The following is a 57,671-nucleotide window of genomic DNA, read 5'->3' on the forward strand; positions in this document are numbered from 1 at the left end:
TTAATGAAGATGAATATGTGAAGAAAAATAATGAGGATGAAGCAGATTTTTCTGATGTTCAAAGTCTTTTAACAATATTACATGATGATACAAGAACATTAGATCCTGCAGCTTGGAGAACAAGCTTAGAGGCTGTTTTTAATACAGATATCTTTTTAAAGTATTTGGCTGTAAACACTGTAGTACAAAACTGGGATACATATGGTAGAATGACACATAATTATTTTATGTACAATGATCCTACAACAAGTAAATTAACTTGGATTCCTTGGGATAATAATGAAGCTTTACAAGAAGGCAAACAAGGCGGTTCTTTATCATTAGATTTCTCTGGATTAAATGCAGGACAATGGCCATTAATAGGTTATTTATATCAAGATGAAGTTTATAAAGAAAAATACAATGCGTATGTAAAAGAAGTAATTGAGGGAGCATTTAATGAAACTACTATTCAAAACTTATACAGCACGTACGCTGCATTAATTGAAGAACATGCAACTTCAGAAATAAGTGGTTATACTTTTTTAAATAATAGTTCAGAATTTCAAGCTGCTGTTAACCAGTTAAAAAGTCATGTTACAAGTAGAAAAACTGCTGTAGAAAATTATTTAGATTAATAAATTAAAAATTTGAGTTTGGTTGATTGATTGAAGGCTTCGTAAGAAATTGCGAAGCTTTTTTCTCACAAGATATTAAACGCAAGTTTTATCAAAAAAAAAAGCATCTAAACTTTTATAAACTTATAAAAATGATAAAGAAATATTTTATTGCAATACTAGTAAGCGGTTTGTTTGTTAGTTGTAAAAGTCAAAAACATAAAGAGACTCACGCTCACAGTCATGATGAAAATGTGGAAGCAAATGTGCATGAAAAAAACAATTATTTTGATTCGTATCGTTTAGTGGATAAAACTTATGGAACAAAAACAATTGTTACTGTAAAAGGAAATGAAAGAAAAATGGTTACAAATGCTTTGCCAAACCATAAAACTGGCGAGTTCCCAAATTCTGGAAACCCAAACACAATTTCTGCACAAAATAGAACGTATACATTTCCAATAAACCCAAAGTATATAGGAGAATCTACTTGGGTTAGAGAACCGGGAATTGCTTTAAATGGTGTTAAGTTTGAACCAGGAACTGCAGAAGTTGTAGTTTGTGAAACTGGAGAAAATTATAGAGTAGAGGCTTTACAAAATGTTATAGATCTTGGTTTAGATTCTAATTATGCACATGTACAACCAACAGGAGCGTATCATTATCATGGAACACCAACTGCAGTTATCGAAAAATATGACAATGGAGAAGACTTGGTACATGTAGGTTTTGCACACGATGGTTTTCCTATGTATTATTCTAAAAGCGGAAAATATAAACCAAGTTTTAAATTATTAGACGGCACAAGAGAAGGAGAAGATTGTGCTTATACAAACCCAAAAGAAACGATAGATATTTCTGTTGGTGGGCATCATGATGGAACTTTTGGAGCTGACTTCGAATATGTAGCAAATTCAGGCGATTTAGATGAATGTAATGGAATTACAATTAACGGAAAATATATGTATTTGGTAACAAATGAATTTCCTTATGTAAGTAGATGTTTAATGGGGGAAGTTGCTAAGCAAGAACGTAAAGGATCATCAAGAGATCAACAACAAGGAGGGAAACCTAGTTTTGACGAAGTCTTAAAAATGATGGATACTAATAAGGATAGTAAAGTAAGTAAAGCCGAAGCAAAAGGACCTCTAAGTGAAAACTTTGATCGTATAGATAAAAATAAAGATGGCTTTTTAACCAAAGAAGAATTGGGAAATGTTCAGCAAAGACAAGGACAAAGAGTGCCTAAACACAATTAATTAAAATAAAACGCAAGTTTTGTTTTAATTAAGCATCTAAATATAAAACACTAAAAAACCATTAAAAAATGAAAAATCAATTTATTAAAATCACAGTACTTTTAGCAATACTTTTTACAGGAATCGTTTCTTGTAGCTCAGATGATGAAGTTGTAGGAGAAGAAGAACAAGAAGAAACAACAGGTACATTACATAATGCCTTTGCAGATTTTGATGAAAACGAAACAACAATTTATCTTTCAGGATCTAATGTAGTAATAGAAACTACAGGTTTACCAAACCACACAACTCCTTATTGGAGTGAAAGTCACCCATTATATATAGCACCAACAGTTACAAGTGAAGCTCAAATGACACCAACTAGAATTGATACTTCTGGGAGAGATAATTCAAGCACTTTAACGGTCTCTCAAAATGCTAATTTAGCGAGTTCTACAACAGCAACAGAATTAGGCGCAATTGGTATTGCTGTAAGTGGTGCTTATCTTTATAATGATCAAGAAGGAAACGGAGCTTTAGATGCTGCAGCTGGTAGTTTAGATTATTCAGGTGCACATATTGGTCCTTCAGATTACCATTATCATTTAGAGCCTTTAGCTTTTTCTGATGATGATGATAAATTAAATGGTATTATTTCTGATGGGTTTTTTATCTATGGAAGAAAATGTAACTCAACAGGAACATATCCAACAGATTTAGATACTTCTGGCGGTCATACAAGTACAACACAACATACAACAATAGCAGAATATCATTACCATATTATTAACGAATTATATACAACTACAGGAAGATATCTTGTTTTTCCTGGTCCATATAAAGGAACACCTAATGCAATTAGATAAATATTTATTTTTAGTGTTTATATGTGTTTTTGGTAGTTGTAAAAATCAAACTACCAAAAACATATCTATTATAAATACTAAAGAGATTGTAAACATTTTGATACCTAAAGAGCAAGTAAAATTGAATCCTTTAAAAGGACAATGGTTTTATAAAGACCAACCTTTTAGTGGCTATGCTGTTACTTATAATGAAAATGAAGTTTTATCTGAAAAAACAGGTTTTTTTAATGGAAAAAGACAGGGTAAAAGGTATAAATATTTTAATGATGGAACTATAAAAAGTGAAGCAAATTATGTTCAAAATAAATTGGATGGTTTAAAGTTGAATTATTTTAAAAATGGAAATATTTATTTAGAATCTAATTATGTAAACGGAAAAAAACATGGAATTCAAAAAACATGGTTTATAAACGGGCAATTAGCCAAACAGAAAAATTTAACAGACGGAAAAGAAAATGGTTTGCAACAAGCTTGGTTGCAAAACGGAAAAATTTATATTAATTATGAAGCTAAAAACGGAAGAACTTTTGGCTTACAAAGAGCAAATTTATGTTACCAATTAAAAGATGAAAAAGTTGAAGAAAAGAGTAAGTAGTTTTTTATTATTATTGATTATAGTAACCACAATCAGTTGTAAAAACACAGAGAAAGAAGTAGTTTTAAGTAGAGTAGATGCTTTGCCTTATTATAATGAAGCCTCTTTTACTCCTAAATGGGTAAACGCTAAAAGTGAAGAGTTAAAGTCGTTTCATAAAATTCCAGATTTTAGTTTTACAGATCAAAATGGAGAAAATATCACTCAAAAAACATTTGAAGATAAAATTTATGTAACAGATTTTTTCTTTACAACGTGTCCTGGAATTTGCCCAATGATGACTAAAAATATGGATATTATTCAGCAAGAATTTATAAATGATGCTGCTGTTTTATTGCTTTCACATTCTGTAACGCCAAGTATAGATTCTGTACCCCAACTTAAAAAATATGCTTTAGATAAAAATATTGGTAATAATTGGCATTTGGTAACTGGTAATAAAAAAGAAATTTACAATTTAGGAAGACAATCTTATTTTGTAGAGGAAGACTTAGGAGAACCAAAAGGTATTGACGACTTTTTACACACAGAAAATTTTGTATTAGTTGATAAAAATAAACACATAAGAGGTATTTATAATGGTTTAAACAAAAATGCCGTAAAACAATTAATTGCAGATATTAAAACATTAAAAAAAGAGTAAAAGTAAATTGAGTTTGAGTTTGAGTTTGAGTTTGAGTTGAAGTCTCATCAAGAAATTGATGGGGCTTTTTTATTAAATTACATTTACTTCAATTTCTAAAGAAATACCGAAATTCTTAGAAACAGTCTCTTGTATTTTTTGTGCTAATTGATGAATTTCTAAACCAGAAGCGTTGCCGTAATTAACTAAAACTAAGGCTTGTTTTTCATGAATACCAGCATCACCAAAACGTTTTCCTTTAAAACCACTTTGTTCTACTAACCAACCTGCAGGAACTTTTACTTCTGTTTCTGAAACAGGGTAATTAGGCATGTTTGGGTTTTCTTTCTGAAGTTCTAAAAATTGATTTTTAGAAATAACAGGATTTTTAAAAAAGCTACCACTATTCCCAATTTCTTTAGGATCTGGTAATTTAGATTTTCTAATGGCAATAACAGCATCAGAAACATCTTTTAAACTTGGTTTTGTTATGTTTTTAGAAGTTAACTCAGTTTCTATTGCTCCGTAAGAAGTATTTAATTGATGGTTTTTTCTTGTAAGAAGAAAACTTACTGATGTAATAATATATTTACCTTTTTCAGCATTTTTAAAAATTGAATTTCTATAACCAAATTCACAAACTTCATTTGGAAATAGGTGTAATTTGCCTGTTTTAATTTCTAAAGCTTCAACTTTAGTAATGGTATCTTTAACCTCTACACCATAAGCACCAATATTCTGAATAGGACAAGTGCCAACATTACCAGGAATTAGAGATAAATTCTCTATTCCGCCATAATTATTAGAAATACACCACAAAACAAATTCGTGCCAATTCTCTCCAGCATTTACAGTTAGATAAACATCATTATTATCTTCTCTGTCTATAGAAATTCCTTTAATATCTATATGTACAACAAGTTTTTTAATATCTTTTGTAAGTAACATATTACTTCCGCCAGACAATAAAAATAAATCTTTTTCTGTTTTTAAAAGCTGTTGCAACTCATAAACAGAAGTAACAGATATAAAGCGTTTGGCATTTACAGAAATGCCAAACGTGTTATAATTTTTTAAAGATATGTTTTGTTGTAAATTCAACTAGTTTGGGTATTGTTTTAAAGCTGCCGCTAAAATTTCTACAGAACGTTTTAAGTCCGTTTTATTTAAAACATATGCCATTCTAATTTGTTTTTTACCTTCACCTGGTGTAGAATAGAATCCGCTAGCAGGAGCCACCATTAAAGTTTCATTATTTAAGTTAAAATCTTCTAAAAGCCATTGCGCAAAATGATCAGAATTTTTAATTGGTAATTCTGCAACACAATAAAAAGCTCCTTTAGGATTTGCAACCTTTACTCCATCAATTTTTTGTAATTCAGTAATTAATGTATTTCTTCTTTCTACATATTCCTCTATAACATCATCGAAATAAGATTGTGGTGTATCTAATGCAGCTTCACTTGCAATTAAAGCATATGTTGGCGGGCTTAGTCTTGCTTGTGCAAACTTTATAGCCGTTTTAATAAACTCTTCATTTTTAGAAACAATACAACCAATTCTTGCGCCACACATACTGTAACGTTTAGAAACAGAATCTATAACAATTGCATTATTATCTAAGCCTTCTAAAGAAAGTACAGAAGTATGTTTTAATCCGTCGTAAGTAAATTCTCTATAAACTTCATCTGCAATTAAAAATAAATCGTGTTTTAAAACAATCTTTTTTAATTTTTCAATTTCTTCTTCAGAATATAAATAACCTGTTGGGTTTCCTGGGTTACAAATTAAAATTGCTTTTGTTTTTGATGTAATTAGTTTTTCAAAATCTTCTATTTTAGGTAACGCAAAGTTATCTTCAATTTTAGAAATTACAGGAACAACAGTTACACCAGAAGCAGTAGAAAAACCATTGTAATTTGCATAAAATGGTTCTGGAATTATAATTTCATCACCCGGATCTGTAATACTACCAATTGTAAACAATAAAGCTTCAGAACCACCAGTTGTTGCAATAATATTATTAGCAGTAACAGGTATGTTGTTTTTTACATAATACTTCGCTAATTTAGTTCTGTATTCTTCAGAACCTTCTGAACGAGCATAAGAAAGTGTTTCTATAGTATTGTTTTTTACAGCATCTAAAGCTACTTGAGGTGTTTTAATATCTGGTTGCCCAATATTTAAGTGAAACACTTTAACTCCTCTTTTTTTCGCATCTTCTGCATAAGGCACCAATTTTCTAATTGGCGACTCTGGCATTTGTATTCCTTTTTTAGATATTGATGGCATAATGTTTTTTTGAAAAATTAATCTATGCAAATTTGCAAAATATATTCTATATGATGCATTATATTTTTAAAAGTTTAGCGGTTATTTTTTAATTAAATAAGAAGTTTCAGTATTTTAATTGTTGTATTTTTATAAATAACATAAAAAAACGCACTTGTTTAAAAAAAATAGAATCTTTCTAATATTTTTATTTACTGTAATACTTAACAGTAACTGTCAAAATGGATTCCGTTTTAAGATAAAATCACAAACAAAACAAAGAGTATCTTTTAGGTTGATAAATAATTTAATTGTTATCCCTTTAGAAATAAATGGGCAACAACTTTCTTTTATTTTAGACACGGGTGTTAATAAAACAATTATTTTTAATCTTTCTAAAAATGATAGTCTTGGTCTTTTAAACCCGAAAAAAGTAAACTTAAAAGGTCTTGGTGGCGGAGAACCTGTAGTAGCAATTTTATCAGAAAAAAATAAAATTAATATAAAAGGATTAATTGGTTATAATGAGTCTATTTATGTAATTCTTAAAGATTTTTTCGATTTGTCTAGTAAAATGGGCACAACCATTAATGGTATTATTGGCTATAATTTACTAAAAAATTTTATTGTTAAAATTAACTACAAAACAAAAAAAATAGATTTCTACAATCCTAAAAGTTATACTTATAAAAAATGTAGAAAATGCGAAGTTTTACCCATTCAGTTTTATAGAAAAAAACCATTTATAAATGTTAAAATACAACTAGATACCATTGGTAATAAATTAACAGAAGTAAAAGTGTTGTTAGATTCTGGTGGAAGTGATGCTATTTGGCTTTTCGAAAATTCTAAAACAGAAATAAAAACTCCCCAAAAATTTTTTAATGATATTTTAGGTGAAGGCTTAAGTGGTACTATTTATGGCAATAGAAGTAGAATTCCAAAATTAAAAATTGGGAATTTTGAAATTGAAGAACCAACAGTATCCTTCTTAGATTCACTTTCTTCTCATAATGCAAGAAAACTAAAAAATAGAAATGGTAGTATTGGTGGTAATATTTTAAAAAGGTTTAAGGTTTGGTTAGATTACCCAAATAGACAACTAATGCTAAAGAAGAGTGGCTCTTTTAAAACCGGATTTAATTACAATATGAGTGGTTTAGATATTGTTTATACAGGAAAGCAGTTGGTTAAAGAAGAAACAAAAAAAATGTCTAAAGATGCATATAACAATAGACTAGAAAACAATAATACCATTTCTTTTATTACTAATTTTTCATATAATTTTAAGCCAACGTATAAAATTAATGCTGTTGTAAAAAATTCTGTTGCAGAAAAAGCAGGTTTAAAAGCTGGTGATATTGTGCTGGCTATAAATAGAAAACCAGTTTACAGCTATACTTTAAATGATATTGTAAATAAATTACAAGAAAGAGAAAATAAGAAAATACAAATTAGAATAGAAAGAAACGGACGAGAAATTAATTTTCAATTTAGATTAGAAAAAAGAATTTAACTATCTGAAAGCATACTTTTTGGTTTCTCTAGAATAACACCGTTTTCTACATAACCTCTAATTTTTAAAATTTTTCTTTTTGTTTTTGCATTTGAGAGAATGGTTATTTGTTTAGAAAAACCACCGGCTCTTTTCGTGTCATAAGAAACTTTAATTTCTCCTTTTTCACCAGGCATAATTGGTTGTTCTGGTTTTTTAGGCACTGTACAACCACAAGAAGATTGTATGTTTTTTATAATTAAAGGAGCATCACCAATGTTTGTAAAAATAAAAATTCTTTCTCCATTAGAACCTTTATTAATTTTACCGTAATTAATTGACTCCTTTTCAAATTTAAATTCTTGAGAATTCATTGAAAAAGAAATAAAGAATACTGCTAATAATGTTCCGAATGCTTTCATAACTAATATTTTACGATGTAAAATTAAGGTTTATAATTTGTTTTAAAAAATTAACTACTAATTTTCTCTACAAAATAGATAATTGTACTTTTGTAAACTATATTACAAAAACAATACCAAAGTATGACAATTCCATCTAAATATGATGCAAGCCAAGTAGAAGATAAATGGTACGACTACTGGATGAAAAACAACTATTTTCATTCTACGCCAGATGAAAGAGAGCCTTATACAATTGTAATTCCGCCGCCAAACGTAACGGGAGTATTACATATGGGACATATGTTAAATAATACAATACAAGATGTATTAATTAGACGAGCTCGTTTATTAGGTAAAAACGCGTGTTGGGTTCCTGGAACAGATCATGCATCTATTGCAACGGAAGCAAAGGTTGTTGCTAAATTAAAAGAGCAAGGAATTACTAAAAACGATTTAACTCGTGAAGAATTCTTACAACATGCTTTTGATTGGAAAGACGAATATGGAGGGAAAATACTAGAACAATTAAAGAAACTTGGTGCTTCTTGCGATTGGGAAAGAACTGCTTTTACAATGGATCCAGAAATGTCTGAATCTGTAATTAAAGTTTTTGTTGATTTATACAACAAAGGTTTAATTTACAGAGGTTATAGAATGGTAAACTGGGATCCGGAAGCTAAAACAACACTTTCTGATGAAGAAGTAATTCACGAAGAAAGACAAGGAAACTTGTATTACTTAAAATATAAAATTGAAGGATCTGAGGATACTTTAACAATAGCGACAACAAGACCAGAAACAATTTTTGGAGATACGGCAATTTGTATCAACCCAAATGATGAACGTTTTACGCATTTAAAAGGGAAGAAAGCAATTGTACCTTTATCTAATAGAGTAATTCCTATTATAGAGGATGAATATGTAGATTTAGAATTTGGTACAGGTTGTTTAAAAGTTACGCCTGCACACGATGAGAATGATAAGAATTTAGGAGACAAGCACAAATTAGAAGTAATTGATATTTTTAATGATGATGCTTCTTTAAATTCTTTCGGATTACATTATCAAGGGAAAGACCGTTTTGTAGTAAGAAAAGAAATTGCTAAAGAATTAGAAGAAAAAGGTATTTTAGTGAAGACTGAAGTTCATACAAATAAAGTAGGAACATCAGAAAGAACAAAAGCCGTTATAGAACCAAGATTATCCGATCAATGGTTTTTAAAGATGAAAGATTTAGCACAACCTGCAATTGATGCAGTTTTGGGTGAAGATGCAGAAATCAATTTATATCCAAAGAAATTTGAAAACACCTACCGTCATTGGATGGAAAATGTGCGTGATTGGAATATTTCTCGTCAACTTTGGTGGGGACAACAAATTCCTGCGTATTTCTACGGAGACGGAAAAGAGGACTTTGTAGTTGCTGAAAATAGGGAAGAGGCATATAAATTAGCTATTTCTAAGAACGTAGTTGATGCTTCATTTAAAATTGAAGACCTTCGACAAGATGAAGATGCACTAGATACTTGGTTTTCTTCTTGGTTATGGCCAATGTCTGTTTTCGACGGAATTAGAAATCCAGAAAACGAAGAAATTAAATACTATTACCCAACAAACGATTTAGTTACCGGACCAGATATTTTATTTTTCTGGGTAGCAAGAATGATTGTTGCTGGTTATGAATATAAAGACGAAAAGCCTTTTAATAATGTTTATTTAACAGGATTAGTTAGAGATAAACAAAGACGTAAAATGTCTAAATCTTTAGGGAACTCTCCGGATGCTTTAAAGTTAATTGAAGATTATGGAGCAGATGGAGTACGAGTTGGACTTTTATTAAGTTCTGCTGCCGGAAACGATTTAATGTTTGAGGAAGATTTATGTCAGCAAGGAAAAGGATTTGCAAATAAAATTTGGAATGCTTTTCGTTTGATAAAAGGTTGGGAAGTAGACGCAAGTTTACCACAACCAGAAACTTCTAAAATTGGTTTAGAATGGTACGAAGCTAAGTTTCAAAAAACGTTGGCAGAAATTGAAGACCATTTCTCTAAATACCGTTTGTCTGATGCTTTAATGGCAATTTATAAACTAATTAATGATGATTTTTCTTCATGGTTATTAGAGATTGTAAAGCCAGCATATCAACAACCAATAGACAAAACTACCTTTGATGCTATTATAGAAGTTTTAGAAAATAACTTAAAGGTATTGCATCCGTTTATGCCATTTTTATCGGAAGATATTTGGCAATACATTGCAGATAGAACGCCAGAAGAAGCATTAATTATTGCAAAATACCCGGTAATTAAAGATTTCGATGCAAAGATTATTGAAGATTTTGAATTTGCAACCGGAGTCGTATCAGGATTAAGAACTATCAGAAAAGATAAAAATATTTCTTTTAAAGATGCAGTTGAGTTATTTGTAATTGATAATGATAAAAGCACAAAAGAATTTGATGCTGTTATTCAGAAATTAACAAATACATCTGTTATAAACTACGTTGTAGAAAAAGTAGAAGGCGCTTCATTTAGAGTAAAATCTAATGAATACTTTGTACCAATTTCTATTGAAAATATAGATGTAGAAGCAGAAATTAAAAAACTAGAAGGCGAACTTAAAAGAGCAGAAGGTTTCTTATTTGGTATTTCAAAGAAGCTTTCTAATGAGCGTTTTGTGTCTAATGCACCAGAAAAAGTGTTAGAGTTAGAGCGTAAAAAAGAAGCAGATACTGTTGCTAAAATAGAAACAATAAAAAGTAGTTTAAGCTCTCTAAAATAAAATTTATTTATAATTAAATTTTTTAAATAAAAGCCATAAGAATATTCTTATGGCTTTTTTAATACATAGTTTTAAAAGTTACATATCTACATTATTTATACTATTAAGTAGTTTCTGGCGTTTTCACTTTATAACTATTAAATAAATTATTTATGAGAAAATTAATTATCCCAATAGCAGTTATAGCCTTATCATTGTCATCTTGTGTTTCTAAAAAAAAATATGCAGAACTAGAAACCAAGTACGTCGATGCAAGAGGTAATTTACAGAAATTGGAACTAAAATTTGATAAAATTGATAAAAGAGTTGCAACTTATAATAATAAGATTAATTCTTTAAAAGGAGACAATGTTGCTTTAGAAAGAGAAAATGCGGTAAAATTAGATATGGTAGGTAATAATGCTGTAATGTCTAATGAAGCAAGAGCACTAATGAACAAAACATTATCTAAAATTGATCCTGAAAAATTAGCACAAGCAAAAACATTAAAAGATTCTATAAATTTAGCAATTTCTTACAATATTGTTCGAAAAACTTTAGGTAAAGCAGAATTTAAAAACTCTGAAGATATACGTATAGATATAGACCAAACAGTTGTTATGATATCTGTTTCAGATAAATTATTATTTAATACGGCTAGTTATAAAATTAAGAAAAGCGGTTATGAATTAATTACCAAATTAGCAGATATTATAGAATCTGAACCTAGTATAGATGTTATGATTGAAGGGCATACAGATTCTAGAACTATTAGTAATGTTGCTGTGCAAGATAATTGGGATCTAAGTGTGAAAAGAGCAACCTCTATTGTTAGACTTTTACAAGATAAATTTAATATTGATGGGAGCCGATTAATTGCATCTGGTAGAGGAGATACAATGCCTTTATTACCAAATACAAGTGATGCTAACAGAGCGAAAAACAGAAGAACAAGAATTGTTATTTTACCAAATATAGATAAATTCTTTGCTTTGTTAAGTAGTGAAGAGTTTAAAGATTAAATTAAATAAAACTTATAGTAAATAAAAAAGCTCCCAATTGGGAGATTTTTTATTTACTATAAGTTTTATTTATTGTGATTTTTATAAAATTGCATCATAATAAAAGAACCAATAAAGGAAGAAGCCATACCTTCTATAACTAAAGTTATTATAATTTCGGGTAAAGATAAATCTCCACCAATTAAGAAAGAATTATTCATAACGTTTAGAAAATCTGGGTTTATAAATTGTATATAAACCACAACACCTATAATAGATAGTAAAACAGCTAAAGCAGATGTTCTAATACCAATTCCTAGATTTGTAGTATATTTTGTTTCTTTATTTTTAAAGACACTTTCTTTAATTGCTAAGTGTATTCCGAATAAAACAAATGCTAGGTTTAAAAATCTTAAATAAGGGTTTTCATCTAAACCAAACAATTTGCATAACAGAAAAAAACCACCAATTAATAAAGTAATTAATAATGCGTTTTTTATAATAATTTTATCTGTAGACATTTTATTTGTTTTTATGTTAATGAATAATTATGGTAAATTAAATTTATATTTTTAAAAGAATTATAAAGGTTTTCTACCAGAAATAATGTTATAAAGAATAACAATAACTGCAATAACTAATAATGTATGTACTAAACTGTTGGTTCCTATTCCTGGTACAATTCCCAACATTCCTAATCCCCAAATAATAATACAAACTACGGCTACAAGCCACAAAATACTTCTCATAATTTTTGTTTTTTTTGTTCACTCAAAATTATAAAAATTGTAGTGTGAAGATTAACGCTATCCATTTAAATATTATCTTTGATGCTTATATAATGTATTTATGAAAATTATTGCAATGATTCCTGCACGCTACAGTGCATCTCGTTTTCCTGGTAAATTAATGAAAGATTTAGGAGGTAAAACAGTTATTCAAAGAACTTATGAAGCTGCTTTAAATACTAATTTGTTTGCAGAGGTATATGTAGTAACAGATTCAGAAATTATTAGAGATAATATTTCGAATGTTGGCGGAAACGTTATAATGAGTATAAAGGAACATGAATGTGGTTCTGATAGGATTGCAGAAGCAGTAGCGTTTTTAGATGCAGATATTGTTATTAATGTGCAAGGAGATGAACCTTTTATAGATAAAGTTTCTTTGTCTAAGTTAATAGCTGTTTTTAAAGCAGATGATAAAAAAGAGATTGATTTAGCTTCGTTAAAGGTACAAATAACAAGTAAAGAAGACATAGAAAATCCCAATAATGTAAAAGTTATTACAGATGTAAATAATTTAGCAATCTATTTTTCTAGAAGTGTTATTCCGTTTCATAGAGATAAAGATATTGACGTAAAATATTATAAACATAAAGGTGTTTATGCATTTAGAAAACAAGCATTGTTAGATTTCTATAAAACGCCAATGACACCTCTAGAAGCTTCAGAAAAAATAGAAGCAATTAGATATCAAGAAATTGGTAAAAAAATTAAAATGGTAGAAACTTCTATAGAAGCTGTTGGTATTGATACGCCAGAAGATTTAGAAAAAGCAAAAAAATATTTAAACTTATAAGAATGTTTAAAGATATAAAAGTAATAGCTTTCGATGCAGATGATACTTTATGGGTAAATGAAACCTATTTTAGAGACGCAGAGGTAGTTTTTGCAGAATTACTATCTAAGTATGAAACTAAAAATAAAATAGACCAAGAGTTATTTAAAACTGAAATCAAAAATTTAGCTATTTATGGTTACGGAATTAAAGGTTTTACTTTATCTATGATAGAATCTGCCTTAGAACTCTCTAATTACAATTTACCACAAGAAACTATAGAAAAAATATTAAATATTGGTAAAGCAATGCTAAAGCAACCAATAGAATTAATAAGCGGAGTAGAAGAGGTATTACAAAGTTTACAAGGTAAGTACAAGTTAATTGTAGCTACTAAAGGAGATTTATTAGATCAAGAAAGGAAGCTAGAAAAATCTAATTTATTGCATTATTTTCATCATATAGAAGTAATGAGTGATAAAAAAGAGAAAGATTATTTAAAATTAGTAAAACATTTAGACATTAAACCGTCTGAATTTTTAATGATTGGTAATTCTTTAAAATCAGATGTATTGCCTTTGTTAAAGATAGGTTCAGCGGCAATTCATATTCCATTTCATACCACTTGGGTTCATGAAGAAGTGTCTTTAGAAGAACAAAAAGAATTAGATTATAAGACGTTAAGAAATATCAAAGAACTTATAACGCTCATTTAAATAAAAAAGCTAACTTTGCACCTTTAAAATTAAAATATATTATGGCTAGCATAAAAAACTTAAAAAAAGATATTAATTACACTTTAGGAGATATTATTGGATTCGTTTCTGATAAAGTTGATGTTAAAGGAGATAATAAAGAAGTTGAAGCAATTATAGATGAAACTATAAATACTTTTGACGCTTTAATAGCAAGAATTAACACAAAAGGTGTTGAAGATAAAAAAGCACACTACAGACAAGTAAGTGCTGATTTAGAAACTAAAGCGAATGAATTAGTTGCTAAAATTAATAAGATTTAAATCTTAACATTTTTTAAACATTTTTTTAACTACCATCAACTTACAGTTGATGGTTTTTTTTGTTAAATTTGAGTAATTGTAATAAACACATCGTTGTGTACGTTATAATTATTAAATACTTAAAAAATATGGCTAGAGCAATGTTCGAATACACGAAGACTGTATTAAAGAAGGTTAGTTTTAATTCAGAATTGTTTTGTAAAGAATTAAAAAAGGGTTTAGAAAGTTTGTTACCTTATGAAGTAGATGAGTTAACAATTTGGTTAAGAAGTTTTACAGCAAATAAACCAGAGTTATTAATTTGTATGACTTTGATAAAATAAAATAAAAAAAGAGGCCAATGGCCTCTTTTTTTATTTTAACTAATAATGTTGTTATTCTTTAGTTTTTTTCCCTTTTCCGTACTTTCTCATTAATTTTCTAGAAAATTCTCGTTCAGAAAGATGAAGCTTCATAATTTTTTTATAAGGTAGAAATTTAGATATTTTGGTATTGAAATCTACTTTCTCTTCAACCATTTTTTCTTCTAAATCTAATTTTAATAATACAAGTTTCTTTGCATCAGATTCTTCTAGTTTAGCTAAATCGCCAACTTCTTTAATTTTCTTTTTAAACTCTAACCTTCCTTTGTTTCTTAAAAGATCTATTTGTTCTTCGTGTTTGTTATAAATTGGCCAAAATTTCTCAGCTTCACTAGAACTAAGTTTTAATTCTTGTGTAAGAAAGGCAACTTTTAAAGCCATAATCTTTTCTCTACTCTCCTTGTTATGTTGCCCAAAAGACTGTAAAGTAGTAAGAACGAGTGTTAGTATTATTGTATATTTTTTCATGTTAATAATTTTCATTAAATAAAGAAGTGTTCTCAGAGTCGATAATATATTCTTCTATATCATCATTGTTTAAATCTGTTAAAGCAAAATCATTTTCACTTGTAATCTCTGTTTGTAATAATGCAGCAAAGTCATCATCAGATAATTCGTTAGAATTTTCAATAATCCAGTTTTCTATGTCAGACTGTGCTAAACTGTCAAAGCTTACATCGTTATTTAAAGGGTTAAAATAGTTAATACTTAAAAATAAAGCCAAAGAAGCTGCAGCTGCAACAGGAATATATTTTAAGAATTTAGTTTTAAAAGAAATAACTTTTACTTCCTTTTTAGGTATTATTTTATCTGTAATAGAACTTTCTAATTGTTCGAAATAATTTTCTGGCATTGTAAAACCATCTTCTTTTGGAAGTTTATCTTCTAAAAGAAAAGAAGCAAACTTATCTTCTGTATCGCTAAAGTAATTTTTAGGTGCAGAAAAACCAGTATTTTTATCTAATACAGATTTTAAGTAATCTTCGCTATTTTTAATTTTATTTTCCATCTTATTATTTAGACCTTAATATTTATAAAAGGTTTAATCAGTTTTATTTTTTATATAATTTTCTATTTTCTTAACTGCATGAAAATAAGAGGCTTTCAATGCACCAACAGATGTTTCTAAGATTTCAGACATTTCAGTATACTTAATTTCATCAAAATACTTCATATTAAAAACCAATTGTTGTTTTTGTGGTAAAGTAGCAATGGCTTTTTGTAGAATTAATTGAATTTCATCACCAGAAAAATAAATATCACTTTCTAATGTAGCAGCTAATTGGTCATGCATTTCAGAAATATCTACATTTCGTTCTTTTGCACGTTTATTTATAAAAGTAATAGCTTCATTTGTAGCGATTCTATACATCCAAGAAAACAATTTACTTTCTTGATTAAATTTGCTAATATTTCTATAAATTTTTATGAATGTGTTTTGTAAGACATCATCTGTATCATCATGTGAAATTACAATTTTACGTATATGCCAATACAAGCGTTCTTTATATAGAGAAATTAATTCTCTGAACGCTTTTTCTCTTGTTTGAACATTTATAAGTTGTTCTATTAAAACAATTTCGTCTGTCAATTACTACTTTTTTATTTAGACAAATTGTTTTGCTAAAGGTTTAATGTCTAGTTAAATTATTTACTTATTCTAGATCTAGAATACCCAAATAAACGTTTTTGTTTTATAATTTCAGAAATACCTTCTGGTAGCATTTCTTCCCAACCTTGTTCTCCTTCTCTAATCATTTTTAAAACAGTTCTAGAGAAGATGTCTAGAATTTCTGGATCAAAATCATCAATATTTATAAGTCTACCGTTGTTTTTAAAGAATTTATATAATTCTTTCATTCTTGGGTGCACTTTTAGGTTTTCGCTATTAATGTATTCTCCAGACGCTTGATCATGGTAAGGATACATATATACTTTTAAGTCTCTGTAGAAAAGTTTACCAAAAGCCTCTAAAATACCACCACTTAAATTACGGTAATATTTCTCATCAAAAATTTGAATAAGGTTATAAACACCCATTGCAAGTCCCATTCTTTCTTTCGTAAACTCACTAAAATATTCAACCAATTTAAAGTATTGTTGAAAACTGGTAATCATTACATTTTGTCCTTGAGAACAAAGTAGTTCTGCTCTGTCTAAGAAATCTCGCTCATTAATCTTACCTTCAGAAGTAAGGTTACTTAATGTAATTTCAAAGATAACTTGTGTGTTTTCTTCTTTTACTTTATTTTCTTTTAAGAAAAGTCTTTTAGACTTTTCATACATATCCATATTTACTTTAGTAACAGGTCTAAAACTACCACGTAAAGCTAAAATGTTCTTTTTATATAAAACTTGTGCAGGTAACAGGTTATTTCCATCAGGCCCAAACATTACTGCATTTGTCATTCCATTTTTAAGTAATTGTAAACTCATTAAACGATTGTCTACATACATAAAACGAGGTCCAGAGAAATTAATCATATCAATTTCTAAATGGTCGCTACTTAAGTTGTGGTAAAAAGATTTTACCAACTCTTTAGGGTTGTCATTTAAATAAAATGCACCATAAATTAAGTTTACACCTAATATACCTAATGTTTCTTGTTGCAAACGAGCGTCTGTTTCTTTAAAACGAAGGTGTAAGATAATTTCATTATAATCTTCTAAAGGATCTAATTGAAAACGAATACCAACCCAACCATGACCTTTAAATTTCTTTGCGAAATCTATAGTAGTTACTGTGTTTGCGTAACTAAAAAATAATTTATCAGGATGTTTAGTTCTACTTAATCGATCTTCCATTAAATCGATTTCGTGACGCAACATTTTTTTAAGACGTGGTTGTGTAACATAACGTTTGTCTTCTTCAATACCATAAATGGCATCTGAGAAATCTTTATCATAAGCACTCATTGCCTTTGCAATTGTACCAGAAGCAGCACCAGATCTAAAAAAATTACGAGCAGTTTCTTGTCCTGCGCCAATTTCGGCAAAAGTTCCGTAAATATCTGAGTTTAAATTAATTCTAAGTGCTTTACTCTTAGTAGTTGGTACACTACTTATTTCTTGATCTCCTTTTAAAGAAATTGCCATAAATCGATTTTAACGTTCTAACAAATGTAATGAATTAGTGTGCTATCAGTCAATTTTTATCTTATTTTTGTTTTAATGAATATTGAGAAAAAACTGTTAAGAATTACTTTTTTAGGAACTGGTACCTCACAAGGTATTCCAATGATTGCTAGTAATGATCCTGTTTGTTTATCTACAGATTTAAAAGACAAACGTTTACGTTCTTCTGTTTTAATTTCTTGGGATGATAAAACGTACGTTATAGATTGCGGACCAGATTTTAGGCAACAGATGTTGCGAGAAAACGTACAATTAGTAAATGGTGTTTTATTTACACATGAACACGCAGACCATACCGCTGGTTTAGACGATTTACGCCCTTTTTGTTATAAAATAGGAGAGATGCCTATTTATTTAGATAAAAAAACGTTGGCTAGTTTAGAGCAACGTTTTCAATATATTTTTTCAAAAGAAAACAGGTATCCAGGAGCGCCAAGTGTACAGCCAAATGTAGTAGAAAAAACTTCTTTTTTTATTGATGATTTAAGAGTAACTCCTATAGATGTAATGCATGGAAAATTACCAATTTTAGGATATAGAATTCAAGATATAGCGTATCTAACAGACGTAAAATCTATTAGTTTAGAAGAGAAAGCAAAGTTAAAAAATTTAGATGTTTTAATTGTAAATGCATTAAGAGTAGAAACTCATCCTACTCATTTCAATTTAGAAGAAGCATTAGCTTTTGTTAAAGAAATTAAACCTAAAAAAACTTATTTTACACACATAAGTCATAAGTTAGGTTTTCATAAAGAAGTGTCTAAAAAGTTACCTAAAAATGTTTTTTTAGCCTTTGATGGCTTAAAAATTGAAGCTTAGGTTTTTAATAATTATATTTTAATGTATATTTGTTAATATGGCTTTAATCTTTAGATTATTTGCCTTTATAATTTAACAATATTCCCCCGTAATTAACTCAATATAAAGAATAGATGGAAAAAAAGTCAGAAACAAACCAAGCAGCAGAAACTAATCCAGTAGTAGATAGTAGAATTGCAGCAGTTAGAGACTTAATCTTTGGTGAAAATATTCAGCAATATAATTCAGAATTTGAAGATGTTTTCAATAGAATAACAGCTTTACAAAATGCAACACAAAAAGGATTAGGAGATTCTGTTAGTATTTTAGAAAGTAAATTAGCTGATTTAGAGAGTTTAATGGATCATAAAATTCAAGATTTAAATGACGATTTAGATAAGAAAATTGCAGAATTAGATGATGAAAAAACCGACAGAAAAAAATTAGGAAAAGCTTTAGAAAAAATTGCATTGATGTTACAAGAATAAATGGGAAAGCCAATTAGAGATAGTAAAAATGACAATCGTTTTGAGTTACTTAAAGAACTTTTATTAGAAGATGATAGAGAAAAATTTACTGCTCTAAGTAAAGATATTATTGATAAAAGAAAAATATCTGAAACAGTAAACCCTCTAATAGATTTAAAACTTGAAAATTTACGTGAAAATTTTCCAACAGATTTTGGAAAAACAATAACGGAGACTATAAAAGTTCAAATTAGAGAATCTCAAGATGAAGTAGTAGAAGCTTTATACCCCATTATGGGGAAATTAGTTAAGAAATTTATTGTCGTAGAAATAGCCAAATTATCAGAGAGTATTAATAAAACTATTAAAGAGAAGTTTTCTATTTCACAAATTTTAAAACGTTTTTTTAACGGTAGAAAAAATAATGCAAATCTTATTTTAGAAGAAGTTTTCGAACCAACAATAGAAGAAGTTTTTGTAATAGAAAAAGATTCTGGTCTGCTTGCTGGTAATTATTCTAGAGGAAATATTGCTGAAAAAGACATGGTTTCTGGAATGTTAACTGCCATTAAATCTTTCGCAGAGGATGCTTTTTCTAAAGAAGGGCAAAATCTAGAAGATATTAAGTTTGAAACTTTCCAATTATCAATACAAAACTTTAAAACAATATATATTGCAACTGCAATATCTGGTGTAATTAATTCCGACTTTAAAGAAGTTTTATTAGATAAAATAAATAATCTAGCTGAAATTATTTTAAGAGATAGAACTTACCTTTCAGAAGAAAAAAAATTAAGTAAACTTATACAAGAAATTTTAATTAATACAGATGAACTTAATTAAAGATTTTTATATATGATAGCTAAAAAAGTTTTATTAGTAGGGAATTTTGGTGTTGGAAAAACTTCATTAATTAGAAGATTTGTACTTAACCAATTTTCCGAAGATTATATAAGTACTATTGGTGTAAGAGTTAGCTCTAAGGTGGTGCTTTATGAAAATAAAGAAATAAAATTATTAATTTGGGATGTTGCTGGTACTAGTGGAGATGAAAAAATACCAAAAGCGTATTTTTTAGGAGCAAGTGCAGCTATGTTTGTCTTTGATTTAAGTAGAGAAGAAACTTATTTAACAATAGATAATTATCTAGAAAGTATTAGGCATTTATCTGGTTTAAAGGATATTACTATTGTTGGTAATAAAAAAGATTTACTAACCAAAGAAGAATTAGAAACTGTTATAGAAACTATTTCTGTAAAAATTGATTTAATAACAAGTGCTAAAGAAGATGAAAATGTAGAAAGTGCATTTTTACAATTAGCATCTCAAGCAATAAAATAATATAACATTGATACCTGCAAAAATAGAAGATGTTTTTATACAAATTACCACCAGTTTCTCTGGTGTAATTATAGACATTACTGCGGGAAATTTTGTTAGAAAAGAATTTAATCTCCAAGAATCTATTTATAATGTTTGTCCTTTTTTAGAAGGTACTTTAGAGGCTTTAGAAGTTTCTACTCCATTTTTATTAGAAGGAATGGTTATTGTTTCAAATTCTATAGAGTATAATATAGATATAGAATTGTTTAAAAGTGAAGACAATGTTACCACATTAATTCATGATAGAACTAGTGTTTATAAATACGTAGATCAATTAAACCAGAACAGAAATGATATTTTCTTTGTTAAAAGAGAACTTGCTGAAAAGAATATAGAATTAGACAAACTACGAAAAATTGCAGACAAAGCAAATGAAGAAAAGTCTCGTTTTTTAGCAATGATGAGCCATGAAATTAGAAACCCTTTAAATGTTATTTTAGGATATTCTGAAATGATTTCTGAAGAAAAAATTAATAAGAATGTTAAGGAATACTCTAGACTATTATTAAATTCTGGGAAAAATTTAAAGGTGATTGTAAATGATATTTTAGATTTGTCTAGAATTGAAGCAGGTAAATTTGAATTGGTTAATTCTGCTGTAGATATTAAGCTAGTATCTAAAAATGCTATTAGAAATTATAAAGATCAGAATAAAAATAAAGAAGTTGTATTAGAATTAGAATTTGCAAAAAATATACCAGAATTAGTTTTAGCAGATGATGTAAGAGTAAATCAAATACTATCTAACTTACTGTCTAATGCTTTAAAATTTACAGAAAAAGGAATTGTTTGCCTAAAAGTAAAACTAGTTTCTGAGGGTAAAGAATTTGTAAATCTTTCTTTTGCGATATCAGATTCTGGCAAAGGAATGACAAACCAACAAGCAGAAACTATTTTTGAAGAATATCAACAAAATAACGAAAGTGATTATCGTTTTTTTGGAGGTGCAGGCTTGGGTTTATCAATAGTGAAAAGATTATTAAAAGCAATGAATGGTTCAATCTCTGTAGAAAGTGAGCTAAATATAGGAACTGTTTTTAACGTAGAAATTCCGTTTTTAAAAGTAAATACACCTAAAAGTAATCGTATTGAAAAAGAAGCCGGTTTCACTTCAAAAAAAATAAAAGGAAAAAGAATTTTAGTGGCAGATGATGATGCATTAAACCAAACTATTGTAGCTCATATATTAAAGAAAGAAAATGCAATTCTTACGCAAGCTAAAGATGGTTTAGAAGCTTTAAATATGTTAAAAACAGAAGTGTTTGATATTGTTTTATTAGATATTTACATGCCGAATATTACTGGTGAAAAATTGGTAAAATTAACAAACGATTTCAAAAAAGAAAACACAAATATTCCTTTTTTGGCATTAACCGCAAATACAACTCCAGAAGATTTAAAACGATATAAAGGTATTGGTTTTAAAGATGTAATTGGTAAACCTTACACAGCAGTGGAGTTTGTAGAGAAAATAACTGCAGCTTTATAAAAGTTTTCTTTTTCTATTAAATTTTATTAACTCATACCTAAAGCTGTCATAAAATAAGCTCGTTAGTAAAATTATTGCTCCTAAAATAAGTGTATTTAGTTTTAAGCCAAAGCTAGAGTAAAGTATTCCACCTGTTATTCCTCCAAGAAAAAAGAAACATATTATATAGATTCTTAATTTTATAGTAGATTTTATTTTTGTTCTGTTGGGGTAAGATTCATTGAAAAATAATTGAGAAAGTTCAATTCCTAAATCCGTGAAGAGACCTGTTAAATGTGTTGTTCTTACAATTGTATTTGAAATTTTTGTGACATAAGAATTCTGCATACCCATAGCTAAAAGTAATAAACAAATAATTATATTAGGATATTTTATATCTGTAAGATTACTTATAGTAGCAATCGATATTAGAATTATAGATTCTATTATTGTGGGTAAAACAAAAATATTTAGTTTCTCTTTTCTTTTAAATTTTTCAATTAAAAAACTTGACAGAAAAGAACCGAATAGAAAAGAGAAGATATAAAGAAGGTAAATAGTTCCTTTCCAAAACTCAAAATTGGCCACATCGCTAATAAATAAAGCGAAATGACCAGTTACATTTGTTGTTAATTGGTTGAAAGATAAAAAACCTGTAACATTTACAGTTCCTGCAACAAAAGACAAAACTGTTGCAATTCTTAGGTTGTGTTTTAGGGTTCTACTTTTCCCCTGATGTCTAAACATATTCTTTTTCTTTTGTTAAAAATTAAAAGAAAACTAAACTTTATTTTTAATACCAGCGTTTCTTTTTCTTTTTAGAAGCTTCAGATTTTCTACCTTTTTTATTTTTACTAACTGTATTTGGTTGTAATTTTTTTTGTTTATTAATAACATAAGAATGATCAATTATAACCTTAATTGGTCTTTCTATTAAAGTTTCAATTAATTTTATATAAGCATTTTCATCAGGTGAACAGAAAGAAAATGCAATTCCAGATTTACCTGCTCTACCAGTTCTACCAATTCTGTGAATGTATGTTTCTGGAACATTAGGAATGTCAAAATTAATAATGGCATCTACATTTGTAATATCTATTCCACGAGAAGCAACATCTGTTGCAATTAAAATATGCGCTTTTTTATCTTTAAAATCTTCAATAGCTTTATTTCTTAAGCTTTGTGTTTTATCACCATGAATACTAGCTACTTTGTAGCCGTTTTTAGTTAAAGATTCTTCTAATTTATCTACACCAAATTTTGTGCGTCTAAAAATGATGATTTTCCCGTTAATGGTATTTCTCAATAAATTTAAACATAAATCTGTTTTATTCTTTTTTGGAAGATAGTACAATAACTGACCAATGTTTTTTGCAGTAGTTTCTTCTGGGTTTATTTCTACAACAACAGGGCTTTTTATTACTTTTTTAGCTAAGTCAACTATTTTTTCTGGCATTGTCGCAGAAAAAAGTAAAGTTTGCTTTTTCTTAGGGCATAAAGCTTCTATTTTTTTTATGTCGACTATAAATCCCATATCTAGCATTAAATCTGCTTCATCTAAAACAAAGATTTCTACAGCGCTTAAGTCTATATTTCCTTGCATTTGCAAGTCGATTAATCTACCAGGAGTTGCAACTAAAATGTCTACACCTTTTGCTAGTATTTCTTTTTGTGGTTCTAAAGAAACACCACCAAAAACAGCAGTTGCTCTTAAATTAGAGTACTTACTAAAGCTTTTAATGTTTTCTAATATCTGTATAGCTAATTCTCGTGTTGGTGTAACAATTAAAGACTTTATCTTTTTCTCACCTTTTTCTGTATCTTGTTCATCGAACAATAACTGAATAATTGGTAATGCAAAAGCGGCTGTTTTTCCTGTACCAGTTTGCGCAGAAACAATAACGTTCTTTTTTTCTAAAACTAAAGGAATCGCTTTTTCTTGTACTAAAGTAGGTGTTTGAAATCTCTCTTCAGCAACGGCTTTTAAGATTGATTTGTTAAAAGGAAAATCAGTAAAATGCATGTATTATTTTTAATGCAAAGATAGTTTAAAAGAAAGTATGTTTTTTGTTGATTTTTGATTTAAAAACAGGAATTTCTGTAAATTTGTTAAGGCTTAAGTTCTGAGTATTAAAAAACAAGTAATTAGGCTTTCTATATTATGATAAAAAAGGCAAAACCTATAAAAAATAAGAAACCATGGCCAACAAAAGAAGCGATGGAGCAGGTTTATGAAATGAAACTTTGGGGAGATAATAATTCTAGTTTTTATTCAGGATCTGGATCTCATCAAACTGAAATTATAACACCTTATATTACGGCTGTAGTTTCATTTTTAAATTCTTTTAAGAGTAGAATTTCTGTTTGCGATTTAGGCTGTGGAGATTTTAATGTAGGTAAGGAGTTGGTTGCACATTCTAAAAATTATATTGCAGTAGATATTGTGGCAAACCTTATTGCTTTTAATAAAGAAAAATTCAAAGAAGAAAATTTAGAATTCCTTTGTTTAGATATTGCTAAAGATATTTTACCTGTTGCAGACTGTGCCTTGGTGAGGCAGGTATTGCAACATTTGTCTAATGTAGAAGTTTTAGAGGTAATAGCTAAGTTAAGAGATTTTAAATATGTAATCTTAACAGAACATTTGCCTTTAGGGCAATTTGTACCAAATAAAGATATTATTTCAGGCCAAGGAATAAGGTTAAAAAAACAGAGCGGAATTAATTTATTAATGCCGCCGTTTAATTTAAAAGTAAAAGAAGAAAAAGTATTAGCGTCTTTGGTTTTAAATAATTCTAAAGGAATTATTGTAACAACACTTTATTGTCTTTTTTAAAATATCTTCTAATAGTTTACGTATTCATAAAATTTTCTAATTGCTCTTTTGTGGTATTCTGAATTTTATTCTTCATAAAAGGAGTCCATCCAATTAAATAACCTGCAGTTCCAATGGCTTGTTGCGTCCATTTCCATAAATTGAAGGTATCTATATGCTCAATAATTTTACCATCTTCAAACTTAAAGTTAGCGGTAACATTATTAATCACTTTTCGCTTTTTTTCTCCGTAAAGATATTCAGCTTTCCAGTTAGCAGAACCTTTGTCTTCAGTAGCTGTAATATTACTAAAGCTTATCTTAGTGGTTTTAGTTCTTTTAGATAACAACATTTCCCACATTTTTATAGCTTTTTCTCCTTTTAATGTTCCAAAAACAGGGTCTTTAAATATTACGTTTTTATGATAACACGCTATCATTCCTTTTACATCTCCACTTGAAAAAGAATTATAAAAATTTTCTATTAATTTGTTGTTATTCATAATGTATATTTTAAGTTTCTGTTATTTGTCTATATAAGCAGTTACAAACGTTCTTCAATCCAGCTTTTAAAGCTGTAAAAGTTTTGTGGTGCAACACCATGGCCAACATTATATTCAGAATAGACATTGCTAAAACCTAGTTTATCTAAAAAAGGTTTCGAGTTTCTTGCCCATTCTACTGGTAATACTTGGTCTACAGAGCCATGAGAACAGTAATAATTTGTTTTAATGTCTTTTGAAATATGCTCTGGTAGTAATTCTGTATTTATGTAGCCGCTTAAAGCAATTACATGTTGTGTTTTATTTGGGTAGAAAAAACTTAAAGAATAACTTAATATAGCACCTTGACTAAAGCCTAATAAAAATGTTTTCTCTGTATCTGTGTTGTATTTTTCTTTTATTTCATCAATAAAAATAGCAATTTTATCAATAGATTCTTTAGCTTCTTTTAAGTCTGAAAACTTTCCGTTTTTATCATCAAAATTAATAGAATACCAAGCATAGGCACCAAACCCCATAGAAAGAGGTGCTTGTGCACTTACAATTAGTAAATTGTCTGGTAATTCTTCTGCGAAAGAAAATAAATCTTCTTCATTACTGCCATAACCATGCAATAAAATTAATAAAGGCGGTTTTTCTGTAGTAACTTTAGGTTCCCTAACGATGTAATGTAAATCACTCATTCTAAATAAAATCTTAATTAAACGTTTTTAAACCATTCTTGAAATTGTTCACCAACAATAGGGACTAACTTTTCCTCACCTTTAAATGCACCAATTAGAGAAATAACCCATAATACAAACACAATAATACCAACTATTGCACCAGCTGTTGTGCCTAGAAACTTATAAATAACCCATCCGTTTAATGCCTGAATTAGATTTAAACCAATCATTTGTCTTATGTAAAAACTTGCAAATGTGTTCTTTTTACTGTTGTTCATAAAAAAGGCGATAAGTAAACCAATTATCCATAAATGACTAATGATAGCTGTTGTTTTTCCTTCTTTTACTGTGTAATTTTCCATGTAATTATTAATTTAATATAAGTTGATTATTAGAAAAGATACCATATACTTTTCCTTTCATTTTTTTATTGATAAAAGCACTGTTTTTTGAAGTAGATAAAATATCTTTTTTTGTGAAAATATATTTTTCTTCAGGATTAAATAGTGAAATATTAGCTGTTTTTCCTTCTGAAATAGAAACCGTTTCTAAACCAAATATTTTCCTTGGTTTTGATGTAATGTTTTCTATGAAATTTTCTAAGTCTAAAACCGAATTTACAGCACCAAATAGACTCTCTAAACCAGTAGTTCCGTTTTTTGCTTCACTAAACTCTACTTTTTTATGTTCAATATCAATAGGATTATGATCAGATGTTATTATATCAATAACGCCAGATTTTACACCTTTTTGTAATGCTTTGCAGTCTGCAGTTGTTCTTAATGGTGGGTTTGTTTTATAGTTGCTGTCGAACTCATGTAGTTCATTATCTGTTAATGTTAAATGATGTGCAGAAACACTACAGGTAACTTGTAAACTTTTCTTTTTAGCTTCTTTAATAAGCTCTATAGATTTTACGGTAGAAATTGTTGGAATATGTAGTTTGCCTCCAGTATATTCTAATAAAAACAAGTCTCTAGCTATTTGTAATTCTTCTGCCAATGCAGGAATCCCTTTTAACCCTAGCTTTGTACTGTTAATACCTTCATGTGCAATTCCTTCACCTGCAATTGCTTTGTTTTTAGGAAAACTTAAGACCAAACCATCAAAATTTTGAGCATACAATAAAGAGACTTTCATCAAATTATCATTATCAATTGGTTTTTTGTAATCTCCAAAAGCAATCGCGCCAGATTGTTGCATGTCATATAATTCTGCCATGTCTATTCCTTTGCTTTGAGTAGTTAAAGCAGCAATAGGATATAGTTTTGTTGCAAAACCACTTCCTTTATGTATTAAAAATTCTACAGCAGCTTTATTGTCTATTACTGGGTTAGAATTAGCGTTTACTGCAACTGCTGTAAAACCACTTTTTGCAGCAACCTGCAATCCGTTTTTAATTGTTTCTCGTTCTTCGTAACCAGGTTCGCCAAAAGAGACACTGGTATCGAACCATCCGCAAGAAACATGTAAGTTTTCTTTTGATACAATAGTGTATTCTTTTTTCGACGGAATTGTATCATCTATTTGTTTGATAATACCTTCTTTAATTAAAATGTCTTTTTTTTGATGATGGTAAGGACTTGAAGAGTCTATAATCGTTGCCGATTTTATAAGAGTAATCATGGTTTATAGAATTTTAAAATCAAAATTTCTAATAACAAAGATACAATTGCCAAGGCTAAAAACCATTTCCAAAGCCAATGAACTTCATTATTTTTATTAATTTCATTAAAAACTTCTTTTATAGAAGAAGAAATTGTAATGTTTTTATGGTGTTCTTTTAGAGTATTTAAGTCTATGAAATTTAATAAACTTTCTTCTTTTGGGTAATTAAAAGCAATATCTTTAACTTTAATATCTTCTTTTAAAACTTTGTAAAAACCAGCTTGTAATGGTTGTTCTTTTGTGCTAATTATTACCTTGTTTTGGTAAGTTTGTTGCACGGGTATAAAAGAATTGTTTTCATTCGAAATTGTTAAAATTTCATCTTTTCCAATTTTGGTTTCTATTTCTATTTTACTTTCTTCATTTATGCGATAGGCTAATTTGGGATATTGAAAACTCATCTTACCAAAGTTGTAAAATACAGGTACAATTAATGGTGAATTTAAAAAATTACTGTTCTTTTTATTTAATGCACTAGCTACATAATAAACATTGTTATTTGCTAATTGACTAATAAAAGAAGTATTGTTTTCAAACGAAATTATTTTAGAAGTATTTGCTAAAATAGGGTAGTAGTTGTGTACAGTTGGATATTGAAAATTTGTTACTTTTTTAGAGAACACATTTTTAAAAATAGGATGCTTGTAATTAATTGTTGTAATTTTTAAAGTGTCTTCTCTTTGAGGTTGAATTTCACTTAAATTTAAGTTTCTTAAAAAGTTGTTGTAAGAAGAAATATCTATTTTTTCATTCGGAATAATTACAATACTTCCGTTGTTTTTAGAAAAATTTATCAAACTTTTTAATAAGATTTCTGGTATAGATTCTAGCTCATTTAATATAATTAATTGTTGATTTTGAATAGCGTTATAATTTACATTCTGTAACGAAGTACTAGTGAAATTGAAATCTTCTTTTGTGTATATTTTTGATAAGAAATTACTGTTCTTTCCAATAGCTAAAATACAAGTTTTTGCATTGTTGTTTAGGGTGAAATAATAACGGTTGTCAAACAAGAAAGTATCGCTAGAGGTTAACTCTAATTTTCCTAAGAAGTTTGTTGTGTTTTTAATAGTGAAATTAATTATTTTTTCGGTGTCTTTGTCGATGGGGAAGGATTGTTTGCTAATTAAGTTGTCTCCATTAAAAATAGCAATTGGTACGTTGTCTTTTTTATCGCCTTGGTTTTTTACAATTACATTTACAGTAAAGTTGTTGTTGTTTTTATTGTTAATAAAAACACTGTCAATAGAAATGTTTGTTTTCTTACTAGTGTCTAGTTTTATTACCGAAAAAGCAGGTGTTACATTTGTAAACTCCTTTTTGTAAGTGGTCTGAAAATCAGATATTAATATTGTTTTATTTAAAGTGTTTGTTTTCTTTTTGTTTTCTTGGTTTATTTTTAATAAAACGGTCTCTAAATCTAAACTTATAGGTGATTTTTCTAATTTTAAAAGTACATTTTTTAATTCATCCTTGCTAATGTCTTTGTAGAAATCTGTATTTGTTAGTAAAGAGTATCCATTTTTAGAATCTGTGTTTTCTATAATTTCTTGTGTAGCAACTTTTAATAAATTCCCTTTTTCTCCTTTACTACTTGTGCTTAATGAGTTGTCTAAATAGATGAAGTTATGTTGCTTTTTATTAATGTTTTTATTGCTGAAATAAGGTTGTGAAAATGCAAGAAGTATCGCGATAAATAATAGTAGTCTTGTAGCCAATATTAACCATTTTTTTATGCGAGAACTTTTACGAGTTTCTTGCTGAAGTTTTTGTAAAAAAGAAACATTAGTAAATGGTATTTTAACAAACTTTTGTAGCTGAAAAAGATGTACTATTATAGGTATAATTAGTAGTGCTAAAAAGTATAAAACTTCAGGATTTTTAAATTGCATTTAGTTGTAATTATTCATTTTATGAAAGTATAAATTTATTACAAAAAAAGGGATTTAGAAACACTTGTTAATTTCTATTTAAAACTTTTCGAAAACGCCTAATCCAAAGAGTGCAAAATCATATTTTACAGGATCTTTTTTGTCTAAGTTTCTAAGATTTTTATCTAATTCAGAAACTGCTTTCCAGTCATTTTGTTTTCTAATAAGTAGCTTTAATTTTCTTGCAACGTTACCCGAATGCACGTCTAAAGGGCATGATAAATTAGCAGGGTTATGTGTTTTCCATAGCCCAAAATCTACACCTGTTTTATCGTTTCTAACCATCCAACGTAAGAACATATTTATGCGTTTTGCAGCAGAATTTTTTAGAGGATCTGAGATGTGTTTTTGAGTTCTTTGTTGATGTTCAATTTCAAGAAATAACGTTTTAAAGTTATTAATTGCTGTTTGGTAAGTCTTAGAATTATCTTTTATAGAGAGTACATTTTCTAATCCACCGTGATTTAAATAGATATGTTGCAGCGATTTTATAAACTGCTGTAAGTCGATATAATTAAAAGTTCTGTGAACAAAACCTTCTAAACTTTTTAAATCATTCTCTTGATGATTTAATATAAAATCATGAGGAGAATTGTCTAATAATTCCATCATTTTAGAAGCATTTCTAATAATCATGGTTCTGTTTCCCCAAGAAATAATTGCTGCTAAAAAACCAGCAATTTCAATGTCTTCTTTTTTTGAAAATAAATGCGGTATTTGTATAGGATCTGACTCAATAAATTTAGGGTTGTTGTATAAAACTACTTTTTCGTCTAAAAATTCTTTAAGTTCAGATTTCTTCATAATATTTATTCGAATAAAAAACCAAGTAAAATTAAGGTTCCGTTATAAGAACCATGTAATAATATAGACCATTGCAAACCAAAACGGACTCTAATATATCCAAAATAGCCTCCTAAAAGTATTTGTGGTAAAACAAGTATAGGTGATAATAAGATAACGTTTATAGTTGAATCAAAATTTGAAATATGAACATAACCAAATATTAAAGCAAAGACGTAAAACCCTATTTTAAACGATTTAGCACTCTTAAAAGCAGTAATTGGTCCTCTAAAAATTAATTCTTCTATTGCAGGAACTATAATGGCGCCTAGTAGCATCATTTTTAGAATTCCCATATCCTTAAACATTTCTTCTACCTTATGATTGTCCATATTTACCAACCCCATTTCATCTATAAGTGCAAAAATAGGAGTAATAATAAGACCTGTTAAAATACTAATTATAAGAATTTGAAAAAATATCTTAAAACGGTAGTTTAAATCTGTGTTTGTATCTTTTACAAGTACAGGGTTTTTTAAATATGATACTAAGTTTAGAAAAGTTTCTTTCATTGAGTAAGTTTATACATTAGTTGTATAAAACCTCTATTTGTTACAGTTTAAATAATTTTACCATCTTTCATGGTTAACTTTCTGTCTGCCATTTCTGCTAATTCTTCATTATGTGTTATTAAAACAAAGGTTTGCCCAAACTCATCACGAAGTTTAAAAAATAATTCATGTAGATTTTTAGCAGATTCACTGTCTAAATTACCACTTGGTTCATCTGCTAAAATTACAGAAGGATTGTTAATTAACGCCCTAGCAACTGCAACACGTTGTTGTTCTCCGCCAGAAAGTTCATTAGGTTTGTGATTTATTCTGTGAGATAACCCTAAGAAATCTAAAATTTCTTTTGCTCTTTCTTCAGTTTCTTTTTTTTGTTTTTTTCCAATAAAAGCAGGAATACAAACATTTTCTAATGCTGTAAATTCTGGTAATAATTGATGAAATTGGAAAATAAAACCAATATGATTATTTCTGAATGAAGATAATTCTTTGTCAGATAGGTTTTTAAGAGAAATATTATTTAAAAAAAGTTCGAACTCGTGCGATGTTTGTGGTTTGTCTAAAGTTCCTAAGATTTGAAGAAGAGTTGTTTTTCCTGCTCCAGAAGGACCAACAATAGCTACAATTTCTCCTTTTTTAACATGTAAATCTACACCTTTTAAAACTTCTACATCACCATAATATTTGTGAATATTTTTACCAACAATCATGCTATCTCTAATTTAGAAACGAATGTATAAAAAAGAAATCAGAAACACATAAATGTGCTTCTGATTTCAAATTCAAACCATAAATCAATTCATAAAAAACATTAAAAAATATTTTTTATAGTATTGTAGTCTATAAAATATACGAACCTTACAGAAAATGTATGTTGATTGGGTTGTTTAAATAAATTATCTAGATTGTCATAAAAATTTAAACCAGAATTATTGTTCGCATCAAAGATAGAATTTCTGTAAAAGACTATTAATTGACTTCCAGGAGCAAATTGCCAGAAATAATTTAAATCTAAATTCCAGCTATTAAAATTTAAATCATTTGTAGTGTAATTTGTGTTCTTAGACAAAGATCCATCAGTTTCTAAATTTAAATAACCATTGTAAGCAACATCACTCCAATAATGTCTAAAACTTAAAGACAATGAAGAATTTGTGCTAAAATTATATTTACCAGAAATGGTGTTTGTGTAACTTTTTCTATCTCTTTGGCCAAAAATAATATTACTAACGTTTTCATCTACATAACCTTGGTCGTTATTAGTTCTATTGTAATTTACCGAATATTTTAACGAAAACTGATTTGTAAATCTGTAACGAGGGCTTATACTAAAACCATAACTTTCTTGAGGGTGATTATTGTATTCTGTTAAATAGGCGTTTGCATTTACTTCTAATTTTTTTTGTGAGTTTGTAGAAATGTATCCACTCATATTTATAGATTGAGGTCTTAAGAAATAAACACCGCTTGTAGTTCCTTGTCTTGGTTCGAAATAATCTCTGTTTTCAGATCCGTAATTTAAATTACCGCCAAAACTAAAACGGTCTTTTGTTTGAGCATTCATATTAAGGCCAGCATCATAACCTGTGTAAATACCAGATAAATGTTGAAAACTAGCTTGATTGTAGAAATTGAAACTAAAACTATTAAATTCTTTAGATGGTTGTAATGTTCGCCAACCTGCACTACCATAAATAGTTTGTTGGTTATTGCTAAATAAAATACCCAAATCATTAGGGTTAAAATCTTTGTTTTCGAAGTTGTAGCCAACTTCCCAATTCCAATGACCAGAGTTGTAACCAAAACTATTATCAAAAGTATAGCCTGTATTTGGGTTGTTTACATCGTCTGAGATGTTGCTCATTTTAACAGAACCGTCTGTGTTGTATTTACTATTCTTTGTCTCTATATGCCAATCTAAAGCTGTAACATTTGCATCTCTAAAACTACCGTTTCTAGTAACATTGGTGTTAATTAAGGTAACAGTAGAGTTCTGGTTAAATTGTTGGTCTAAAACCATTATGTTGTAGTTAGAAAAAGGGTTTGTTACTTCTTTTCTAGTTGTTACGGTTTCTGTTGTAACTCCATTATTTATTTGCTGTGTTGTGGTTCTTATAGTTGCTTCTGTATTTTCTGTAATCGCGTTAAAAAATCCAATTCCTAAACCACTTTTTGTTCTTCCAGATATTTTTACAGCATTTAGCATGTTAACTTTTCTTGGGTAGTTTATAATCTCTTCGTTAACTTTTCTTCCGTTTACATTAAAATTGGCGTTATTAATTAAGTTAGATGAAACGTTAAATTGATCTATTGGTGAGCCACCAATTCTTCTTGAATAAAATAAATTTCCTTTGTTAAAAAGTTCTGTTCCTTCAGTAAAAAATTGTCTTTGTTCAGAAAACTGCTGTTCAAAAGGCCCTAAGTTTAATTCAACATTATCAAAACCAACTTGACTAAAATCTGGTATTAAAGTAGCGTCTAATGTAAAATTATCTGTCAAACCATATTTTAAATCCATACCAACACTATAATCAAAGTCAGTTTTTCCATCAAAAGAAACTGATGTTGCAGAAGCATATGGATATAAATTTAATCTTGTTGGTGGTGTTATGTTATTAAAACCTTCAATTAAACCATCGTATTGTGTCCAATTTCCTACAGAGTTGTCAATATCTGTCCAAGTATGTTGTGCATTTAATTTTTCTAATCTTCTATGAAAATTAAAACCCCAAGATTGTATAGGTCTGTTTGCAAAGCGAATAGCTCTATAAGGTAGTTTTATTTCAACATTCCAACCTTTATCTGTAATTTTTGCGGCACTTTCCCAAACAGCACTCCAATTAAAATCTTCATTTCCGTTAGATATTTTTGCGTCTACTTGATTTCCTGTGCTTTGCACAATAAATTCAAACGGATTTTGTCCATCATCGTTTGGGTTAATGGTAACTAAAAAGAAATCTGCAATGCTAAAATTATCTCTAACAGAAAATTCTCTGGGGATGTTTTCTGGATCTGGATCTAACATTTTAGCAGAAATATAAACGGCATTATCATCGTAAACAACTTTAACAAAAGTTTGATATTCTGATGAAACAAGTTTACCGTTATCTGGTTTAAAAATAACAAAGTTTGTTAATATTTCAGCTTTTTTCCAAGCATCATCATTTAAATTAGCATCTATTTTTGGTGCCTTCGTAATTCTTGTTGTTGTAACTCTTTTTCGATTTTTATTAATTTGTGCAGATATTTGAAATGTACACAAAAAAACTAATTGGAATAATAAAATTCTTTTAAGCATAAGATTTAGGTTGGTTGTTTTTTTAACATTGTATAAAAGTGTTTAACTACGTTAAAAACATTTCATAAAATTATGTTAGCTATTATAAAGACACCCGCATTTTAGAAATGTTACAAAAACGGATTGTTAAAATTTTCTTAAAGAAACTTAAGAACTTTTTTTGTTTTTTTTTTATTTAAAAGAATGTGTGAAATAACATCTGAATTTGTATTTTTGTTTCCGTTTTAAAACATTAATAGGATGAACTTACACGAATATCAAGGAAAAGAAATATTAAATAGTTTTGGAGTTAGGATTCAAAGAGGAATTGTTGCAAGTACTCCTGAAGAAGCTGTAGCTGCTGCAAAAAAACTAACTGAAGAAACTGGTACAGGTTGGCACGTTGTAAAAGCGCAAGTACACGCAGGTGGTCGTGGAAAAGGTGGTGGTGTTAAATTGGCTAAAAATTTAGACGAAGTTAAAAGTATTTCTGATGATATTTTAGGAATGATGTTAATTACACCTCAAACATCTGCTGAAGGAAAATTAGTAAATCAAGTTTTAATTTGCGAGGACGTATATTATCCTGGAGATTCTGAACCAGATGAGTATTATATGTCAGTTTTATTAAACAGAGCTTCTGGTAAAAATATGATTATGTATTCTACAGAAGGTGGAATGGATATTGAAACTGTTGCTGAAGAAACTCCACATTTAATTTTTACTGAAGAAATAGACCCTTTATTAGGTTTAATGCCTTTTCAAGCTAGAAAAGTAGCTTTTAACTTAGGTTTATCTGGAGTTGCTTTTAAAGAAATGACAAAATTTGTTAGTGCTTTATATACAGCATATATTAAATCTGATTCTGCAATGTTTGAAATCAATCCGGTTTTAAAAACATCTGATTCTAAAATTATGGCAGTTGATGCTAAAGTTTCTTTAGATGAAAATGCATTATTCAGACATAAAGATTATGCAGCAATGCGCGATTTACGTGAAGAAAACCCAATTGAGGTAGAAGCTAAAGCTGCAGGTTTAAACTATGTAGATTTAGACGGAAATGTTGGTTGTATGGTAAACGGAGCTGGTTTAGCAATGGGAACTATGGATTTAATTAAAGAATCTGGTGGTGAACCTGCTAACTTTTTAGATGTTGGTGGTACTGCAGATGCAGAACGTGTAGAAAAAGCTTTTGGTATTATCTTAAAAGATAGCAATGTAAAAGCAATTTTAGTTAATATCTTTGGTGGTATTGTACGTTGTGATAGAGTTGCACAAGGTGTTGTTGATGCATACAAAAGTATGGGAGACAAAATTACTGTACCAATTATTTGTAGATTACAAGGTACAAATGCTAAAGAAGCAAAAGAATTAATAGATAATTCTGGAATGGAAATTATTTCTGCTACAGAATTTCAAGAAGCTGCAGATAAAGTTCAAGAAGTTTTAGAAGCATAATTCTTACATAATATATTTAGTGAAAACGCCTCAATAATTTGAGGCGTTTTTTTATGATTAATTTTTAAATTGTATTTTTAAAGCATGAACAAAAAGTATTTTTATTTATTTTTTTGCGCATTTTTATTATCACTATCATTAAATGCTATAAATATTGATGTTAAGAGAGTTTATTCTTCATTTATAGAAGTTAAGCATCAAGATAAAACTGTAATGATAAGAAAAATTAAAGCAAAGATTAATGCTTTAGAAAAACAAAGAGAACGTTTAAAAATAATTAATAGATGGTCTAATTCTAAAGAGAAAAGCTACCTATTAAAAATAGATAAACTAAAAAGTAGTTTAGATAAATTAGGCGAAAATTCTAATAAAAATTTAAATGTAGATGAGATTATAAAAAAACTTCAGAAACAATTAAAGTTTTTAAATAATGCAAGAGTTAATAAGAATACGAAAAACACTTGGTCTAAAGTAGATGATTCTATTTATAAAAAGGATGCTGCTGTCTTACTAGATAGTATTATTAAGTTGAGAATAAAGGTTAATTAGTTTAGGTCTTTTAGCTTTGATCTAACAGTGCTGAATTCTCTATAAAAATCATCTCCTTTGTGTTTATTTTCCTTTATTAAATTACCAAAGTAATTTATAAATTTACTTTTTTCTAAATATTTTTCTGTGAGTAAATCATTATTATTCCCATCAAAAATCATAATAGAAGCATAAATATTGCCTTTTTTTTCGTCTCCATTGGTGTATACTTTGTATTCTATTCCATTAGAAAATAAATCTACTTTTTCCCACAAAAGTATAGGGGAATTAAGGTTAGTAGGGTAAATTTCCTTGTCCCATTTACCAAATTTATCAAACATAATTTTACTTGTTTTAAATGCTGTATTTACGCAACCATACCTTATTTCATTAAAAGCAATAGTATCTTTATTAAAAATTGTTTTATATTTTTTAATAGTAGTTGTTTTAAAATTATTTTTATAAAACTTAGAACATTTGTATTTAAAAGTACTATTAGAAGAAGCGCAATTAAACATCGTTAATAAAAATAATATTAACGATGTTTTTATAATTTTATTAAACCTTTTAATTTTCATATGAGAATCATGTTTAGATATTTATTGTTTAAAATAAATTATAACTAATTAAAAAAGAGGTATTATTTAAACTCTCTTTCCAATCTGCGTATTGAACTTCGGAATCAAAACCTGATTGGTTTAAATTTTTACTAGTATTATATCTTAGTTCTATTTTAATTTTTTCATTTAAAATATATCCTGCTCCGAAGAAAAAATTAGGTGTTGGTTGAAACTTAGTTTTGGAAGTTTTTAAGAAATTTGGACTTTTTTCTTCATATGAGAAGAATGAATTGAAAGGAATATCAAATGCTACTCCTAAATTAACAAGCATCTTATGTTTTTTCTTATTATTAAGAAAAAAATATTTTCTAATTCCTAGAGGTAATTCTATTGAATTATATTTAGCAATATATATTCTACTCCTTGTTGAAAAGATAGGATCTTTTTGTTCTGTTGTTGAATCGTAAGATATATAGGAAGGATCTATAAAAACGGACCATGCATTATTATTAAAAGGCATCACATATTCTAATTCAGCACCAAATGAAATTGAAGTTTTAGAATTAAAATTCACATTTCTTTCTGTAGTAGCAATGTTTCCTGGTAAAAAAAGATTATATTTATTTGAGTTAACACCTACTCTTAAATAAAAGTTGAATTTTGATTTCCCACTAAATTTAACATCATAATTAATTAAACTTATATTGTTTTTACATTTATTATAATTTATAAAATACTTTATAAGGTCTTTCTTTGTATAAGAAATATTTTTAGTTTTAAGATTTTTACATGGAAAATTATCTTTTAACTGTTTCAAATAATTGATATTTTTACTTACATAATTATTTTTGGTTAAAAAAAGTTTGTATTCTAATTGTTTTAAGATTTCGTTTTTCTCATAAAAGTAGCGGGTAAAAGTTTGATTTCTGTATTCATATAAAGAAAATTCAGAGTTTTCTAATAAAGTATTTAAGAATAAAGTTTCTTCGATAAAACGTGATTTTCTGGTATTACTTAACCTGTTATTATTAGAGCTAGATTTATCAATAAGAACTTTAAAACGTTTGTATTTGAATTTATCAATTACACTAAATTCTTTTATCTCTGTAATGGTACCTTTTTGATTTTTACCTTTTAATGTGGTTTTGTAGGTGAAATTTTGTGGAGTATCTACAAAACCTTTATCTTCAATATAGCATTCTATTTTAGAGTTGTTATCTAAAATAAAATATCCTTTTTTAAACTTGTTTTGTGCAGTTAAACTTAATCCTATAAATATAAATATTATAATAATTTTCTTTTTCATAATTTGTTTTATAAATGTAGATAGATTAAACTTTTTCTTTCAAAATAGCAATCTCATCTCGTAATTTCGCAGCTACAATAAAATCTAAGTTTTTGGCAGCAGCTTCCATATGCTTTCGTTTTTCTCTAATTCGTTTTTCTATTTCTTCTTTGGGTAAATATTGTAAATCTTGTTCTGCAGCAACTTGTTTCGCGTTGTCATAATGGTAACTAGAAACGGCAGATTTTGTAAGAGTATCGTCTATTTTTTTATTAATTTGAGTAGGAGTAATGTTGTGTTTTGTGTTATAAGCAATTTGTTTGTCTCTTCTACGATCTGTTTCATCAATAGTTTTTTGCATACTTTTTGTCATTTTATCTGCATACAAAATAGCGAGACCATTTACGTTTCTTGCGGCTCTACCAATTGTTTGTGTAAGTGACTTTACATTTCTTAAGAAACCTTCTTTATCTGCGTCTAAAATAGCAACTAAAGATACTTCTGGTAGATCTAAACCTTCACGTAATAAGTTTACACCAATTAAAGCATCAAATAAACCTTTACGCAGGTCTTGCATAATTTCTACACGTTCTAAAGTATCAACATCAGAATGTATATATCTACAACGTATATTTACTCTTGTAAGATATTTTGTTAATTCTTCTGCCATTCTTTTAGTTAATGTTGTAATTAAAGTACGTTCATCTTTTTCTACTCTAAGTTGAATTTCTTCAATTAAATCATCTATTTGATTTAAGCTTGGTCTTACTTCTATTACAGGATCTAATAAACCTGTTGGTCTTATAATTTGCTCAACAAAAACACCTTCTGTTTTTTCAAGTTCGTAATCTGCAGGTGTTGCAGAAACAAATATTGTTTGATTTTGAATTGCTTCAAATTCATCAAATTTTAATGGTCTATTGTCCATAGCAGCAGGCAATCTAAAACCATACTCTACTAAATTTTCTTTTCTACTTCTATCTCCACCATACATTGCATGTGTTTGTGGTACAGTAACATGGCTCTCATCAATCACCATTAAATAATCGTCTGGAAAATAATCTAACAAGCAGAAAGGTCTAGTGCCTGGGTTTCTACCGTCTAAATATCTAGAATAATTCTCAATACCAGAACAATAACCCAATTCGCGAATCATTTCTAAATCGAATTCTGTTCGCTCTTTAATTCTTTTTGCTTCCAAGTGTTTTCCCATTTCATTGAAAAAATCGACTTGTTTCATCATATCTTCTTGAATTTGATGAATGGCATTTTGTAGAACATCTGGTGAGGTAACAAATAAATTAGCAGGATATATACTTAATTCTTCAAACGTATTTATAACTGCATTACTTTCTAAATCGAACAATTCTATTTCTTCTATTTCATCACCAAAAAAGTGAATTCTGTACCCATTATCTCCATAAGAAGGGTAAATAGTTACAACATCTCCTTTTACTTTAAAGGTTCCGCTTTTTATTTCATGTTCTGTTCTAGAGTATAAACTCTGCACTAACTGATGTAAAAATTTTGTTCTAGAAATTAATTGACCAACTTCTACCGGAATTACGTTTTTCTTAAATTCCGTGGGATTTCCAATACCATATAAGCAAGAAACAGAAGCAACAACTAAAACATCTCTTCTACCAGAAAGTAGGGAAGAGGTAGTGCTTAAACGCAGGCGTTCTATATCTTCATTTATAGATAAATCTTTTTCTATGTAAGTTCCTGTTACAGGAATATATGCTTCTGGTTGGTAATAATCATAGTAAGAAACAAAATACTCAATAGCATTTTCTGGAAAAAACTGCTTAAATTCTGAATATAATTGTGCTGCCAACGTTTTATTATGTGCTAAAACTAAGGTTGGTTTTTTTACTTCTTTTACAACATTTGCAACTGTAAAAGTTTTACCAGAACCTGTAACACCTAATAATGTCTGAAATTTTTCACCTTTGTTAATGTTTTCAGCAAGTTCTTTAATTGCTTGTGGCTGATCTCCTGTTGGAGAAAATTCTGAGACTAATTTGAATTCCATAATGTAAAAATACGGATAGTAATTGTAATTCTATTTTCTAATTAAACTAAAGTTTCCAGTTTTTTTGATAACATTATCATCAATATCTATAATTTGTACATTAAACCAATAGCTATTAGAAATCTGCATTTTTCCTCCAAAAGTACCATCCCAACCAAGAGTATTAAAATCGGTTATAGTACCAACAACTCTACCAAGTCTATCGAAGATTTTAATATTTATAGATTTGTAGAACCTGGCATCTAAACCTTTAATATTCCAGTAATCATTTTTACCATCATTATTAGGTGTAAAAAAACCTTGTATACCTAAAACGGAAACTTTTGTTTGAATAGGACTTTCGCAATTATTAATATCTCTAACATAAATGGTTTTAAGGCCAGGAATTACATTAATAAAAGTGTGTGAAGTCGCATTACTAAAGAAATTTATGTTGTCTAAAGAAAATTCATAAGTGCTATTACCAAAAACTTCTACTTCAATAATATTATTTGTTTCATCTTCTGTATTTACTTTAATTGAAGAAAAAATAGGTTTATCTGGGTTGGTAACATTAAACTTTTTTAAATTAGAACACTCAATTCCGTTTTCTATTTTATAAACAGTTAAAGAAAAAGCACCTGTACTTGTAAGTGTGTATTCTTTATTTGTACTTAATATTGCGCCTAAACTATTTTTCCATTCGAAACGATTATTTGTTACATCTGCAGAAATAGTTATAGCAGGTTTTAAACTAGGGTTGTAGCAAATTGAATAGTTTTCTTGTAAATTAATAATTGGTTCTGAGTTTACAATGAGATTAAAAGATTCTATACCGCCACAACCAAGTTCTGAATCTACTCGAACCCAAATTGTTTTAGCATGAGAAATAAAAGTATCTGCTATTATATTTCTTTTTGTTTGTGCATCATTTTCAGTTTCGTAAAAAGTTATTGTATTGGTAGAATTTAAACTAAAATTTTTGTAAATCTCTATTCTTTTTTCACCTAAATTAAATGTGCCTTCTGTTTTAGAGTTAACCGGATTATAAGTACCACAAGAGTACATTTCTGTTACTGCACCTAAATTTACAGAGGTAAGCTCTATAGAGAATTCTGCAAAGTCATAACAACTGTTTAAGTTAATTACTCTTGTAAATAATGTCTGAGGATTGCTTTTGTTTTGATAATTTTCTGGATTAGGAATACGAGAAACATCATTTTTTGCATTATCTAAAGTTTCATAATAGTAAAAAGTTAAATTAGAAGTATCTGTATTTATTTTCTCTTTAATGTTATTTAAATTGAAACGATTATCTGTTGTGCCATTGTTACATTGTATTATTTTTTCGTTATTTATAAGTTTTGGTAACGGAAAAACTTCAATCTCTTTTTCTATTTCTACATTAGCACCATTAATAACAATAGTTGCTTTTACTGTATATAAACCTTCGTTTAAAAAAGTATGCGTTGGCATTATTTCTGTAGATGTTTCTCCGTCTCCAAAATTCCAACTAGCACTTTCTATATTTGTATACGTATCTATATTAAATGTAAGTGGATTTTTTGCACAGGCAGATTCTTCTAAAATTCTAGTTCTAAAATAAGATTGAACAAAGTTTGGTAAGCCTAAATTAGATTTGTTTCCAGACAAATCTACATCAATAGTAAAATTAGGATTTTCTAGATTTGTAGGTTTTTTTATTTGGCCAATTTTATTAAAGTTTCTTTCTCCCTTTTTTTGCATAGCTCTATAAATCTTACCGTTTCTAGAGAGTTGAAGGGTACTAGGTTCAAAGACATCATCATCTTTAAACACAGTTAATTGATTTAATAAGTTCCCATTATTTAAATCATATTGATAAATATAACTCTCTGGATTCGAGTTTATATCTCCACCAAATAACTCTTCTTCTATAACAGTTGTATATAAGAAATTAGAATCATTAGAGAACTCAAGGCCATAAAAACGAACAACTTGAAAGAATTTTACAGTAGTAATCATTCCTCTTCTATTACTTACTAAACCAGTATTATTATCAAAATCAAATAAAGTTAAATGATTACTAGTATCATTATTTAAATTAACTGCTGCAAGTTTTTTTCCGTTTGGCGATATTTTTAAAACTCCATCACCTTTGCGTTCATAAAATATATCTTTAGTTATTATAGGTGGTTCTATTGTACCATCTGGTTTTATTAAATATGCGTAAAAAGAAGTGTTTTTATTACCAAGTTCGCTAGATGAAGAAACTAAAATCCAAATAGATTTTCCGTCTTTATGATGAACGCCTGTAATCCCTTTTACACCAGAAGGTATTAATAAATTGTCTTTAGAGACAACTTCTCCCAAACCACCATTATTAGACATGTTTATTTCTGAAAAATACAAACTACTAGAGGCTGTAAATAAGTAATATCTTTTTACATCATTTAAAAAAGGTACTATTATAGAGTTTTGGGCTACATTTCTATCGCCTAAAACTCTTATTCCGTTTTTAATTGGAGTATGGTTTTTAGAATAAATATTTTCGCTATTGGTGTAAAATTGAAGTTCACCAAATCTATTAGAAATACTTGCGGAACCTTTTGAGGTTACCATTGTGCTATTTGTTAATGAAGTAGCTGTTTTGTTGTCTATTTTTAAAGCACCTTTAAAACCAAAATACCAATTGTTAGTCTCGTTTTGAGAATTAGTGGGTATAAATATGAAAAGAAATATAAAAAAGATAAAATAGTTTTTCATATTTTTTTATTTTCTTAAAAGTGAAAAATGACCGGTCTTTTTTCGAATACCTCCTGTTATGTCTATTAAAATGGCATTATACCAATAATCATTAGTAGGTAATATTTTTCCATTAAAAGTACCATCCCAACCATCATTAATTTTTTGATCAACACTTTTTAGAATCTTACCATAGCGATCAAAAATTTGTAGTTTTACTTCTCTGTAAAAGCTATTTTCTACTCCAAGTATTTTCCATTTATCAAAAACACCATCTCCATTTGGCGATATGTGCCTTTGGAAAAAAACAAAAGAAACTTCTTGTGTGTTAATAATACCACACTCATTTCTATCTCTTATATAAATTTTGTTTAATCCTGGTGGTACGTCTGTAAAAGTATAAGATAAATTTTCTGTACCTTTTTTAAAACTAGCTAAAGAATTGTCATTTAAAGAATATTCATAATCTCCTTTTCCAGAAATAGTAACCGTAAAGGTATTATCTATAGGATTGTCCTGGTCATCAATGAAACTAAAAGAGTCTATTAAAGCAATGTTAGATTCTAATACAGTAAATGTATTGTAACCTGTAGTAAAAGAATTATCTAGTAGTGTACTTGTGTCATTCTCATATTTTCTAGAAGCTTCAACTTTATATTCACCTTCTTTTTTAGCTTTTAAAATGGCACTAGTTTCTCCAACTAATAAACTTCCATTTAAATACCAGGTATAAGTATCGATAGAATTATTTGTAGTTGCATTTAAATCTGTAGCTATTAATTGTGGGGTGTCTATTGGGTTATTTACACAAAGAATTATTGGAGTAAGATTCCCCTTAGGTATTGGGCGTTTATTCACATATAAATTAAATTGACCTACACCAGCACAAGTATTTCCTTTAGAAATTCTTACAAATACTGTTGTGTTATCTGTGTATTTATTAGAGTCGTATGGTGTCTCTATTTCATTAATTTCCTTTTCTGCATCTAGTTTGTTTAAGTAGAAAGAGAATTGAAATTCTGTTTTATTAAAAGAGCTGTTTTTTGCTATAATTTTATCGATTTTTGCGTCAAAATCAAAAAATGAATTTCCAGAACCAATACTATTTCTTGCATTAGGCGTGTCTTGGTTCTCATCTAATTCGCTTTCATACATATCATCATAATTAGCTAAAGAAGTTGCTGTTATTTCTAAGTTAATAGTACCAGTAGTAAAACAACCTGTAATATCATTTGTAATTTTAACTAGCAATGTATGGTTAAAAGGAGCCGTTGCTGGGTTTCGATAACCTATTTTATTTGTTATGGGAGTGCTGTAAGTAGTATCTCCTGGTTCAAAAAACGTTACGGTTACGTCAGCGCCATTATCGGCTAATTCAGCTTCTTTAGATTCTAAATTAAAAGTAGTAATTCCATCTGTAGAAATACTATCGAAATCACATTGGTTATAAACAGGCACTGTTACTATTTTAGGCAATGTGTTTACTTTTAAATTAAAGGTAGCATTGTATTCTATAGTATTTGAGCATTCATCTTCTAATTTAATTACTAAATTATAAGTACCAGAATCTGTAGTTTGTAAATTTTTTAATTCTAATTTATGTTCTGGGGCTAATGAGGGTATTTCTATTTTTGTTGTACCATTATCAAAGGTCCATTTATATGTAACACTATCTCCAATAACTGTTTCTGGTGTAACTGTTTTATTGTCTCCAATGCAAGTTTCTAAATCTTCGAAATTTAATGTTTCAGCAGTGTCATCATCTTTAATACCTATATCTAAAAAGAATGATTGTATAAATGGTGGTAAACCTTCTGTAGAAATATTAGCTCCTAAAGAAACTCCTTCTTCTACAAAATTTATTTCTAAAGCATCTTTTTCGGGAAAATTTATAACTCCTAAAAATCCTTGACGACTTCTTGCATAATATATTTTTCCATCTGAAGCTAATTGTAAAGCACCTCTATATCCTGTAGAAGTTCTGTATATTTCTTTTCTACTTGCATTTATAATCGCAATAGCTGTATTGCTTATATTATATTGAAAAATTCTAGCATCACTAGGAAAATTACCACCTTGGCTATGCACTCCTGTAGAAATATATAATTTCTCACTACTTCTAGAAAAGCCAACACCATATGCATCTAATCCCTGAACATTCATTCTTTTTTCTTCTGAAATTAAACCAGTAGAAGAATCAAAACTATATAAAAAAGTGTCTCCTCCTCCTTGAGATGCGCTAACAAGTGTTTTACCATCTGGAGAAAATTTTAAATAACCTCTTAAGTTAGTTACTAAACTATGACTAGAAGTGACAGAAGTTACATTTACTCCGTCTTTATCAACTAGGTATGAATAAAAATTAGATGAATCTGATGTAACAACCCAAAATGTATTACATTCTGCTCCTTTTACTGCTGTTATTTTTTCTTTAGAATTAATGGCGTCAGGTAAAGAAATGTTTTTTGAAATTACAGTTCCTAAACCACCATTTAGAGAAATATCTATTGTAGAATAATTTACGCCATCATTATTGTTACCATCTGTAACAGTAAAAACGTAATAAATATTTTCATCTAGTGGCTTTGGTACAATAATAGCAGACTGAGAACTTGAAGAATTACCAAGTAACCCAAGTCCATTAGCCATTACAGTTCCACTTTTGTTATAAATAATTTGTCCGTCTGTATAAAATTGTAATTCACCTTCAGAGTTTGAAATAGTAGCAGAACCTTCATCTGTAGAAAAAGAGCCTCTAATAGCAGTTGGTGGAGAATTAGTAAAATCTAAACCTGCATTTTCACCAAAATACCAAAAATTTGCTTCTTTTTGAGAAAATACATTTAATGTAATAAATAGTAATAAAAACGATAAAATACTCTTCATTTGATGGTGTTTCTAATCTTAACCTCAAATATATTTAAAAAGTATTATAAATCCCTCTTTTTTAACAGTACGAAAGACAAATAAATAAATATAAATGCCCACATAGATGCAATTAGTACCGTAGAGAATTCTACAGCATAACTTTTTGTGAATGTTTCTCCTATTTGATTCGCTACAGATCTAACGGCACCTAACCTAGTAAAAGGTTCTTTTATTAAATTTGCCATAGATTCAAAAGGAAGAAATTGCATTACAGCATCTACTTTTTCGCTAGTATTTTCTGAAGCTTTAAAAGTCCAAAATAAATATCCTTTAAAAATACTTTCCGCAAAAAACCAAACAACCATTGCCCCAACGGCAAAAGCAGATCTTTTAACCAGAATTCCGAAAAATAAACCCATAGAAAAGAAAGTAACCAATTTAATAAAAAAGGCAAAAAGATATTGTAAGTCTGATGTTATAATTGCAAACTCATTATAATCTGAATAGCATAAACCTAGTATTAAAGAAACAACAAAAACAAAAACGGTAGATACTAAAGCAAAAACAAGTACGGCATAAAATTTCGATAAAATAAATTCTTTTTTACTTAAACCATCAATTAAATTTTGCTTTAATGTTTTGTAACTGTACTCATTGGCCATCATAGAAACGATTACCAAGAGTAGAAAGAATTTTAAAATTGATGCCATATAGGTGTTGAAATGCCATATATATGGAAAATTAAAAATTCCTATTTCTGCCAAATGAAATTTTATTGGACCAATATCAAAGTTTATTGCTGCTATTAATGCTATGCAAGTTAATAAGCCAAAGTAAATTAGCGACAAAACCTTACTTGCACTGTTATGTTTTAATTTGTGAAACTCTATTGTTAATAATCTAAACATGATGTTTTATTATTTTTGGTTGCTGTTTTTTTGATAGGTTTAATGATGTATATAAAACTATCGATAAAAAAAAGTTGATTAATTATTGTTTGTTAAATCTAAGAATTGTTGTTCTAAACTTGGTTTACGTTTCACTAAATGACTTAAGAAAATACCTTTATTAAACAAAAAGGTGTTCATTTCTGTAGCTGACATTGCATCATTTAAAGTAGCAATAATAGTTTCATGATCTTTTGTCACTTTACTTATCGATGGATGATTTTCTAATTCAGCTAGTAGTTTTGCTTCATTATCATCAACCTTTAACTCAAATAAACCTTTAGAAGCAGTCATTTCGTCAACTCTACCACTATATAATTTAATTCCTTTTCTTATAACAACTACATGAGAACACACTTTTTCAACTTCATCTAATAGGTGAGAAGCTAATAAAATAGTAGTTCCTGTACTTGCAATCTCGTTTATAATTTGTCTAATTTCATGAATTCCTTGTGGATCTAAACCATTGGTAGGTTCGTCTAAAATTAGAATTTCAGGATCATTTAACAATGCAGAAGCAATTGCCAAACGTTGTTTCATACCTAAAGAAAAGGTTTTAAACTTACTGTTTTTTCTATCGTAAAGATTTACTGTTTTTAATTTCTCGTCAATTTTTTCTGCGGATATTCCTTTGATAGTACAAATCAGTTTTAGATTTTGTACGGCAGTCATATATGGGTAGAAGTTAGGGCGTTCTATAATAGCACCTACTTTTTTTAAGGCTTCGTGGGTAGTTAATTTCCCGTTAAACCAAGAGAATTCTCCTGAAGTTCTGTTTACTACATTTAAAATAATTCCTAAAGTGGTAGATTTTCCACTTCCATTAGGACCTAAGATTCCATAAACATTTCCTTTTTTTATATCAAAAGAAAGATTGTTTACTGCATGTATAGCTCCGTATTTTTTATCGAGATTTTTAAGAGATAAGATAGTTTCCAAAGAAATTGTGTTTAGTCGGTTATAGATGTAAGACGACTAAATTACAATTTTGTTACTTAAATAATTTTATTTATTGAAGTGTGCATGTGTAAAAGGGAAAAGAAAGAATAATAAATGAATTTACATTTAAACTATTTTTTATCTTTTAATACTCGCTATAATCAAAATCATCATCAAAATGACCAAATTCATCATTGATATCATCTTCATCACCAAACCCATCATCTAATTTCTCTGCAACAAACTCTTTTTCTGGTGCTTCACTAGGTATTTCACCAACAGTAAGAATAATTTGAGGTAAATCTGCTTTGTTTTCTGTAGAAATTTCTATAACTTCTACATAAAAAGTCCACATGTTTAAGAAATCGTAGACATAAATTAATTTGTCATTTTCTTCTGATAAGGTGTCATTTAAAATACATGTTTGCATAGAAATACCTTCGCCAACTTCTTCCATATTAAATAACGGAATTTCTTCACCTTGGTTCCATTCTGTATCAGTTCTGTAAAAAGAAGCCATTTCTTGACCACCAAAACCAAAGGACTTAGCGATAGTTAAGTGTAAATCTTCTAAATTTAAGTTGTCTTCAACTAAAATTGTTCTAATTACATCTTCTTTAGTGTCTAAAATTACGCGTATTTTGTACATAGAATGCTTTAACTTTTGAGTTGCAAAAATACAATTTTTTATACGTATTTTTACATATTAAATAATTGATTATGGATAAAATTAGCATTTTAAAAGCATTTAACGAGCGTTCTAAAAATACGCTTATGGAAACTCTTGATATTGAATATGTTGCTATTGGAGATGATTTTTTAACAGCAAAAATGCCAGTAAATTCTAGAGTTCATCAACCTTATGGGCAATTGCATGGTGGTGCAACCGCAGCTTTAGCAGAAAGTGTTGGTAGTGCAGCTTCAAACTTTTTTATAGATAGTAAAACTCAGTTTATAAACGGAATTCAATTATCTATAAACCATATAAAAAGCAAGCGAGAAGGAGTTGTTTTTGCTACAGCAAAGAATATTCATAAAGGTAAAAGCACGCATTTATGGGAGGTAACAATTGTAGATGAAGAAGATAATTTAATTTCAGTTGCAAAAATGACCAACATTGTTTTAGAAATAAGAAAAAAATAATTTTTAGTTTTGAATAATTTATTTGATAAAATTACCAACCAATACAGTAATAAATTACCTTTTGTAGCATATAGAAAACCAAACAAAAAAAATATTTCTGTTTTTTTAATGGTAGACGAAACGCTAAATTTTGTTTCAGATTTTAAAGAAAGAGGTTTTGTTTTTGCACCTTTTAATAGTGATGAAAAAGCTATTTTATTTTCTGAAGAAAAAGCATTACTGTTTTCTGAAGAAGTGAATTTAGAAAATTCTAATTTAAAGGACGTTTTTTTTACAGCAGATAATTTATCCGAAGAAAGACATATAAAAATTGTTGAAAAAGCTATTAAGAAAATTAATTCTAGCGATTTGCAAAAAGTTGTAATCTCTAGAGAAGAGCTTGTTCATCTTTCAAATTTCGATTTATTAGAAATTTACAAAAGATTACTTTCTACCTATAAAAACGCATTTGTTTATGTTTGGTATCACCCAAAAGTAGGGTTGTGGTTTGGTGCAACACCAGAAACTTTGTTAAATTTAGAAGGTACTAGTTTTAAAACAATGTCTTTGGCAGGAACACAAATATACAATGAGAATAAAACTGCTGTTTGGAAATCTAAAGAATTAGAAGAGCAACAATTAGTTACAGATTTTATAGAAAATCAATTAGAAAAAATCGCTAAAAATTTAGTAATTAACAAAATAGAAACTGTAAAAGCGGGGAATTTATTGCATCTAAGAACTAAGGTTTGGGGAGAATTGGAAAGTTCTTCGACTGTTAAAGAATTAATTAGAGCATTGCATCCAACACCAGCAGTTTGTGGTTTACCTAGAAAAATTTCTAGAGAATTTATTTTTGAAAACGAAATCTATTATAGAAGTTTTTATACAGGTTTTTTAGGAGAATTAAACATTCAAAACTCTAAAGAAGATAAGAATAGTTCTTCTCTTTTTGTAAACTTGCGTTGTATGAAAATTGAAAATAATATTGCTTCTATTTTTGTTGGAGGCGGAATTACAAAAGATAGTAATGCGAAAAAAGAGTGGGAGGAAACCGTTTCTAAAGCCAAAACTATGAAACGTGTTTTATAGTTCTTCTAATAAAAAAAAATGGAAAACCGCAAATAGTAGATTTGCGGTTTTCCTTTTTGTGTAAAATTGAATTTGAATTGAAATTATTTATGTATAACTTATTATGACTTAGGTATATTCATAAATAGGTACATACAAAACAGTTTTTTAAGACTGTTATATATCGTCAAAAGAAATGTCTGTAAAACTTTCTGTAGAAGTAGTTGTTTCTTCTTCTGTTTCTGTTTTAATTTCTTCTTTCTTAAAATCTTTTTGATGGCGTTCACTAATTACTTCATCACCTTTTTCATTAATAATGTAGTCTGTAGCTTTTTTTAGCATTTCATGAAAGTCTGTAAAATCTTCTTTATACAAGTAAATTTTATGCTTTTGATAGTGAAAAGTACCATCATCATGAGTAAATTTTTTACTCTCTGTAACTGTTAAATAATAGTCGTCTGCTTTTGTTGCTCTTACATCAAAAAAATACGTTCTTCTTCCAGCTCTTAATACTTGTGAAAAAATTTCTTCCTGTTCAACTCTCTCTGCCATGTTCTTTAAAATAGTAGTTATGTGTAATTAATTTCTTGTAACAAATCTAACAAAATATTTTACGTAGCAATGTTAAAGATTAATTTTCTTTTTCTAGAAGTTGCTGTTCGTAAAGATTTTTATAGTAGCCTTCTTCTGTTAGTAGTTGATTATGAGTACCTTGTTGTGTTATTTTACCATCGTCTAAAACAATAATTTTATCTGCATTTTTAGCAGATGAAACTCTGTGGCTAATTATAAAAGTAGTTTTATTTTTAGAAACTTTCTTTAAATTAGCTAAAATTCTTTCTTCTGTTTCTGTATCAACGGCAGATAGACAATCATCGAAAATTAATATTTTAGGGTTTTTAATAATGGCTCTAGCAATAGAAACACGCTGTTTTTGTCCGCCAGAAAGTGTTACACCACGTTCTCCTAAAATAGTTTGATATCCGTTAGGGAAATCGATAATATTCTCATGAACAACTGCGTCTTTAGCAGCTTGTATTATTTCTTCTTCTGTAGCATCTTCTTTACCAAACTTTATATTGTTACTAATACTTTCAGAAAATAAAAACGGATCTTGAGGTACAAAACCAATCTGATTTCTAATGTCGTTTAAATTGGTTTTTTCAATTTCTTTATCATCAAGAAGAATAATACCTTGTTTTGTGTCATATAAACGTGCAATTAATTCTATAATGGTAGATTTACCAGAACCCGTCTTACCTAAAATAGCAACAGTTTCTCCTGCTTCCGCAGAAAAGGATATGTTTTTTAAAGCAACAATATTAGTGTCATCATAGGTAAATGTAACATCTTTAAAAACTACTTTACCTTTTAATAAGGTAGGTTTTGTATTGTTGTTTTGTATTTCTGGTACTTGTTCTAAAAATTCGTTAATTCTTACTTGAGACGCTTCTGCTTGCTGTATCATAGAAGTAACCCAACCAACAATTGCAACTGGCCACGTTAATATATTTACGTAAAGCATAAATTCTATTATTGTACCTATTTGAATTTCATTATTAATATATTGTTGGCCACCAACATAAATAACAATAATATTACTTAGCCCAATTAATAAAATCATTAATGGAAAAAATAAAGCGTTTGCTTCTTGTAAATGAATATTTTTTTCTTTGCTTTTATCTGCAATAGCATCAAAATCTTTAATAATAGATTTTTCGATTCCGTATGATTTTACAACACTAATTCCAGAGAAAAACTCTTGGTTAAAAGTGGTTAGTTTTGATAAGTATTCTTGTACAATACTACTTCTTTTATGAATTACCTTACTTAAAGTAAAAATTGAAATAGATAAAATTGGAAAAGGAAGTAAAGTATACAAGGTTAATTTTACATCTATATTAAACATTTGAGTAAAACCAACAGCTAAAAGTACAATCATATTCATACTGTACATTACAGCAGGCCCAACATACATTCTAACTTTAGAAACATCTTCAGAAATACGATTCATTAAATCTCCTGTTCTGTTTTTCTTGTAAAAGTTAAGAGATAATCTTTGGTATTGTTGGTAGATTTCGTTTTTTAAATCGAATTCTATTAACCTAGAGGTAACAATAATTGTTTGCCTCATTAAGAAAGTGAAGAAACCAGCTAAAATAGCTACACCTATTATTATTAGAACATTCATTAACAATTGATGTTCTACAGCTTCTAAATCTGTAATAATTCCGTTTTGGTAATCTTCAACAATATTTAAAGAGTCACCTACAATTTGTGGAACTTTTAGTGCTAGTAATTTTGATGAAATAGTAATTAAAATACCGATTATTAATCGCCATTTATATTTTACGAAGTATTTATTGATATATTTTAGAGCCTTCAATTGAGTTACAAAATTTAAAAAATAAAATTACAATTTATAGTACCAGTTTTTCTTTATTTTCTGTTAAAATAAATGAACAAAATGTTGTTTTTTCTGATGCACGAAGATACATTTTTTAAAATAATTTTAGTTGTTTTTAATTGCGACTAAATCGCTTAAATAAAAAGTGAAAAGAATTTAAAATAGATGCTTCTTTAGAAGTAAAATAATATTATTTTTGCAGTTCGTTAGAAACAAATCCATCGTGTTTTATTTAATAAAAGTTCTTTAGAAAATGATTAACAGAAGACATATTCGAGTTAAAGTAATGCAATCTGTGTACGCAATGTTGCAATCTCATAGTGATGACATCATTAGAGAAGAAAAGTTTTTAAAACATAGCGTCTTAAAAATGTTTGATCTATATGTTCTAAACATTTTATTATTGGTAGAAGTGCAAAAGCTAGCTACCAAAAAAATGACACTTTCTAAAAAGAAAATTCTTGCTACTGAAGCAGATTTAAAACCCAACACAAAATTTATTAACAACAAATTAATTAATACAATTGCAAAAAGTGTAAGTGTAGAAGGTTATGTTGAGTTAAATGGTTTAAATAATTGGGAAGAGAATACTGAATATGTAAAAATTATTTATGATGAATTACTTAAAAGTGATTTATACAAAAAATATTTAGCTACAGAAGAAGATTCTTTTAAGATTGACAGAAGTTTTGTTGTAGATTTCTTTAAAGAAATTATTGCACCAAATGAAAAGTTAGCAGAATATTATGAAGACAAGATGATTTCTTGGGTAGATGATATTCCTTTTGTAAACACTTGGGTTGTAAAATCTTTAAGCAAGCAAAAAGCAAACGGTTTATTTGTATTGGGTTCTTTATATAAAGACAAAGATGATGAAGATTTTGTATCTAGTTTGTTTAGAAAAACTGTTTTAAAACAAGCAGAATACGAGCAATATGTAGAAGATAAGACTCCTAACTGGGAATCTGATAGAATTGCAGAAATAGACATGATTTTAATTAAAATGTCTATTACAGAATTTATGAATTTCCCTTCTATACCTACAAGAGTAACAATTAATGAGTATATCGAAATCTCTAAAGATTATTCGACAGCTAAAAGTAGTTATTTTATAAACGGTGTTTTAGATAAAATTTCTAAAGAGTTTATAGCTAACGAAAAAATTGTTAAAATTGGTAGAGGTCTTATTTAAATAGCATAAAACAAAAAATAATTTATTATTTTTACAAAAAAAACATATTTATAATGAAAAAAGTAACATTTTTATTCGCTTTTATATTAGCATCAACAATTATGGTTTCTTGTGGAAACGGTAATGCATCAACTAAAATAAACAAAGCTAACCTAGATACTGCAAAGTCTAGAGATGCAGAAATTAAAAAAGGAGTAGCTTCTATTTCTTTAGATAAAAAAGAGTTCGATTTTGGAACTGTAAACGAAGGAGATATTGTAGAAACTGTATTTAAAGTAACTAATTCTGGTAAAACAGATTTAGTAATTACAAATGCAACAGGTTCTTGTGGATGTACTGTTCCTGTATGGCCAAAAGCACCAATTAAGCCAGGAGAAACTGGTGAAGTAGGTGTTAAGTTTAATACGAACGGAAAACCTAACAGACAAATGAAAACAGTTACTTTAACTACCAATACAGAATCTGGTAGAGAAGTATTAACACTTAGAGGTTCTGTAACACCTAAAGCAAAATAATAATAATGTTCAACACAATTTTTTTACAATTCGATTCTGGAAGTTTAGCAAGCATGTTACCTTTCGCTGCAATGATTTTAGTCTTATACTTTTTTATGATAAGACCACAAATGAATCGTCAGAAAAAAGAAAAAGCTTTTCAAGCAGAAATAAAAACAGGAACTAAAGTAATAACTTCTAGTGGTATTCATGGTAAAATTACCGATGTTAATAACACAGAAAATACAATTACAATAGAAACTGGAGCAGGAAAAATTAAATTTGAACGTTCTGCAATTTCAATGGAATTAAGTAATAAATTATTAGCGCCAGTTAAAAAATAATTTACTTTATATATTATATTAAAAGTGAGTATTGTCTTTTTAGATAATACTCACTTTTTTGTTTGTTACCTTTTATGTAAATTGCTAACTCTAAAAATTGCTTTTTTGAAATCTAAAAAAAAAATACCTAAAACATTTATTGTCTTTTTATTAGTTTCTATACTAATTTGGCTTTTAATAACACTTTCTAAAGAGTATGTTACTACTATTGTTTTTCCTATAAATTATAGTAATATTTCTCAAAACAAAATATTACAAGCTACACCCGTTAAAGAATTAGAGATTGTTGTTAAAACAAACGGATTTAAGATTTTAAGAACTAGAGTTAACACTAAAAACATTACTATTAATGCAAGTACTCTAATAAAGAAAAAAGGAACAAAACATTATTTACTAGTTAAAAACCAGAAACAGAATATTCTAAAGCAAATGCCATCTGGCGTAGTTTTACAAGAGGTTATTAAAGATACTTTATTTTTAGATGTAGGTAGTTTGGTTAGCCGAAAATTACGTTTAAAACCAAACGTAAAAATTAAGTATCATGTTGGTTATGACCTTTCAGAAGAAATTAAAGTAAAACCAGATAGTATTTTGGTTTCTGGACCAGAAAACTATATTTCAGAAATTAATAGTATAGCGCTTTTACCTATAGAATTAGAAGATGTTAAATCAGATTTTATAAGAAAAGCTGCTATTAAAAAACCAAACGGAATTAAAAACTTAAAGTTTGAGTCTAAAGAAATAACAATTTCTGGTAAAGTAGAGAAGTTTACAGAAGGTACTTTAAATGTAAGGTATAGAATTACTAATGTGCCAGATGGTATTACTTTAAATACATTGTCTAAGGAAGTAGAGTTTACTTTTATTGTTGGTTTGTCTAGTTTCAATAAAATAAATAAGAATTCAATTTTAATTGATTGTGATTATAATATGGCTGTTTCTAATAATTTAAGTTATTTAATACCAAAGTTGGTACACAAACCTTCAGAAATAAAAAGCTATAAAATTATACCTAATAAGATAGATTTTTTAATTCAGAATTAAATATGGTTGTTGGTTTAACAGGAGGAATTGGAAGCGGAAAGACAACAGTAGCAAAACTGTTTAAAAATTTTGATACTGTTGCAGTATATATTGCAGATATTGAAGCAAAGAAACTTATGAATTCTTCTAATGTAATTAGAACGAAACTTATAAAAGAGTTTGGTAAAGAGACTTACCAAGACAACCAATTAAATAGACCTTATTTAGCCAATGTTGTTTTTAATGATAAGGAAAAATTACATGTGTTAAATAGCATTGTTCATCCAGAGGTAAGAAAGCATTTTCAAGAGTTTGTTCAACTTCATATTAAGAAGGCTTACATTATATACGAAAGTGCAATTTTGTTTGAAAGTAACAGTCAGCAACAATTTAATTTTGTTATTTCAGTTTACGTAGATTTAGAAGAAAGAATAAAAAGAATTTTAGAACGAGACAACTCTACAAAACAAGAAGTTTTAAATAGAATTAACAATCAATGGAAAGAAGATAAAAAACTACTTTTATCTAATTATGTGATTAATAATTATTCACTTCAAGAAACCAGCAATTCTGTTGAAAATATCCATAATATTTTAACACAAAAGGCGTGCTCAATTTTGTAAAGCTTATGTTTTTTGTTAAAATAGTCACAAAATTACATCTATTAAGTTAATTTAGGTTAAAATCAATAATTACAACTTATGAAAGTAGTAAATTTGATTTATGCGTAAAAAGATGTTTATTCTTATTGTTGTTTTAATGAGTATTTCCTTGATAGGAATTATTGCAGTACAACTGTATTGGATTAATAATGCATTAGAAAGTAAACAAGCACAATTTAAAAATGATGTTCAGAAATCTTTAGGTGCAGCAGCAGAAAGAATAAACGAAAAAGAACGCAATCTTTTTAACAAAAAAATAGAAGGTTTTCTAGATAATAAAGGGTTAGCAGATAGAGCTGAATTAAAAAGTTTCTTAATTGAACAGATAGATACAGTTACTAAAGAAAAAATAACTTTTGGAGGTACCTTTTTAGAAGAGAATTTTAAATTACCAACAGATTTATTAAATAATGATTCTGTTATATTTAAAAGAATAACGGGTAAAAAAGACATTTCTATTTCTACAAGTTATAAAAGTAGAGATAATTTATTTTCGAATATTGATGTAAAAGAGTATTCTTTTGTAAAAAGGTATACAGATTTAGAAAAATCTTATTTCGAAGATAGTTACGAAGATTATAAAAGATTAAAACCTATTCATGATAGAATTGGTAATAATGAATTAAATAAAACGATTAAAGAGGAGCTAGCTAAAAGAAATATTCATTTAGATTTTAAGTATGGTGTTTATGGTTCAGATGGTTTAGCAACAAAACTAAAATCTGGTTATTATACTATCAAGCAAAAAGAAAGTATTCCTTATCCGCTTTATTATGATTCTCAAACAGGTATAAGTTATAATCTTCATGTTACTTTTCCTGGAAGAAATGATCATATTTTATCAGGAATTTCTAGTATTTTATTATTATCATTATTCTTTATTTTTATCATAATTATTGCATTTTCTAGTTCTTTGTATCAGTTAATTAGACAAAAGAAAATTTCTGAAATAAAAACGGATTTCATCAATAATATGACACATGAATTTAAAACGCCAATAGCAACTATTAATTTGGCTTTAGATTCTATTAAAAACCCTAAGATTTTAGGCGATAATGCAAAGGTTATGCGTTATGTAGAAATGATAAGAGAAGAGAATAAAAGAATGCATTCTCAAGTAGAAAATGTGTTAAGAATTTCTAGGTTAGAAAAAAATCAGATAGATTTAAGTAAGGAAACCATAGACTTACACGACACAATAGAAGATGCTATTACACATGTAAGCTTATTAGCAGAAGATAGAAAGGGTAAAATAGTAACACATTTTGAAGCTATAGAATCTGAGTTGCCAGGAAACCAATTTCACCTTACAAACGTTGTGGTAAACATGTTAGAAAATGGAATAAAGTATTCTGAAGGTGCTCCGTTAATAGATGTTTATACAGAAAGCACAGAAAAGTTTTTTATTTTTAAAATAAAAGATGCTGGAATAGGAATGGGTAAAACAGTACAAAAACAAGTTTTTAATAAGTTTTATAGAGAACAAAAAGGAAATATCCATGATGTTAAAGGTCATGGTTTAGGATTGGCATACGTAAAGGAAATTGTAGAAAAACACAACGGTATAGTGTTTGTAGAAAGTGAAAAAGGAAAAGGAAGCATATTTACAGTAAAGTTACCTTTAATTTAAAAGAAATATAAAACAATGGGAAGTAAGAAAATTTTATTAGTAGAAGATGATCCAAATTTTGGAACAGTTCTAAAAGATTATTTAGCGTTAAATGATTATAACGTAACGCATGCAAAAGACGGTATCGAAGGTCTTATTATGTTTAAAAATA

At 28.2% G+C, this 57,671-nt stretch carries 59 protein-coding genes (2 of these 59 only partly in view); 29 read left to right on the top strand and 30 right to left on the bottom strand.

Translation table 11 applies throughout. The annotated features are described in order from the left end of the window. The 5 genes from SHK09_RS10055 to SHK09_RS10075 all read left to right on the top strand — a co-directional run. Positions 1–617, top strand: partial view of a CotH kinase family protein gene (locus SHK09_RS10055; protein ID WP_319810642.1) — the final stretch only. 811 nt of this gene lie to the left of the window's left edge; only the last 617 of its 1,428 coding nucleotides appear in the window; its start codon lies off the left edge, out of view; the stop codon is at positions 615–617. Positions 618–748: 131 nt separating this feature from the next. After that, the gene (locus SHK09_RS10060) at positions 749–1,855 is read left to right on the top strand and encodes a YHYH protein (RefSeq protein ID WP_319810643.1); all 1,107 of its coding nucleotides are present in this window, start codon (positions 749–751) and stop codon (positions 1,853–1,855) included. A 68-nt stretch (positions 1,856–1,923) separates the two neighbouring features. Next, positions 1,924–2,700, top strand: a complete 777-nt coding sequence (locus SHK09_RS10065) for a YHYH protein (RefSeq protein ID WP_319810644.1) — start codon at positions 1,924–1,926, stop codon at positions 2,698–2,700. Continuing rightward, positions 2,687–3,295, top strand: coding sequence for a hypothetical protein (locus SHK09_RS10070; RefSeq protein WP_319810645.1), 609 nt, complete (start codon positions 2,687–2,689; stop codon positions 3,293–3,295). The genes SHK09_RS10065 and SHK09_RS10070 overlap by 14 nt, the downstream gene beginning before the upstream one ends. Further along, positions 3,267–3,938, top strand: a complete 672-nt coding sequence (locus tag SHK09_RS10075) for an SCO family protein (protein ID WP_319810646.1) — start codon at positions 3,267–3,269, stop codon at positions 3,936–3,938. The genes SHK09_RS10070 and SHK09_RS10075 overlap by 29 nt, the downstream gene beginning before the upstream one ends. Positions 3,939–4,010: 72 nt before the next feature. On the opposite strand, the gene murB is transcribed toward SHK09_RS10075, so the two are convergent. Together murB and SHK09_RS10085 are read right to left on the bottom strand one after the other, a co-directional pair. Beyond that, entirely contained in the window at positions 4,011–5,018 is a 1,008-nt protein-coding gene (gene murB, locus SHK09_RS10080; protein ID WP_319810647.1) for a UDP-N-acetylmuramate dehydrogenase, read from the bottom strand. After that, a complete protein-coding gene (locus SHK09_RS10085) occupies positions 5,019–6,209 on the bottom strand; it encodes a pyridoxal phosphate-dependent aminotransferase (RefSeq protein WP_319810648.1) in 1,191 nt (396 codons plus the stop codon). Positions 6,210–6,483: 274 nt separating this feature from the next. On the opposite strand from SHK09_RS10085, the gene SHK09_RS10090 reads away from it, so the two are divergent. Then, entirely contained in the window at positions 6,484–7,704 is a 1,221-nt protein-coding gene (locus SHK09_RS10090; RefSeq protein ID WP_319810649.1) for a pepsin/retropepsin-like aspartic protease family protein, read from the top strand. On the opposite strand, the gene SHK09_RS10095 is transcribed toward SHK09_RS10090, so the two are convergent. Continuing rightward, positions 7,701–8,105 carry a DUF1573 domain-containing protein gene (locus SHK09_RS10095; RefSeq protein WP_319810650.1) on the bottom strand — a complete coding sequence of 135 codons (405 nt, stop codon included), beginning with the start codon at positions 8,103–8,105 and terminating at the stop codon, positions 7,701–7,703. The two genes, SHK09_RS10090 and SHK09_RS10095, sit on opposite strands and share 4 nt — an antisense overlap. A 123-nt stretch (positions 8,106–8,228) precedes the next feature. Between SHK09_RS10095 and SHK09_RS10100 the strand changes: the two genes are divergently transcribed. Beyond that, a complete protein-coding gene (locus SHK09_RS10100; protein ID WP_319810651.1) occupies positions 8,229–10,868 on the top strand; it encodes a valine--tRNA ligase in 2,640 nt (879 codons plus the stop codon). A 152-nt stretch (positions 10,869–11,020) separates the two neighbouring features. Next, positions 11,021–11,869: an OmpA family protein gene (locus SHK09_RS10105; RefSeq protein ID WP_319810652.1), complete on the top strand. Its 849-nt coding sequence runs from the start codon at positions 11,021–11,023 to the stop codon at positions 11,867–11,869. A 65-nt stretch (positions 11,870–11,934) separates the two neighbouring features. Here the strand turns inward: SHK09_RS10105 and SHK09_RS10110 are convergent, their stop codons facing one another. Both SHK09_RS10110 and SHK09_RS10115 read right to left on the bottom strand, forming a co-directional pair. After that, positions 11,935–12,369 (bottom strand): hypothetical protein, encoded by a 435-nt coding sequence (locus SHK09_RS10110; protein WP_319810653.1) that lies wholly within the window; start codon positions 12,367–12,369, stop codon positions 11,935–11,937. A 60-nt stretch (positions 12,370–12,429) separates the two neighbouring features. Continuing rightward, positions 12,430–12,597, bottom strand: coding sequence for a lmo0937 family membrane protein (locus SHK09_RS10115; protein ID WP_319810654.1), 168 nt, complete (start codon positions 12,595–12,597; stop codon positions 12,430–12,432). Between the two features lie 100 nt (positions 12,598–12,697). Here SHK09_RS10115 and kdsB point away from each other — a divergent pair, with 100 nt between their 5' ends. From kdsB to SHK09_RS10135, 4 genes are all read left to right on the top strand, one after another. Then, positions 12,698–13,429, top strand: coding sequence for a 3-deoxy-manno-octulosonate cytidylyltransferase (gene kdsB, locus SHK09_RS10120; protein ID WP_319810655.1), 732 nt, complete (start codon positions 12,698–12,700; stop codon positions 13,427–13,429). A gap of 2 nt (positions 13,430–13,431) precedes the next feature. Further along, entirely contained in the window at positions 13,432–14,124 is a 693-nt protein-coding gene (locus SHK09_RS10125) for an HAD family hydrolase (RefSeq protein ID WP_319810656.1), read from the top strand. A 41-nt stretch (positions 14,125–14,165) separates the two neighbouring features. Further along, the gene (locus tag SHK09_RS10130) at positions 14,166–14,426 is read left to right on the top strand and encodes a hypothetical protein (protein ID WP_319810657.1); all 261 of its coding nucleotides are present in this window, start codon (positions 14,166–14,168) and stop codon (positions 14,424–14,426) included. Between the two features lie 128 nt (positions 14,427–14,554). Continuing rightward, positions 14,555–14,749 (top strand): hypothetical protein, encoded by a 195-nt coding sequence (locus SHK09_RS10135; RefSeq protein ID WP_319810658.1) that lies wholly within the window; start codon positions 14,555–14,557, stop codon positions 14,747–14,749. Positions 14,750–14,800: 51 nt separating this feature from the next. On the opposite strand, the gene SHK09_RS10140 is transcribed toward SHK09_RS10135, so the two are convergent. From SHK09_RS10140 to SHK09_RS10155, 4 genes are read right to left on the bottom strand one after another with little or no spacing between them, the layout of a single operon-like run. Further along, positions 14,801–15,256 (bottom strand): sensor of ECF-type sigma factor, encoded by a 456-nt coding sequence (locus SHK09_RS10140; RefSeq protein WP_319810659.1) that lies wholly within the window; start codon positions 15,254–15,256, stop codon positions 14,801–14,803. Position 15,257: 1 nt separating this feature from the next. Then, positions 15,258–15,797, bottom strand: coding sequence for a hypothetical protein (locus SHK09_RS10145; RefSeq protein WP_319810660.1), 540 nt, complete (start codon positions 15,795–15,797; stop codon positions 15,258–15,260). A gap of 33 nt (positions 15,798–15,830) precedes the next feature. After that, entirely contained in the window at positions 15,831–16,379 is a 549-nt protein-coding gene (locus tag SHK09_RS10150) for an RNA polymerase sigma factor (protein ID WP_319810661.1), read from the bottom strand. 56 nt (positions 16,380–16,435) lie between these two features. Further along, complete coding sequence (locus tag SHK09_RS10155) at positions 16,436–17,884, bottom strand: TonB-dependent receptor (RefSeq protein WP_319810662.1); 1,449 nt, start codon at positions 17,882–17,884, stop codon at positions 16,436–16,438. A 75-nt stretch (positions 17,885–17,959) separates the two neighbouring features. Between SHK09_RS10155 and SHK09_RS10160 the strand changes: the two genes are divergently transcribed. The 5 genes from SHK09_RS10160 (at position 17,960) to SHK09_RS10180 (ending at position 22,060) form a co-directional block, all read left to right on the top strand. Next, positions 17,960–18,742: an MBL fold metallo-hydrolase gene (locus SHK09_RS10160; RefSeq protein WP_319810663.1), complete on the top strand. Its 783-nt coding sequence runs from the start codon at positions 17,960–17,962 to the stop codon at positions 18,740–18,742. A 113-nt stretch (positions 18,743–18,855) separates the two neighbouring features. After that, entirely contained in the window at positions 18,856–19,209 is a 354-nt protein-coding gene (locus SHK09_RS10165; RefSeq protein WP_319810664.1) for a hypothetical protein, read from the top strand. Beyond that, positions 19,210–20,031, top strand: a complete 822-nt coding sequence (locus tag SHK09_RS10170; protein WP_319810665.1) for a cell envelope biogenesis protein OmpA — start codon at positions 19,210–19,212, stop codon at positions 20,029–20,031. A gap of 12 nt (positions 20,032–20,043) precedes the next feature. After that, positions 20,044–20,529, top strand: coding sequence for a Rab family GTPase (locus SHK09_RS10175; protein ID WP_319810666.1), 486 nt, complete (start codon positions 20,044–20,046; stop codon positions 20,527–20,529). 7 nt (positions 20,530–20,536) lie between these two features. After that, the gene (locus SHK09_RS10180; RefSeq protein WP_319810667.1) at positions 20,537–22,060 is read left to right on the top strand and encodes a hybrid sensor histidine kinase/response regulator; all 1,524 of its coding nucleotides are present in this window, start codon (positions 20,537–20,539) and stop codon (positions 22,058–22,060) included. On the opposite strand, the gene SHK09_RS10185 is transcribed toward SHK09_RS10180, so the two are convergent. Then, the gene (locus tag SHK09_RS10185) at positions 22,055–22,786 is read right to left on the bottom strand and encodes a YoaK family protein (protein WP_319810668.1); all 732 of its coding nucleotides are present in this window, start codon (positions 22,784–22,786) and stop codon (positions 22,055–22,057) included. The two genes, SHK09_RS10180 and SHK09_RS10185, sit on opposite strands and share 6 nt — an antisense overlap. Before the next feature lie 46 nt (positions 22,787–22,832). Further along, positions 22,833–24,062 (bottom strand): DEAD/DEAH box helicase, encoded by a 1,230-nt coding sequence (locus SHK09_RS10190; RefSeq protein WP_319810669.1) that lies wholly within the window; start codon positions 24,060–24,062, stop codon positions 22,833–22,835. 138 nt (positions 24,063–24,200) lie between these two features. Here SHK09_RS10190 and SHK09_RS10195 point away from each other — a divergent pair, with 138 nt between their 5' ends. Next, the gene (locus tag SHK09_RS10195; RefSeq protein WP_319810670.1) at positions 24,201–24,875 is read left to right on the top strand and encodes a class I SAM-dependent methyltransferase; all 675 of its coding nucleotides are present in this window, start codon (positions 24,201–24,203) and stop codon (positions 24,873–24,875) included. Positions 24,876–24,891: 16 nt separating this feature from the next. On the opposite strand, the gene SHK09_RS10200 is transcribed toward SHK09_RS10195, so the two are convergent. The 9 genes from SHK09_RS10200 to SHK09_RS10240 form a co-directional block, all read right to left on the bottom strand. Next, the gene (locus SHK09_RS10200) at positions 24,892–25,356 is read right to left on the bottom strand and encodes a nuclear transport factor 2 family protein (RefSeq protein WP_319810671.1); all 465 of its coding nucleotides are present in this window, start codon (positions 25,354–25,356) and stop codon (positions 24,892–24,894) included. 41 nt (positions 25,357–25,397) lie between these two features. Continuing rightward, complete coding sequence (locus SHK09_RS10205) at positions 25,398–26,039, bottom strand: alpha/beta hydrolase (protein ID WP_319810672.1); 642 nt, start codon at positions 26,037–26,039, stop codon at positions 25,398–25,400. Between the two features lie 17 nt (positions 26,040–26,056). Then, positions 26,057–26,383: a hypothetical protein gene (locus SHK09_RS10210; RefSeq protein ID WP_319810673.1), complete on the bottom strand. Its 327-nt coding sequence runs from the start codon at positions 26,381–26,383 to the stop codon at positions 26,057–26,059. Between the two features lie 7 nt (positions 26,384–26,390). Further along, a complete protein-coding gene (locus SHK09_RS10215; protein ID WP_319810674.1) occupies positions 26,391–27,647 on the bottom strand; it encodes a dihydroorotase in 1,257 nt (418 codons plus the stop codon). Further along, the gene (locus tag SHK09_RS10220) at positions 27,644–29,584 is read right to left on the bottom strand and encodes a BatA domain-containing protein (RefSeq protein ID WP_319810675.1); all 1,941 of its coding nucleotides are present in this window, start codon (positions 29,582–29,584) and stop codon (positions 27,644–27,646) included. Before SHK09_RS10220 ends, SHK09_RS10215 begins: the two co-directional genes overlap by 4 nt. A 78-nt stretch (positions 29,585–29,662) precedes the next feature. After that, positions 29,663–30,427: a TIGR02757 family protein gene (locus SHK09_RS10225; RefSeq protein WP_319810676.1), complete on the bottom strand. Its 765-nt coding sequence runs from the start codon at positions 30,425–30,427 to the stop codon at positions 29,663–29,665. Positions 30,428–30,432: 5 nt separating this feature from the next. Continuing rightward, positions 30,433–30,978, bottom strand: a complete 546-nt coding sequence (locus SHK09_RS10230) for a CPBP family intramembrane glutamic endopeptidase (RefSeq protein WP_319810677.1) — start codon at positions 30,976–30,978, stop codon at positions 30,433–30,435. Positions 30,979–31,025: 47 nt separating this feature from the next. Continuing rightward, complete coding sequence (locus SHK09_RS10235; protein ID WP_319810678.1) at positions 31,026–31,685, bottom strand: ABC transporter ATP-binding protein; 660 nt, start codon at positions 31,683–31,685, stop codon at positions 31,026–31,028. Between the two features lie 101 nt (positions 31,686–31,786). Beyond that, positions 31,787–34,273: a DUF5916 domain-containing protein gene (locus SHK09_RS10240; protein WP_319810679.1), complete on the bottom strand. Its 2,487-nt coding sequence runs from the start codon at positions 34,271–34,273 to the stop codon at positions 31,787–31,789. Between the two features lie 240 nt (positions 34,274–34,513). Between SHK09_RS10240 and sucC the strand changes: the two genes are divergently transcribed. Further along, positions 34,514–35,710, top strand: coding sequence for an ADP-forming succinate--CoA ligase subunit beta (sucC, locus tag SHK09_RS10245; RefSeq protein ID WP_319810680.1), 1,197 nt, complete (start codon positions 34,514–34,516; stop codon positions 35,708–35,710). An 84-nt stretch (positions 35,711–35,794) separates the two neighbouring features. Further along, positions 35,795–36,259, top strand: a complete 465-nt coding sequence (locus SHK09_RS10250) for a hypothetical protein (protein ID WP_319810681.1) — start codon at positions 35,795–35,797, stop codon at positions 36,257–36,259. Here the strand turns inward: SHK09_RS10250 and SHK09_RS10255 are convergent. The 8 genes from SHK09_RS10255 to SHK09_RS10290 form a co-directional block, all read right to left on the bottom strand. Next, positions 36,256–36,816 carry a hypothetical protein gene (locus SHK09_RS10255; RefSeq protein ID WP_319810682.1) on the bottom strand — a complete coding sequence of 187 codons (561 nt, stop codon included), beginning with the start codon at positions 36,814–36,816 and terminating at the stop codon, positions 36,256–36,258. The genes SHK09_RS10250 and SHK09_RS10255 overlap by 4 nt on opposite strands. Positions 36,817–36,844: 28 nt before the next feature. Beyond that, entirely contained in the window at positions 36,845–38,104 is a 1,260-nt protein-coding gene (locus SHK09_RS10260) for a hypothetical protein (protein ID WP_319810683.1), read from the bottom strand. 25 nt (positions 38,105–38,129) lie between these two features. Further along, on the bottom strand, positions 38,130–40,118 hold the full coding sequence (gene uvrB, locus SHK09_RS10265; protein WP_319810684.1) for an excinuclease ABC subunit UvrB: 1,989 nt from the start codon (positions 40,116–40,118) through the stop codon (positions 38,130–38,132). A 30-nt stretch (positions 40,119–40,148) separates the two neighbouring features. Continuing rightward, a complete protein-coding gene (locus SHK09_RS10270) occupies positions 40,149–42,842 on the bottom strand; it encodes a T9SS type B sorting domain-containing protein (RefSeq protein ID WP_319810685.1) in 2,694 nt (897 codons plus the stop codon). 6 nt (positions 42,843–42,848) lie between these two features. Then, positions 42,849–45,707 (bottom strand): T9SS type B sorting domain-containing protein, encoded by a 2,859-nt coding sequence (locus SHK09_RS10275; RefSeq protein ID WP_319810686.1) that lies wholly within the window; start codon positions 45,705–45,707, stop codon positions 42,849–42,851. 44 nt (positions 45,708–45,751) lie between these two features. Further along, a complete protein-coding gene (locus SHK09_RS10280; RefSeq protein WP_319810687.1) occupies positions 45,752–46,597 on the bottom strand; it encodes an ABC transporter permease in 846 nt (281 codons plus the stop codon). Positions 46,598–46,675: 78 nt separating this feature from the next. Continuing rightward, positions 46,676–47,575 carry an ABC transporter ATP-binding protein gene (locus tag SHK09_RS10285; RefSeq protein WP_319810688.1) on the bottom strand — a complete coding sequence of 300 codons (900 nt, stop codon included), beginning with the start codon at positions 47,573–47,575 and terminating at the stop codon, positions 46,676–46,678. 145 nt (positions 47,576–47,720) lie between these two features. Continuing rightward, entirely contained in the window at positions 47,721–48,224 is a 504-nt protein-coding gene (locus tag SHK09_RS10290) for an IS1096 element passenger TnpR family protein (protein WP_319810689.1), read from the bottom strand. A 71-nt stretch (positions 48,225–48,295) separates the two neighbouring features. Here SHK09_RS10290 and SHK09_RS10295 point away from each other — a divergent pair, with 71 nt between their 5' ends. Together SHK09_RS10295 and SHK09_RS10300 are read left to right on the top strand one after the other, a co-directional pair. Next, a complete protein-coding gene (locus tag SHK09_RS10295; RefSeq protein ID WP_319810690.1) occupies positions 48,296–48,718 on the top strand; it encodes a PaaI family thioesterase in 423 nt (140 codons plus the stop codon). A 9-nt stretch (positions 48,719–48,727) separates the two neighbouring features. Continuing rightward, a complete protein-coding gene (locus SHK09_RS10300; RefSeq protein ID WP_319810691.1) occupies positions 48,728–49,789 on the top strand; it encodes a chorismate-binding protein in 1,062 nt (353 codons plus the stop codon). Positions 49,790–49,945: 156 nt separating this feature from the next. Here SHK09_RS10300 and SHK09_RS10305 read toward each other — a convergent pair whose 3' ends face one another. Both SHK09_RS10305 and SHK09_RS10310 read right to left on the bottom strand, forming a co-directional pair. Next, positions 49,946–50,320, bottom strand: coding sequence for a PUR family DNA/RNA-binding protein (locus SHK09_RS10305; RefSeq protein ID WP_319810692.1), 375 nt, complete (start codon positions 50,318–50,320; stop codon positions 49,946–49,948). Between the two features lie 79 nt (positions 50,321–50,399). Beyond that, complete coding sequence (locus SHK09_RS10310; protein WP_319810693.1) at positions 50,400–52,154, bottom strand: ABC transporter ATP-binding protein; 1,755 nt, start codon at positions 52,152–52,154, stop codon at positions 50,400–50,402. Positions 52,155–52,428: 274 nt separating this feature from the next. On the opposite strand from SHK09_RS10310, the gene nusB reads away from it, so the two are divergent. From nusB to SHK09_RS10345, 7 genes are all read left to right on the top strand, one after another. Further along, positions 52,429–53,367 (top strand): transcription antitermination factor NusB, encoded by a 939-nt coding sequence (nusB, locus tag SHK09_RS10315; RefSeq protein ID WP_319810694.1) that lies wholly within the window; start codon positions 52,429–52,431, stop codon positions 53,365–53,367. A 53-nt stretch (positions 53,368–53,420) separates the two neighbouring features. After that, entirely contained in the window at positions 53,421–53,882 is a 462-nt protein-coding gene (locus tag SHK09_RS10320; RefSeq protein ID WP_319810695.1) for a DUF1573 domain-containing protein, read from the top strand. A gap of 5 nt (positions 53,883–53,887) precedes the next feature. Continuing rightward, positions 53,888–54,205 (top strand): preprotein translocase subunit YajC, encoded by a 318-nt coding sequence (gene yajC / locus SHK09_RS10325; RefSeq protein ID WP_319810696.1) that lies wholly within the window; start codon positions 53,888–53,890, stop codon positions 54,203–54,205. Between the two features lie 105 nt (positions 54,206–54,310). After that, positions 54,311–55,249, top strand: coding sequence for a CdaR family protein (locus tag SHK09_RS10330; protein ID WP_319810697.1), 939 nt, complete (start codon positions 54,311–54,313; stop codon positions 55,247–55,249). A gap of 2 nt (positions 55,250–55,251) precedes the next feature. Continuing rightward, complete coding sequence (coaE, locus tag SHK09_RS10335) at positions 55,252–55,851, top strand: dephospho-CoA kinase (RefSeq protein WP_319810698.1); 600 nt, start codon at positions 55,252–55,254, stop codon at positions 55,849–55,851. A gap of 100 nt (positions 55,852–55,951) precedes the next feature. After that, on the top strand, positions 55,952–57,520 hold the full coding sequence (locus SHK09_RS10340; protein ID WP_413774278.1) for a sensor histidine kinase: 1,569 nt from the start codon (positions 55,952–55,954) through the stop codon (positions 57,518–57,520). 15 nt (positions 57,521–57,535) lie between these two features. Further along, positions 57,536–57,671, top strand: partial view of a response regulator transcription factor gene (locus SHK09_RS10345; protein ID WP_319810700.1) — the 5' portion only. 566 nt of this gene lie beyond the right edge of the window; only the first 136 of its 702 coding nucleotides appear in the window; it begins with the start codon at positions 57,536–57,538; the stop codon falls past the right edge of the window.

The sequence above is a fragment of the Polaribacter sp. PL03 genome (genome assembly GCF_033875165.1).
Lineage (GTDB): Bacteria > Bacteroidota > Bacteroidia > Flavobacteriales > Flavobacteriaceae > Polaribacter.

Coding starts and splice junctions, on each gene's coding strand:
- SHK09_RS10240 (WP_319810679.1), bottom strand. CDS start 34,273: ATGCTTAAAAGAATTTTATTATTCCAATTAGTTTTTTTGTGTACATTT.
- SHK09_RS10145 (WP_319810660.1), bottom strand. CDS start 15,797: ATGGAAAATAAAATTAAAAATAGCGAAGATTACTTAAAATCTGTATTA.
- nusB (WP_319810694.1), top strand. CDS start 52,429: ATGATTAACAGAAGACATATTCGAGTTAAAGTAATGCAATCTGTGTAC.
- SHK09_RS10215 (WP_319810674.1), bottom strand. CDS start 27,647: ATGATTACTCTTATAAAATCGGCAACGATTATAGACTCTTCAAGTCCT.
- SHK09_RS10210 (WP_319810673.1), bottom strand. CDS start 26,383: ATGGAAAATTACACAGTAAAAGAAGGAAAAACAACAGCTATCATTAGT.
- SHK09_RS10070 (WP_319810645.1), top strand. CDS start 2,687: ATGCAATTAGATAAATATTTATTTTTAGTGTTTATATGTGTTTTTGGT.
- SHK09_RS10060 (WP_319810643.1), top strand. CDS start 749: ATGATAAAGAAATATTTTATTGCAATACTAGTAAGCGGTTTGTTTGTT.
- SHK09_RS10130 (WP_319810657.1), top strand. CDS start 14,166: ATGGCTAGCATAAAAAACTTAAAAAAAGATATTAATTACACTTTAGGA.
- SHK09_RS10100 (WP_319810651.1), top strand. CDS start 8,229: ATGACAATTCCATCTAAATATGATGCAAGCCAAGTAGAAGATAAATGG.
- SHK09_RS10140 (WP_319810659.1), bottom strand. CDS start 15,256: ATGAAAAAATATACAATAATACTAACACTCGTTCTTACTACTTTACAG.
- SHK09_RS10340 (WP_413774278.1), top strand. CDS start 55,952: ATGCGTAAAAAGATGTTTATTCTTATTGTTGTTTTAATGAGTATTTCC.
- SHK09_RS10195 (WP_319810670.1), top strand. CDS start 24,201: ATGATAAAAAAGGCAAAACCTATAAAAAATAAGAAACCATGGCCAACA.
- kdsB (WP_319810655.1), top strand. CDS start 12,698: ATGAAAATTATTGCAATGATTCCTGCACGCTACAGTGCATCTCGTTTT.
- SHK09_RS10250 (WP_319810681.1), top strand. CDS start 35,795: ATGAACAAAAAGTATTTTTATTTATTTTTTTGCGCATTTTTATTATCA.
- SHK09_RS10295 (WP_319810690.1), top strand. CDS start 48,296: ATGGATAAAATTAGCATTTTAAAAGCATTTAACGAGCGTTCTAAAAAT.
- SHK09_RS10095 (WP_319810650.1), bottom strand. CDS start 8,105: ATGAAAGCATTCGGAACATTATTAGCAGTATTCTTTATTTCTTTTTCA.
- SHK09_RS10200 (WP_319810671.1), bottom strand. CDS start 25,356: ATGAATAACAACAAATTAATAGAAAATTTTTATAATTCTTTTTCAAGT.
- SHK09_RS10085 (WP_319810648.1), bottom strand. CDS start 6,209: ATGCCATCAATATCTAAAAAAGGAATACAAATGCCAGAGTCGCCAATT.
- SHK09_RS10290 (WP_319810689.1), bottom strand. CDS start 48,224: ATGTACAAAATACGCGTAATTTTAGACACTAAAGAAGATGTAATTAGA.
- SHK09_RS10235 (WP_319810678.1), bottom strand. CDS start 31,685: ATGATTGTTGGTAAAAATATTCACAAATATTATGGTGATGTAGAAGTT.
- SHK09_RS10185 (WP_319810668.1), bottom strand. CDS start 22,786: ATGTTTAGACATCAGGGGAAAAGTAGAACCCTAAAACACAACCTAAGA.
- SHK09_RS10075 (WP_319810646.1), top strand. CDS start 3,267: ATGAAAAAGTTGAAGAAAAGAGTAAGTAGTTTTTTATTATTATTGATT.
- SHK09_RS10255 (WP_319810682.1), bottom strand. CDS start 36,816: ATGAAAATTAAAAGGTTTAATAAAATTATAAAAACATCGTTAATATTA.
- coaE (WP_319810698.1), top strand. CDS start 55,252: ATGGTTGTTGGTTTAACAGGAGGAATTGGAAGCGGAAAGACAACAGTA.
- SHK09_RS10270 (WP_319810685.1), bottom strand. CDS start 42,842: ATGAAAAACTATTTTATCTTTTTTATATTTCTTTTCATATTTATACCC.
- SHK09_RS10225 (WP_319810676.1), bottom strand. CDS start 30,427: ATGAAGAAATCTGAACTTAAAGAATTTTTAGACGAAAAAGTAGTTTTA.
- SHK09_RS10135 (WP_319810658.1), top strand. CDS start 14,555: ATGGCTAGAGCAATGTTCGAATACACGAAGACTGTATTAAAGAAGGTT.
- SHK09_RS10155 (WP_319810662.1), bottom strand. CDS start 17,884: ATGGCAATTTCTTTAAAAGGAGATCAAGAAATAAGTAGTGTACCAACT.
- SHK09_RS10305 (WP_319810692.1), bottom strand. CDS start 50,320: ATGGCAGAGAGAGTTGAACAGGAAGAAATTTTTTCACAAGTATTAAGA.
- SHK09_RS10175 (WP_319810666.1), top strand. CDS start 20,044: ATGATAGCTAAAAAAGTTTTATTAGTAGGGAATTTTGGTGTTGGAAAA.
- SHK09_RS10105 (WP_319810652.1), top strand. CDS start 11,021: ATGAGAAAATTAATTATCCCAATAGCAGTTATAGCCTTATCATTGTCA.
- yajC (WP_319810696.1), top strand. CDS start 53,888: ATGTTCAACACAATTTTTTTACAATTCGATTCTGGAAGTTTAGCAAGC.
- SHK09_RS10320 (WP_319810695.1), top strand. CDS start 53,421: ATGAAAAAAGTAACATTTTTATTCGCTTTTATATTAGCATCAACAATT.
- SHK09_RS10110 (WP_319810653.1), bottom strand. CDS start 12,369: ATGTCTACAGATAAAATTATTATAAAAAACGCATTATTAATTACTTTA.
- SHK09_RS10165 (WP_319810664.1), top strand. CDS start 18,856: ATGGAAAAAAAGTCAGAAACAAACCAAGCAGCAGAAACTAATCCAGTA.
- SHK09_RS10230 (WP_319810677.1), bottom strand. CDS start 30,978: ATGAAAGAAACTTTTCTAAACTTAGTATCATATTTAAAAAACCCTGTA.
- SHK09_RS10260 (WP_319810683.1), bottom strand. CDS start 38,104: ATGAAAAAGAAAATTATTATAATATTTATATTTATAGGATTAAGTTTA.
- SHK09_RS10275 (WP_319810686.1), bottom strand. CDS start 45,707: ATGAAGAGTATTTTATCGTTTTTATTACTATTTATTACATTAAATGTA.
- SHK09_RS10280 (WP_319810687.1), bottom strand. CDS start 46,597: ATGTTTAGATTATTAACAATAGAGTTTCACAAATTAAAACATAACAGT.
- SHK09_RS10115 (WP_319810654.1), bottom strand. CDS start 12,597: ATGAGAAGTATTTTGTGGCTTGTAGCCGTAGTTTGTATTATTATTTGG.
- SHK09_RS10160 (WP_319810663.1), top strand. CDS start 17,960: ATGAATATTGAGAAAAAACTGTTAAGAATTACTTTTTTAGGAACTGGT.
- sucC (WP_319810680.1), top strand. CDS start 34,514: ATGAACTTACACGAATATCAAGGAAAAGAAATATTAAATAGTTTTGGA.
- SHK09_RS10125 (WP_319810656.1), top strand. CDS start 13,432: ATGTTTAAAGATATAAAAGTAATAGCTTTCGATGCAGATGATACTTTA.
- SHK09_RS10170 (WP_319810665.1), top strand. CDS start 19,210: ATGGGAAAGCCAATTAGAGATAGTAAAAATGACAATCGTTTTGAGTTA.
- SHK09_RS10065 (WP_319810644.1), top strand. CDS start 1,924: ATGAAAAATCAATTTATTAAAATCACAGTACTTTTAGCAATACTTTTT.
- uvrB (WP_319810684.1), bottom strand. CDS start 40,118: ATGGAATTCAAATTAGTCTCAGAATTTTCTCCAACAGGAGATCAGCCA.
- SHK09_RS10205 (WP_319810672.1), bottom strand. CDS start 26,039: ATGAGTGATTTACATTACATCGTTAGGGAACCTAAAGTTACTACAGAA.
- SHK09_RS10190 (WP_319810669.1), bottom strand. CDS start 24,062: ATGCATTTTACTGATTTTCCTTTTAACAAATCAATCTTAAAAGCCGTT.
- SHK09_RS10220 (WP_319810675.1), bottom strand. CDS start 29,584: ATGCAATTTAAAAATCCTGAAGTTTTATACTTTTTAGCACTACTAATT.